Raw genomic sequence first — 57671 nt, forward strand, 5'->3', positions numbered from 1 at the left:
GCCCCCCCCCCCCCGCCGCCCGCCGGCGCCCCGGGCGGGGCCGGCCGGCGGGCGGGCCGGTGCGATGCGGTGCGGCGAGACGGCTGGATGTGGCAGGAACGGCCGGGTGGTCGCGGGTGGCTTCCGGATCAGGCGGGGGGAGCCCACCACCGGGGCGTGGCACGGTGCTGGGCCGGGGTGGGCCGGGCCCGGGCAGGCGGAGCCGTGGCGGGCAGGGCCGTGGCGGGCAGGACGGGAACGTCCAGGCCGGGGCTCGGGAGCCTGGAACCGCGCGGGCCGAAGGCACCCAGGTCAGGGTCGTCCAGGTCGGGGTCGTCCAGGTCGGGGTGGGACTGGTCAGGGTGGGACGGGTCGTGGTCGTGCGGGTTGGTGAGGTCCTGCCACACGCGGTTCTCCAGCAGGGTGAGCACGGCGGGCATGAGGATCACGCGGATGAGGGTGGCGTCCAGCAGGATGGCGGCGCCGAGGCCGACGCCGAGCTGCTTCATGCTGACCTGGGAGAGCGTCGCGAAGATCGAGAAGACGGCGACCATGATGACGGCGGCACTGGTCACGACCCCGGCGCTGCGGCGCACACCGACGGTCACCGCGTCCCGCATGGGCAGGCCGGCCTGGCGGGCCTCCCGCACCCGGCTGAGCACGAAGACCTGGTAGTCCATCGACAGGCCGAACAGGATCACGAAGAGCATCAGGGGCAGCCAGATGGTGATCGCCCCGGTGGAGGTGTAGCCGAGCAGGCCGTCGGCCCAGTGATGCTGGAAGACGGCGGCGAGCAGGCCGTACGCGGCGCCGACGGAGAGCAGGTTCAGTCCGACGGCGACCGCGGCGACCAGGGCGCTGCGGAACGCGGCCAGCAGCAGCACGAACGCGAGCACCAGCACGAAGCCGATGATCAGTGGCGTACGGGTGTGCAGGCGGTCGTTGAAGTCCACGGAGCCGGCGGTGGGGCCGGTGACGTCCGCGTGCAGGTTCACCGCGGCCGCCGCGATCGTCGCCGGGATCACCGTGGTGCGCAGTTCGTGCAGGGCCCGGACCGACACGCCGTCGGTGCCGCTGCCCGCGACCGGGATCGAGACCTTCGCGACCTGCTGGTCGGGGGTGTAGGTGACCTGCACCGGTTCGAACATCTGGCCGGTGGTGGTCGCCCGTCGGCGCAGGTCGTCAAGGGCGCGCTGCGCCGCCGGGGCGGTCAGGGCGGAGCCGTCCGTGCTGGAGACGACCACGGACGCCGCGACCTGGCCGCCGGGGAAGGCCGCTGACAGCCGCTCGTACGTCGCCATGATCGGCAGCTTGCGGGGGATGTCGTCGACGCCGGGCTCGGCTGTGTGCATCCCGAGCGCCGGCAGGGTGAGCAGGACGAGCAGCCCGCCGGTGATCGCGGCGACCGGCTTCGGCCGGCGCAGCAGCCGTCCCAGCACTCCCGGCTTCGCCAGTTCGCGCTGGTAGGCGGCCGCTGTCCGCGAGGCCGTCCCGCCGGAGGCGGAAACCGAACCGGAGGCGGAGCCGGCGGCCGCCGAGTGGCCGCCGGCGCGGCGGCGGCGCCAGGGCAGGCGCAGCAGTTCGACCCGGTCGCCCAGCAGGGAGAGCACGGCAGGCAGGACGGTCAGGGAGCCGAGCACGGCCACCAGCACGACGATGATCGTGCCGACGGCGACGCCGTTGAACGTCGAGATCCCGGTGAGCAGCAGACCGGCCATCGACACCGCGACGGTCAGACCGGAGATGAGTACAGCATGCCCGGACGTGTCGGCGGCGATCTCCAGGGCCCGTTCGGGGCTGTGCCCGGCGGCGCGTTCCTCCCGTTCCCGGCGGATGTAGAACAGGGCGTAGTCGACGCCGACCGCGAGGCCGATCAGCAGCATCACCGAGGTGGCGGTCTCATCGGTCGGGAACGCCCGGCTGGCGAAGGCGACCAGGCCGATCGCGGCGACGAACGAGGTCAGGGCCAGCGCCATCGGGATCAGCGCGGCGACGACCGCGCCGAACACGGCGAGCAGAATGCCGAGCGTCAACGGGATCGCGAGCAGTTCGGCGCGCTTGAAGTCCTTGCCGACGGTGGCGCTGAGTGCCTTGTCGGAACTGGCGTCCCCGAACTGTTCGACGGACACGCCCGGATGCGCGGCGTGGACGGCGGCGACCGCGTCGAGCGTCGGGTCGACCTTGGCGCCGTCGCGCAGATCGAAGGTCACCAGTACCGACCGCAGGTCGTGGGAGACCAGGCCCGGATCGGTGCGCACGCCGGGCGCGGCCACGGGTGCGCGTAGTCCGGTGGCCACCCCGGTGGCCTGGACGCGGGCGGCGGTGTCGGTCAGCGCCGCGTGGATCCGCGGGTCGGCGAGCAGCGCCGACGGGTCCGCCGCGGGGGTCGCCCGCTGGATGAGGACGTTCTCGCTGTCGGTGTCGACCCAGCCGTGCGCGGTCAGGGTCTGTTCGGCTCGGCCCGACTCGCCGAGGCCCTCGTCGGCGTCGGTGAGGGTGTGGGTGCCGATCAGGCTGCCGAGGAGGATCGCGAGGACGACCCCCACCAGCCAGCCACCGACGGCCAGTCTCCGGTGGCGCACACTCCAGCGCGCCGCCCGCGCGGCGAGGTGCGTCGGCTGCCGGGACGGGCCGTCCGCCCATCCCGGCCCGGGTGCCTGACCTGGGATTTCGCCTGCTGTACGAGGTGTCGTTCGCATGGGAACGACGATCTCGTCTCGACCGTTCAAGGTCACTGCGGCGAGCTACCGAATGCCTACTGTGGCCCGCCGCCGACCGCGGACTGTGGCCTTCCGCCCTGCCGGGGTGGGGTTGTCCCCACCCCGGCCCCCGTCCGTCCAGCCGGGCCGTTCGTCCAGCGGGGGAGTGCGGGTCAGGCGCCGGAGAGGTAGTCCTTGAAGGAGATGCCGGTGAGGCGCTCGTAGGCCTCGACGTAACGGGCGCGGGTCGCCTCGACGACGTCGTCCGGCAGCTCCGGGCCGGGCTCGGTCTTGTCCCAACCGGTGCTGACCAGGTAGTCCCGGATGAACTGCTTGTCGAACGACGGCTGCGAGCTGCCGGGAGCCCAGGTGTCCTCGGGCCAGAACCGGGACGAGTCGGGGGTGAGCACCTCGTCGGCCAGACGTAGGGTGCCCTCGGCATCGTGGCCGAACTCGAACTTGGTGTCGGCGAGCAGGATGCCGCGCTCGGCGGCCAGGTCGCTGGCCCGGCCGAAGATCTGCAGGGTGAGCCGCTCGAGCTCCGCGGCGAGCTCCGCGCCGACCCGGCCGGCGGCGTCGTCCCGGCTGATGTTCTCGTCGTGCTGGCCGATCGGTGCCTTCGTGGACGGGGTGTAGATCGTCGTGGGCAGCTTGCTGCCGTCGACCAGGCCTTCGGGCAGCGGGTGGCCGCTGACGGCGCCGCTGCGGTTGTAGTCCTTCAGGCCGCTGCCGGTGAGGTAGCCGCGGGCCACGCACTCGATCAGCACCATGTCCAGGCGGCGGCACAGCATCGACCGGCCGCGCAGCTGCTCGGTGTACGGCGCGAGCTCGGCCGGATACTCATCCACGTTGGAACTGATGACGTGGGACGGGACGAGATCGGCGAGCTGGTCGAACCACCACAGCGACAGCCCGGTCAGCACGGCGCCCTTGTCCGGGATCTCGGTGGGCAGGACCACGTCGAACGCCGAGATCCGGTCGCTGGCGACCAGGAGCACGGCGTCGTCCCCGACGGCGAACAGCTCCCGCACCTTGCCCGAACCCAGGTGGGTGAGCCCGGCGAACTCCTCATGTGTCAGCGGCATGTCCTGACCGTACCCATCCCCACCTGCTGCTGGTTCGGTTCCACCGCGTCCGGTGAATCGCCGGCCGATGGCCGCGGCATCCCGTGTGATCGGCAGATCATGATCGATGGTGGGCCCTGTTGGGTGGCGGAGGCTGACGGGAGCAGGGCTGCGTGGACATCTGGCGCGCTTGTCTGGTCGGTGCGGGACGACCTGAGCATGGGATCTACGGGACGGTCCTGACGGCGGGGCTGATCGCCGCGCAGGATCCGAAGGTCGACCCGCTCGGGCAGATCGTCGTCGACGTCCTGATCACGGTGGCCGTGTTCTGGCTGGCCCATGGCTACGCGCACGCGGTCGCCCGGCCGCTGGGGCCCGACGAGGTGCCGGGGCCGCCGCGGCGGGGACTGCGGCTGGCCCGGTCGGCCATGGTGGAGAACTGGCCGCTGGCCCGGGCCTCGGTCCTCCCGATCGCCGTGCTGGCGCTGGTCCGGCTACTGGGTGCGTCGATGGACGACGCGCAGGAGGCCGCGTTGTGGACCTGCGTCGTCCTGCTGACCCTGTGGGGCCTGCGGGCCGGCCAGGCCGCGGGTCTGGGCGGCTGGCGGCTGGTGCGCTACACCAGTGGCAGCGCCCTGCTCGGTGTGGTGCTCGTCGTCCTCGAGATCGCGATCCACTGACGATCGGAAGCCGGCTCGCCGCGAGGCCAGCTGGTGCGCGCTCCGTCCCGTCCCGTCCCTCCCCGCCACGCCCCGCAACCGGCCTCAGAGCAAGATCGGCCTACGCGGGTCGTTGTGGGGGGCATATCGGACACGAACACCCCCACGGCGACCCCTGTGCACCCTGCACACCCGCAACCCCCGAGGGCGGCGTCACGGACCGTGGCCATAGTCCTGATGGGCGGCACTGCGTCGGATGAGCAGGCCGGCGGGGTTGCCGGAGCCCCGACGGTCGGAACAAGGGCGGCCCCTGCCCGCCTGCTGATCACCATCTGGGAATCCCCGATCGCCTGCGGTAGGTGTGATCGGTCGAATACGCTTTGACGAGTGGATGGCAGGCTCGCCGATGCGGTGCCGGACCGGCCAGGGATCGAACTTCCGTTCGACCAGCCCGGACGGTTCTGGCGAGGGAATCTGCACACGCACACGGACCGGTCCGACGGGGCGCTGTCGCCGGCGGAGACGGCGCGGCACTACCGGCAGGCCGGTTACGACTTCCTGGCGATCACCGATCATTTTCGAGCCAGGTTCGGGTTCCCGCTGGTCGACACCCGTGACCTGCGCACCGAGGGATTCACGACCCTGATCGGTGCCGAGCTGCACGCACCGCGTACGGAGTTCTCCGAGGAGTGGCACATCCTCGCGGTCGGCCTGCCCCTGGGTTTCCCACCGCCCGAGCCCGAGGAGACCGGCCCGGCGCTGGCCCGCCGGGCGCGGGCCGCGGGCGCGTTCATCGGGATGGCGCATCCGGCGGCGTCCCTGCTCACGCTGGCGGACGCCGAAAGCCTCGACGCGGCCCACGCCGTCGAGGTGCACAACGCGCTGGCGGCCCTGGAGGACCGTGGCGACAGCTGGCACCTCACCGACATCCTGCTGGGCCGTGGCCACCGCCTGGGTGCCTACGCCGCCGACGACGCGCATTTCCAGCCTCAGGATCCGCCGGCCTGCGCCGGCTGGGTGCACGTCCGCGCCGTCGCCCTCGATCCGAACGAACTCCTGGCCGCTCTCAAAGCCGGCCACTACTACGCGAGCACCGGCCCCGAACTACACGATGTCGAGCTGCGTGAGGGTCAGATCACCGTCCGGTGTTCGCCGGTGCGCAGGATCCTGCTGACCGGTGGCGTCCCGGGCAAGCAGGTGCTGGTGGGAAAAGAACTGACGGAAGGCTCACTCCCGGTCGCGATGTTCGGTGACGGCTACTGCCGGGTCACCGTCGAGGACGCCGCCGGCGGCCGCGCCTGGACCAACCCCATCCACCTTCGACGGCCGTGACCCGGGCGCGGATCAGTCATTCCTTGTGATCGCGCCGCTGACACCAGCGAGGATCCATCGTCCGCTGTTGCGGCTGGCCGGTAGTCAGCCGTGCGGGGGAATCCTTGATGCTGCCGCATATGAGTACTGTCGAGACCGGACCGGTTACACCGCAGGCTGATAGCCCGATCTCATGCCCGCAGCAGAGTGATTGTGCGTCCGGCGAGGCTCAAGGTGGTGGTGATGCTGGTCCGTTCGGCGATGGGTTTCGCGGCGGGTCTGCGGTCGAAGATGACGAGTGTGCCGTGGTCGAGGCCGAGCCGGTCCAGATAGCCATCGAGCTGGGCCAGCCCGGTGGGCAGCGGGTCGGCGGCGCCGCCGGCACGGGCCTTGAGCTCGAAGGCCTCTCGCTGGAGGGCGGGTTTTCCGTCCGGTCCGGGATGGGGCCAGCGGATGAGCAGGTCGATCCGCCCGCGGCCTACGCCGTACTCCCGGTCGACATAACCGCCGCCATTGACGACGCGTTGCAGATACGCCATCAGGACCAGGTGGGGCGCGGCCTCGTGGTAGACCTGCCGGGCAGTCAGGATGTCGCCGTTGGCCCGCCAGAACGCGGCGAACTGTTCGATCAGGCCGGGGATATCCAGGCGACCGTCGGGCAGGACGAAAGCCCGGGCCTTCGGGGCGTCCGAGGAGAACTCCAGCACCGGGTCGGTGAGGATTCGCGCGACGACCTCCCGGTAGATCGGGTTGGCGATCCGGACCGGGGAAGTCTGCGCGAGCAGTCCCAGATCCCTGGCGTACTGGACGTCGTCCGCTGGCGGGTCGGTGGTCGGCTCCGTCCCGGCCAGCACCGGTTCGATGATGACCCGGACCCGGGGCTCGTTGAGCTTGTCGGCCAGCGAGTCGAGATGGGTCGCCCGGGCGCGGATCAGCCGTTCCTTCGCCTCGTTGACGTGGTCGGCGGTGACCGGTTCGATATATGGCACCGCCATCTCGTCCACGATTTCCGCCGCGAGCGCGTTCACCAGCCATGGCTGCCCGGCAGTCAGCTCCATCACCCGGCTGACTGCGTCCGGGGTGAAGACCTGGCCGGTTTCCGCCGTGTGCTGGCCGTAAAGGCCACGTACTTCCTCGGCGGTGAAATCACCGAGCCGCAGCGATCGGACGACGATGTTGAACGGACTCGGGCCACCGAGACGGCTGGGGTCACCGCCAGCGGCGACCTTATAGTCGCGCAGGTCGCGCAGGTCGCGCAGGCCGCAGAGGGCGAGGGCGGCGGGGAAAGCCGCGGGCCGGCGGCCGGCGCCGCTGCGTAGCTGGCCCAGGACACTGATCAACGTCCGTCCGGTCAGCGCGTCGATTTCGTCGAGGAACAGCACGAGTGGTCGGGGGCAGGCCTGCGACCAGGCGGCCAGCGCGGCTCCCAGCAGGCCCCCGTCGGACGCGTCGGACGCATCGGGCCACCGGGGAGGGCGCAGCTGCGGTGGCAGGGCAGCCTCGGCATCTGCCCGGGTGCGGTCGAGGATGGCGCGGGTCGCCGCCCCCACGTCATCGCCCCACGCCCGTCCTGGCTCGCATGAGGTGAGCAGCGCGGCGTACTGGCCGCCGGCCGTGAGTTCGGCGGCCAACGCACCGAGCGTCGTCGTCTTGCCGGTCTGACGGGGGGCGTGCACGACGACGTAGCTCTCCCGGCTGACCAGCCGGGGCACCTGTGGCAGGCGCGCCGAAGCCGGGACCATGTAGTGCCGTTGCGGCACACAGGGCCCGGCCGTGTTGAACCAGTGTCCCAACGTGACCGTCCGGTCTCCTGTCTTCGACGTTCCGCTCAGGTCAGGGCGGCCAGCGCGTCGAAGACGCCGGTGAGGCGTTCGGTGTAGCGCTCGGGGCGGCTGACCTCGTCCAGACGGGGCTCGTCCAGGGGGAGGTCGCGTTCGGCGGCCTGTTTGCGCAGGGTGTCGCGGAAGGGGATACCGGTCTGCCAGGTCTCCATCGCCGCGGCCTGGGTGATGGCGTAGGCGTCCTCGCGGGACAGACCCGTCTCGACCAGTTCGAGCAGCACCGCCGAGGTGTAGACCAGGCCGCCGGTGGCGTCCAGGTTCGCCCGCATCCGGGCGGTGTCGACGACCAGGCCGCGGACCAGCCGGGTGGTCAGGTGCAGCAGGTAGTCGACGCCGGCGGACGCGTCCGGCAGGGCGATCCGCTCGGTGGACGAGTGGGAGATGTCCCGCTCGTGCCACAGTGGCACACCTTCGAGCACCGGGACGTACTGGGCGCGGACGATCCGGGCGAGGCCGGCGATGCGCTCCGACATGATCGGGTTCTTCTTGTGCGGCATCGCCGAGGAACCCTTCTGCCCGGAGCCGAACGGCTCGGACAGTTCGCGGACCTCGGTGCGCTGGCCGTGGCGGACCTCCAGCGCGATCGCCTCACACACGGTGGCGAGCCCGGCGAGCGCGGCCACCCAGTTCGCGATGCCGTCGCGCAGCACCACCTGGGTGGCGACCGGGGTCGGGCGCAGCCCCAGCTTCTCGGCGACGTGGATCTCGACGTCCGGCTCGATGTTGGAGTAGGTGCCCACCGCGCCGGAGATCTTCGCGAGGCCGACCTCCGTGCGGGCGGTGCGCAGCCGGTCACGGCAGCGGGCCAGGCCGAACGCGAGGTCGGCGACCCGGTGGCCGAACACGGTCGGTTCCCCGTGGATGCCGTGGGTGCGTCCGACCCGCAGGGTGTTCCGGTGCTCGAGGCCAAGATCACGCAGGGCGGCGACCAGGGTGTCGGCCTTCGCGAGCAGCAGGTCGGTGGCCTCGACGAGCTGCAGGGCGAGCGCGGTGTCGAGCAGGTCCGACGAGGTCATCCCGAAATGGACGTAGGCGGCGGCCGAGCGGGGCTCGGTGTTGTCCGCCCAGGCCGACAGGAAGGCGATCACGTCATGCTGGGTGACGGCCTCGATCTCGGCGACCGCCTCGGGCGTCGGCGCGGGGGCGGCCCGGACCGGTTCGACGCTGTCGGCGGGAATCCGGCCGGCGGCGGCATGGGCCTCGCAGACCAGCACCTCGACCTGACACCACAGTTCGTACTTGTGTGCCTCCGACCAGACCCGGCCCATCTCGGGCAGGGTGTAGCGGCCGATCACTGACCGGCGCCGACGCTGGCCCCGGCGTCCGCGGTGGCGTCCGCGGGGGCGGCGAGCGCGGCGAGGCCGTCGGCGGCGGCGCGCTCGAAGTCATCCTTGAACTCGGCGAGCCGCAGGCTCAGGTCCGGGTCGGCAAGCGCCAGGATCTGGGTGGCGAGGATCGCCGCGTTCGTCGAGTTGTTCAGGCCGACGGTCGCCACCGGCACACCCGGCGGCATCTGCGCGATCGCGAGCATCGAGTCCATCCCGTCCAGCGCCCCACCGGAGATCGGCACGCCGATGACCGGCAGTGTCGTCATGGACGCGACGGCGCCGGGCAGCGCCGCGGCCAGGCCCGCCCCGGCGATCACCACGGAGATCCCACGGCCGCGCAGCTGACCCACGTACTCGGCCAGTGTGCGCGGTGCGCGGTGCGCCGAGATCGACACCTCCTCGTACCCCACGCCGAACCGCTCGAGGGTCGCGCCGGCCTTGCTCATCGTCTGGGCGTCCGACGGCGATCCGAAGACGATGGCCACCCGTGCCTGCCCCGGCGCGCTGCTGCTCTGCGACACGCTCTGCTCCTGTCCCTGTCGATATCGTTGTCAGTACCCGCGCGTCAGGCGCCGGCGGTGTGGCGCATCCGGGACGGATCCCCGATGTCGGTGCGGTAGTGCGCGCCGGCCAGCGAGATCCGGCTGACCGCCTCATAGGCAGATCCTCGTGCGGATTCCAGGTTGGAGCCGATCGCCGTGACGGACAGCACGCGCCCGCCGGCCGACACCACCTGACCATGCTCGTCCCGCCTGGTCCCCGCATGCAGGACGTCCACGCCGGTGAGGGCATCGGCCGCGGCCAGGCCCCGGATCGGATCACCCAGTCGCGGTGACTGCGGGTAGCCGGCCGCGGCGACGACGACGGTGATCGCGGCGCCCGAACGGAACCGCGGTGTGGTCCGTCCCGTCAACACGTCGGTCAGCGGGGTCGACAGCAGCGCGAGGATCGCCTGCGTCTCGGGATCACCGAACCGGACGTTGAACTCCACCACCCGCAGGCCCCTGCCGGTCAGTGCCAGCCCCGCGTACAGCAACCCACTGAACGGGGTGCCGCGCCGCGCCATCTCGTCGACCGTCGGCCGGATCACCTTCTGGACGATCTCGGCGGACAGCCCCTGCGACGCCCACGGCAACGGGGTGTACGCACCCATCCCGCCGGTGTTGGGCCCGGTGTCCCCGTCTCCCACCCGCTTGTGATCCTGCGCCGGGAGCAACGGCATGATCGCCCCGGACTCGGTGACGATCGCGAACAGCGACACCTCCGGCCCGTCCAGGTACTCCTCGAGGACGACCCGGTCATCCGGCCCGCGCAGACTCGCCCGCACCGCCGCGACGGCGGCCTCGCGATCCTCGGTGACGGTGACGCCCTTACCCGCCGCGAGCCCGTCGTACTTGACGACGTACGGCGGGCCGAACGCGTCCAGATCGGCGAGCGCCGGCTCGACCTCGGTGTGGTCACGGGCGGCCGCCGTCGGCACCCCCGCCGCGCGCATCACCTGCTTCGCGAACGCCTTGCTACCCTCAAGCCGCGCCGCCGCCGCGCTCGGCCCGAACACGGCGAACCCCCGGCGGCGCACCTCGTCCGCCGCCCCGGCGACCAGCGGCACCTCCGGCCCGATCACCGTCAGATCCGCGCCCACCTGTTCGGCGAGCACCGCGACCGCGTCCGGATCGCCGACATCCAACGAGCGCGGCTCGGCGATGTCCGCCGTACCCGCGTTACCCGGGGCGCAGACCAGCGCGTCCACCCGCGGATCACGGGCCAGCGCCCGGCACAACGCGTGCTCACGCCCACCCGAGCCGACGACCAGAATCCTCATGCGCTTCCCTCATCGACGCCGGAGCGCCGATACCGAAATGCGAGCCAGCCGGGTCGAGTCACCCTGACACACTAGCGTGCCAGCTGATCATCTCGCCCACCGTGCGAGTTTGCTCGCTTCGGCTTCGGCGGTGTCACAGGCCGACGCCGGATCGCCACAGAAGGTGTGCCATCCCGTGGACGAGTTGGAGTGCGCAGCGTCGGGCGTCGACCTCGGCCATGCCCGCCACGATGGCGGCGGCGTCGACGGGCCACACCCGGACCTCGCGTCCGAGCACCGTCAGCGGGGCCGGATCGTCGCGGCCCTCGAAGGTGCGACCGTCCGGCTCGACGAAAAGGTGCAGGGAACGACCCGCCGCGGGGAACGACTCGCATCGCCAGTAGAGCAGGGGCCAGGCCTGGAGCCGCTCTCGCCGGTGCGGTCGGCGTCGGCGACGCTCCTGGGACGTGCCCGGCCGTCCGGTGACCCGGTGGTGTCGCTGCGATCCGCGCCGCCCTTCGGTCTCGTGCCGCGAGCCGTCGGGGCCGCTCAGATCATCGGCGTGGGGCGGGTCGGCGACCAGCTGGTGCGGATCGTCGGCGAGGTGGTGGGCCTCGTCGGCGAGGTGCTGCGGGTCGGCCAGGTCGTGCTGCGGGTCGGCGGCCGGGTGGGGTGGGTCGTCCGGGCGGGGTGGGCGGCCGTCGAGGTGATGCCAGGGGTCGAGGCGATCAAGATGGTCGAGGCGGCGCAGCTGGTCGATGCCGGTGGTGGGGCCTGGGCTGGTGCCGAGGTCGATGCCGCTGCCGAGGTCGAGGCTGGCATCGGGGTGCGAGGGGACGGGGTGTCGGGTGGTGGACCGGCGCGGCCGGGCACCGTAGGCACGGACGGTCACGGGGGGGACGAGGTGCTCCGCGGCGCAGAAGTCGAGGAAGTCGCGGAGCTGGGCGTCGACGTGGTTCGCGACGGCGGCGGCGCGTTCGAGTCGCTGGGCCTCGGCCCGCTTGGAACTGCGGATGGCGTGGCTGCCGCGGAGCAGGACATCGGTGAGGGTCTCGGGCAGGGCTTCGCCGGTGGGGGAGAAGCCGACCGGCCAGGCATCCGAGTCGGTCGGGTCGGCGCGGTGCAGGTAGCGGCGGCGCACCGCGGGGACGAGGGCCGTGGACGGTACCGGGGCCGCCTGGCCGGGCACAGAGGGATCATCACCCGATGACCGCGAGCCGATTGTGGTCACCGCCTTCACCCCACCCCACTATCGCTGTCCGTGACTGCACTAGCGTCACTGGTAACTCTGCGTTACGCAAGTGAGCGGCGTGGCGGAACACGGGCCGGCCGGGCCGGGGCGAGGTGAGGCGGAGTGAAGGTCGGGACGAAACCAGACGGGACGGAACAGGACGAAACGGGCGGGCGGAGAGGTGCGGTCAGACCAGGTCGTTGATGACGAGGGTCTGGTCGCGGCCGGGGCCGACGCCGATCGCGGACACGGGGGCGCCGGAGAACTCCTCCAGGGCGCGGATGTAGTCCTTGGCGTTGGCGGGGAGATCGGCGAAGTCGCGGACGGCGGAGAGGTCCTCGTGCCAGCCGGGGAGCTCGGTGTAGATCGGCTTGGCATGGTGGAAGTCGGTCTGGGTCATCGGCATCTCGTCGACGCGTTCGCCGCCGATGTCGTAGCCGACGCAGATCGGCACCCGGTCGAAGCCGGAGAGCACGTCCAGCTTGGTGAGGAAGAGGTCGGTCAGGCCGTTGACCCGGACCGCGTACCGGGCGATCACCGCGTCGAACCAGCCGGTGCGCCGGGCCCGGCCGGTGGTGACGCCGAACTCGCCGCCGATGCGGCGCAGCTCCTCGCCGACCTTGTTGTCCAGTTCGGTGGGGAACGGGCCGGAGCCGACCCGGGTGGTGTAGGCCTTGATGATGCCGATCACCCGGTTGATCCTCGTCGGGCCGATGCCGGCACCGGTGGCGGCGTAGCCGGCGGTCGGGTTGGACGAGGTGACGAACGGGTACGTGCCGTGGTCGACGTCGAGCAGGGTGCCCTGGGACCCCTCCAACAGGACGACCTTGCCCTCGCGCAGGGCGGTGTCCAGGATGAGGCCGGTGTCGGCGATGTGCGGGCCCAGGCGCTTGGCGTACTCGGCGTACTCGTCGCACACCTCGTCGAGTTCGATCCGGCGCCGGTTGTAGACCTTGACGAGGACCTGGTTCTTCTCCCGCAGCACGAGCTCGAGCTTCTTGCGGAAGATGCCCGGGTCGAGCAGGTCCTGCACGCGGATGCCGGTGCGGGCCACCTTGTCACCGTAGGTCGGGCCGATGCCGCGACCGGTGGTGCCGATCCGGGCCTTGCCGAGGTAGCGCTCGATCACCCGGTCCAACGCCCGATGATGCGGCATGATCAGATGCGCGTTGGCGCTGATCAGCAGGCGGGAGACGTCGATCCCACGGGCGGCGAGGCCGTCCATCTCGGTGAGCAGCACGCCGGGGTCGATGACGACCCCGTTGCCGATCACCGGGATGCAGTCGGCACGCAGGATGCCACTGGGGATCAGATGCAGCGCGTAGCTGTCCGCCCCGATGACCACCGTGTGGCCGGCGTTGTTGCCGCCCTGATAGCGAACGACGTAGTCGACGGCGCCGCCCAACAGGTCGGTCGCCTTTCCTTTTCCCTCGTCGCCCCACTGGGCGCCGATGAGGACGAGAGCGGGCACTCGGGCGAGGTTACTAGGGATGACCGCCGCGCGTGGCCGAAGTGTCAGGTCAGACAGCGTCCGACCGTACGGACCGGCTCCGCGGGAGGCCTCCGACGGGCCTCAGACCAGGCCGAGGACGCCGGCGACGGTGGGGTCGCTGTCGGCGAGGAAGGTGCGGCAACGGTCGGCCTCGGCCGTCTCGCCGATGACGGCGGCGGCCTGGCCGAGGACGGCGAGCGCACGCAGGAAACCGCGGTTGGGCTCGTGGGACCAGGGGATCGGACCGATGCCCCGCCAGCCGGCGCGGCGCAGCACGTCCAGCCCCCGGTGGTAGCCGGTGCGGGCGTAGGCGTAGGCCTCGACCGTGCGACCCGCGGCGAAGGCCTGTTCGGCGAGAACCGCCCAGGCGGCGCTCAGCTCCGGCGTGGCCGCCGCGACGGCGCTGGGATCCTCACCGGCGGCCAGCGCAGCGGTGGCGGCCGCGTCCGAGGGCAACCGCGTGGGGGGCGGGCCGGACAGCAGGTTGTGACCGGCCGCGGTGCCGCCATGGCCGCTGTGGCTGCCGTGGCCCGAATCCGACGAGGTCATCATGACCTCATCCTGCCGCACCCGGTCGTGCGGTGCCGCACCGGGTCAGGAGCGGACGGTGACGTTCCACAGGTTCTCGCCGACCACACCGGCCTGCCCGTCGCTGGTCCGGGTCAGGTAGCCGTACAGCGCGGCGATGCCCTGCGACTGCGGGCCGAACTTGCCGTCGACGGTGAGCACGAAGCCCTTGTTGCGCATCGCGGCCTGCCAGACGAACGCATCGGGCCGGACATCCCCGCCGTAGCTGGCGTTCAGGACGGTGCCGCTGAACGAGCCGTCGCCCATCTCCTGCCGGGCCCGGTCGAGGGTCATCGGCGGTTCGGCCGGGGTGAGGGCCTGCTCGATGACGTCACCGGAGCCGGAGCCGACGCTCGCCGGGCCGTTGTTGACCAGCCCCATCTTGCGGGAGCAGGACGGCCACGGCTGCCAGCCACGGGAGTTGTACAGCTTGGCGGCGGCCTCGTCCTGGGTGGCCGGGGATGCCTGGTACGGGCGGCCGGAGTAGCCCAGGCCGTGCCAGGTCTGATCATCGAACTGGTAGGCGCCGGTGAAGCCGTTGCCCGTGTTGATCGCGTAGTTGCCGCCGGACTCGCATTGGCGGAGCTTGGCGAAGTCGTCAGCGGTGGCGGCCCCGGCCGGACTGGCGCCGACCGCGGTGACCGCGAGGCCGCTGCCCACCAGGGCGGTGACCGCGCCGGTCGTACGCAGGATACGGGTCGCAGCCGAGGGGGCCTGCGCTGCCCGGTGCTTACCTCCACGCCGTGCTGACGGCATGTCAGTCCAATCCCGTGTCGCCTGCGGGGTGAGCTGTCGGGTTCGGACTGGGATGGCCCGGCCGGCGTGAGCCGACTTAACCCCAAGGACGTCCGGAGACGCCCGGGAGTGGTTCCCCCACTCCTGCCCATGTCGGTGCGCTCGGCCAGCCGCCTGGACAGTGGGCAGGACTCGGCGTCCGTCCCGACGGCATCGCCTGATGGCGAGTGAGCGGCACTCTAGCGATACCGGTCCAGGCCGTGCAAACCGGGGTGGTTCGTGGCAACCGGGCGACCCACGCACAGGGCGTGGCCCGGACGGGCCGCCCGATCGTGGAACACCGGTGCACCTCAGGGGTCGCCCCCGTGTACCCGAAGGGTTGGCCGGGTAGTACCTCGGTGCTGGGGGTGCCCCGGTGGGGGGTGGTGCGCCCGACCGGCCCCGTTGACTCCCGCGCGCCGGAGATCGTCCGGGCTGTGCGGGGGGACCGGTCGGGTCGTGGCGTCACGCTGCCCGGCCTGTGCGGCCGGGGTGGGACGGCTGGCGCCGCCCGGGGCTTGTGTCCCCATGACCCGGGCGGGTCGGACCAGATGCGGATGGTGCCGGATGGCGGCGTCGCAACCGGTCCAAGGACGCGTTGTGGGTGGCGTCCGGCTCAGTGCGGTGCGGCGGGTGGCTCAGCCGAAGGTGGCGTGCCATGTCGCCGGTCCGACGACACCGTCGGCGGCGAGACCCCTGGCGGACTGCAGCGCGCGGGCGGCAGCGGCGGAGCGTGGGCCGAAATGACCATCTGGGACGAGCGGGTAACCGATCTGGCTCATCCGCGCCTGCCAGGCTCGTACGTCGGCGCGGTTCTGCCCGGCCAGCGCGGTCGAGAGGGTACGGGTGTACGAGGGCGTCGAGAGTGCCGCGGGGGCGACGGTCAGCGCGCCGCGCTGCGCGGTGCGGGACGCCTGCACCGCCGCGCCGGACGAGGAGCCGCCGGCGAGCTGCGCCGTGCCCATGCCACGGCCGCAGACCGGCCACTGCCCGAAGCCGGAACGCTGGGCCAGACGCAGCGCGGCCTCGTCCTGGACCGCGGGTGCGGCCTGGTGCGGCAGGCCGGTGTAGCCGAGGCTGCGCCAGGTGCTGGCCGAGAACTGGTACGCCCCGAAGTAGCTGTTGCCGGTGTTCGTCGTGTAGTTACCGCCGGACTCGCACTGCCGCAGTCCTTCCCATGTGGTCGCCGCCTGCGCTGGACCGGCGACGGCGAGTGAACCGCCGACCGCCGCTGCGAGAACTGGAGCAACCATGAGAACCCGCGCCCGTATACGGGTGCCGGCGCTCCATTGTCGGCCACTGGTACGTGCGTCGGACATGTATGTGTAGTCCTTCCCCACGCCTGCGAGGTGAGCTGTCGGATTCGGGCTGGGAACTGCCCGGTCATGCCAGGGACATCCTGGGACGCGCACAGACCGAAACCACGGTCGGTCTGGCGACGCATGACTTCACCCCTAGAGCATCGAATCCTTTCGATGCTCGGAGATGGTTCCCCCGTTCCTGCCACATGGTGACGGAGAAATCGCCGGTCGGGGGCAGGATTCGGCGTGCCGCCCGACGAATGCCGCACGTTGTCGTTCGGCACGGCGATGACCATAACCACGCCGTCCGGCGAGTCGCCAAGCATTGAATAGGGTGCGTGACCAACAGCACACTCGGCGTGGCTGCTTGGTGATGGGGTGCATTGGCTGGTAACGCGCGTGCGCGCCCGCTCATCAACCTGGCGACATCTTCGAATGGCCGTTTTGTGCGCGCCTGCTCACGCTGTTTGCCGATGGGGCACGATGGGCGGAGCGTAATGATTTATGTCGAACGCGTCACCTGGTCGCCGACGCGCCATGATGAGCGGCCGTATCCGACTGATGGCTTTGTGTGCAGATTCTGCCTTGATGGGGTTCGACGTGGCAATACGCCGATGCTGGTCGATGCGTGGGCAGCTGTGAGATACGCAATGGTCTGCAACCGGCTTGTTACATGGCTGTGATTTGGTCTCGCAACGTAAAGTGATCGTGTCTATGGGTGACAGGTTCGGGGCGGATTGCGGACTCTGACGGGGGGGATGTCCGGTCCATGTCGCCTGTCCGGGACCGCGGCCGGGCGGCCCCACCGCCACGGATCTGACGCTGCGTAGAGAAGTCGTGGCGTTCGGCTGGTAGGTGGGCGGGTGGTCCACGCCCCAGGGGTCGGCTATGGCGCCGTCATGCCTATCCGGCACGGCCGGAGGCTTTGGGCGGAACCGTCTGGCCGCGATGGACCGCGGTGGCGGTGCCCGAGATGTGCCGAGATGACGGTTCCGCGACCGAGAGGACGGTGCCGCAACGCAGTGGTCCCCCAGTCGCGAGCGGCAACTGGGGGACCGGCGGTTCTGGGCGGTGACTCCGCTGCGGGACTGTTTCTCCCGCCCGGGGTCGTCCCGCCCCGGATGGATGGAGCCCGGCTGGTTCGTCGGGCCTTCCTGTCTGGGTCAGGCCTTCCCGAGCGAACGGCCGGTGGAGCGCAGGTCCTCACAGGCCTGGGCGACTCGGGCGGCCATGCCCGCTTCGGCGAGCTTTCCGTAGGTTCGTGGGTCGTAGGCCTTCTTTACGCCGACCTCGCTGTCCACCTTGAGGACACCGTCGTAGTTCTTGAAGGCGTGGTCCACAATGGGGCGGGTGAATGCGTACTGGGTGTCGGTGTCCACGTTCATCTTGACGACGCCGTAGTCCAGCGTCTCCCGGATCTCGCTGAGGTCCGAACCGCTACCACCGTGGAAGACAAGGTCGAACGGCTTGGAGCCGGCCGCAAGGCCCAGCTTCTGTGCGACGTGGTCCTGGCCGTCCCGAAGAATCGTGGGGCGCAGCTTCACGTTGCCGGGCTTGTAGACGCCATGGACGTTGCCGAATGTCGCGGCGAGCAGGTAGCGACCCTTGTCACCCGAGCCAAGAACCTCGGCGGTCCGCCACATGTCACCGGGGGTGGTGTAGAGCTTCTCGTCGATCGCGCCGACGACACCGTCCTCCTCACCGCCGACCACCCCGATCTCGACCTCGAGGACGATCCGGGCGGCGGTCGCGTCCGCGAGCAGTTCCTCGGCGAGCTTGAGGTTCTCCTCGAGCTCGACCGCGGAGCCGTCCCACATGTGCGACTGGAACAGCGGGTCGCGACCGGCCGCCACCCGCTCGCGGGAGATCGCGATCAGCGGCCGGATGTAGGTGTCCAGCTTGTCCGCCGGGCAGTGGTCGGTGTGCAGTGCGATGTTGACCGGGTAGGCCTTCGCGACATGGTGGGCGAACTCGGCCAGCGCCTCGGCGCCGAGCACCATGTTCTTCACCGTGGAACCGGACAGGTACTCGGCGCCGCCGGTGGACACCTGGATGATGCCGTCGCTGCCGGCTTCGGCGAAGCCGCGCAGGGCGGCGTTCAGGGTCTGCGACGACGAGACGTTGATCGCGGGGTAGGCGAAGGCCTCGGACTTCGCACGGTCGAGCATCTCGGCGTAGATCTCTGGCGTGGCGATGGGCATCGGTGGGGCTCCTTGTCGAAGCTGTCGGGGCGCCGATCAGCCATAAAAGGCGGCACGGGCCGGCCCGATCGGGCGCAAGCGCACCCGCGCGACTGTTGGTGGGCGAAGGGTATGACGACGCGCGTCGTTCGGGTGGCCGGATGCGGTGGACGTCGCGGCACAGTTGCGCCGACGCCGGTCGGCCGCGTCCGAACATGGCGCGTCCGGGCGAAGCCACGCCGTCCGGGCGAAGCGGTGCCGTCCGAACGGCCTGGGACAGCGCGGGGTGTGGTCCACCACGGCGACCAAGGGCTCCGCGTCGGACTGTCCGCGGTGGATTGGCGGCACACTGGACGGGTGGATGTCGGTCACCTGTCCGGGACGACCCTGTACGCCGTCGTCTTTGCGATGATCTTTATTGAGAGTGGTGTGCTGGTCGGTTTCTGGCTGCCCGGCGACACCATTCTGTTCGCCGCCGGTCTGGTCGCCGCCGACGGCGGCGCCGATGTCTCCATCTATGCCCTGTCCGGCGGGGTCGCGGTCGCCGCCAGCGCCGGTGCCGTGGCGGGCTATTACACCGGGGCCCGGCTGGGTCGGCCCTATCTGGAACGGCGGCACGGAACAGCCCTGGCTCGGACGGACGACTTCTATCGCCGGTTCGGCGCCGTGACGCTGATCGTGGCCCGGTTCGTGCCCTGGGCCCGGACCTTCGCACCCGTGCTGGCCGGCGCGGTGGCGATGCCGTGGCACCGGTTCCTGGCCGCCGCCGTCGCCGGTGCGCTGGTGTGGGGCAGCGGCCTGATCGTGCTCGGGTATCTGGCGGCGGACATTCCGGGGCTGCGGGACGCGGCGGGCCCGATGGCCGGGGTGGTCGTGCTGGTCTCGGTGCTGGCCGGGCTTGGCGGTGAGCTGCTGCGCCGACGCGCGGGCCGACGCCGCGCCGTGAGCACGGATCCAGCGGCGAGCACGGATCCAGCCGCGAGCACAGATCCAGTGGTGGCGACCGCGACGCGGGCGGATGCTGTGCGGACCGACTCGGCGGTGGACGAGCCGGTGATCGTTGAGGTGCCGTCGACGGGGGTGGCCGTGGTCGACGCGCCGCACACAGCCGACGCGCCGCACACAGAGGAGAGGAGGTAGCCAGGGCCGAAACGTGGTTCGCCACCGTTGGGCTGGGCTGCGATCGATCCGGTGACCTGGGTCGGGGGCCGACCAGGCGAAGGATTCGATGCGCCGTCCGGTCGCTCGTCGCCGGGCGGGCCTGCTGCCCCCGCTCGTCACGGCGGCCCTGGCCGCGGGGCTGACCGCCTGTTCGCTGGCGCCCGGCCCCGGGGCGTCCGGGGAGTCCGGGGCATCCGGGGCGCTGGGCACCCGTGCGACGGACCCCGCCGTCCAGGCCACCTCTACTACCTCTACTACCTCTGTTACTGGCGCCGCGGTGGGCGCGGCCGACGTGCTGGCGTCCACCGGGGGTGTCGCCACGCCGAGCGGGGCGCCCGCGGCTTCGGCCGCCGCCGTGGGGTCGGCGAACGCCCACGCGACGGCGCTCGCGAACATCCTCAACACCGTGGTCATCCTCACCAACCTGATCGCCGCGGAGAACATCGCCGCGGGTCAGCCGACACCCGACGCGGTCGTGCGAGCCTGGATGGCCAGCCCCGGACACCGGGCGAACATCCTCAACCGCTCGCTGCGGCGGATCGGTGCCGGTCCTGCCGGGGGTGGGCCCTACGGCGCCCACTGGACCCAGGACTTCATCACGCCCCCGCGCTGAGATCTCCCGACGTCGGCGGACCGGTGCCACTGGCCTGGATACGGTGTGGCCGGACGATCCCGTAGGGTCGAAACGTCGTCGCCGAGGGCAGTCGGGCCACCTTTCCGGCGCCCTGACGGCGGCAGCGACAGCACGCCGTCACAGGGGTGGCCCGGCGCGGGTGCCCCGGGCAGGAGGAGGGGCCGTGGTTCGCGCGGTGGTCACCGGCGCGGCCGGTTTTCTCGGTGGGGCGATCACACACGCGCTGCGCCAGGCGGGCACCGAGGTGGTGGCGCTGGACATCCGCCGGGCACCGGGCATCACGACGGCCGACATCACCCGTCCGGGGGACTGGGAGCGGGCGCTGGACGGTGCCGATCTCGTCGTCCAGGCGGCCGCCGTCGGCCTGGGTGGCGTGGCGGAACTGACCCCGGTCCGGCCGGGGCGGGCCGGCGCGCCGGTGCGGGTGGCCGCCGGTGAGATCCGGCGGGTGACCCTTGCCGGCACGGCGAACCTGCTCGACGCCGCCGGCCGCGCGGGCGTCGACCGGTTCGTTCATCTTTCCTGCGTGGACGTGGTCAACATCGCCGCCACCCAGCGAGCGTCCACACCGGAGAAGACCATGTCCGCCCCCGGTTCGCCGCAGGCGTGGGCCGAGGGCCTGGCCGGGCCCGGCGGGCTGCTCGACGAGTCGGCGCCGGTCGGGCTCACCGGGGATGCCCGGGCGGACGCGCTGGCCGCGGCGGAGCAGGCGGTGGCCTCGGCGGCCGCGCACGGGCTGGGCGCGACCGTCGTGCGCGTCGGTGACGCCTACGGAGCCCGGGCGGGGCGTTGGACACTGTGGCCGGTGCTGCTGCTGCGCGCCGGGCGGTTCGTGGTGGTCGATGGTGGCCGCGGCATCCTCAGCCCGGTGCACGTCGACGATGTCGTCGACGCGGTCGCGGCGGTCGTCGCGGCCCCGCGAGCCGTGGTGGCCGGCGAGGTGCTCCAGGTCACCGGGGGCGAGTCGGTGCCGGCCGCGGACTTCTTCGGTTACTACGCGGACATGCTGGGCGTGGCGGCGCCCCGCTCGGTGCCCGCGGGCATCGTCGGGGCGCTCGACGGCTGGGAGCGGCTGCGCGCACTCGCCGAGGGGCGTCGGGGGCGCGGCACGACCACGACGACGGCCGGGTCCAGCGCCGGGACCGGGGCGGGTGGACCGCGGGCGCTGGTGCGTGGGGTCGGTGCCCGGCTCGGCGCCGGGGTCGATCCACGGGCTCGGGTGGACGTCGGGCCGCTCGGTGTCCGGGAGCTCACCCGCGAGCGCGGCTTCTCGTCCAGCCGGGTAGGCGAGCTGACCGGCTGGGCACCGAGGGTGCCGCTGGTCGAGGGGATGGCCCGCACCCAGGACTGGTTGCGGGAGCGGGGGCTGCTCGGCGTGCGGGAGCCGTCCCGTCGTGGGTGAGGGGCCGACACTCACCACATCCCGGCTGCTGGCGCTGCCCCTGACCGTGTGGAACGCGGGCTATGTCGCGGAGGAGCTGGCGTCGGCGTTGTCGTTCACCTCGGTCGTGGTCGGTTCGGGTGGTCCCCGGCAGCCGGGGGTGGCGCCGGACGGGGGTCTGGTCGGCACCGATCCGTATGCCGACCGGTCGGACCCGCGTGACCCGGCCGGGTCACTGCGTCGTGAGCTGCGTCGCCGGGCCGGGGCCGGTCGGTCCGTGCTGACCTGGGTGCTGCGGCGGCGATCGGAGCCCGCGGCGGTCGGCCTGCTGGTGGCCGACACCCAGGGCCGGCGGGCGGTGGTCGGGGTGTCGATCGCGTTCGGTTACCGCAGGGAGGGCTACGCCACCGAGGCGGTGCGGGCGGCCGCGGGCTGGCTGGAGTACCGCGGTGTGCTCGTGGAGACGCGGATCCGGCGCGGTGACGCCGTCGGCAAGCGCCTCGGGCAGGCGACCTCGTTCGTGCCGACCCCCGTTCTGGTGGCCGGATGGTGGCGGGTCTGGCTACGGCCGCCGGCCGGCTGAGATCGACCCCCGGCCGGCTGAGACCGACCCCCGGCCTGCGCGCATGCCACCAGTGGACTACCGCGCGGTCCACGTCGTCGGGCCCATTGGTGCCAACCGGGGGCTGTCCCGCGGGCGTCCCGAGGGCCCCTGGCCAGGGGCCCTAACACGGACGAACATCGTTGTGTGTCTGTTGCGTCGATGATGTCCTGTTGACCGGGATCTGGCCGCGACCTTCTCGTAGTTTTCTCGTCACTGGACGAGCGGTGGAACACGCCACGCCGACAGCCCCCTGTTCAGACCGTGACGCCCTGGGGCACCATGTAAAGCGATGTCGCGACCAAGGCCGACGGGCCGAGGGCAGGGCGGGGCGACCGGGGCGGGCTGTGGGAGGCTCGCCGCGCGTCCGGGGAGGGGAGCCCGAACGTTTCGGCGCCACCTGCGCCTGGGAGGTCAGCAGCATGAGCGTGGACACCCCTCGGGGAACACCGGCCGGAGCCCGGCCCGGTGAGGTCACCTATGACCATCTGGTCATTCCGTCGCACTGGCGGCGGTCACCCGCCTCCACGCCCGGCGAGCCCAACGCGCTGTTCCCGTCCGAGGACGGTGCGTCCGGGCAGCCCGATGCGATGCCGCCTGGTCCGCCCTCGGGGGCGATGACCGGGCCGTTGCTGGTCGGGACGACCGCACGTGCGTTCGCCAAACTCGACGACATGATTCGGCTCAGCGCCGAGGAGAAGGCGGTGATCGCCGCCCGCCGTGACGAGGCCGAGCGTGCACTGCGGGCGATCTTCCCGCCGCGGTGCGCGCTGCCGCTGGTCGGCGTGGCCACGATCGGCTCCGCCGGTCGCGACACGATGATCCGCCCGCTGGACGAGGTCGACATCTTCGCGGTCTTCTCCGCGGCCAACAGCGCGTGGAAGCGGTTCCGCTGGGACTCGCGCGACCTCGTCCTGTGCGTGCGCAACGCGATCGGCGGCGAGCGCATCCAGACCATCGGCAGCCGCGGCCAGGCCCTGCGCATCGTCTACGACGCCCCGCCGGATGTGCATCTCGTGCCCGCCTTCGACCATCCGCGGGCCGGTTACGTCATGCCCGACCGGGTCGGCGGCTGGTTGCCGACCCGACCCGAGCGACACCTGGGCTGGACGGCGGATCTCGGCCCCCGGGTGATCTCGGCGGTGCGGCTGCTCAAGGCCTGGAACCGGGTGTGCGGCAGCCACCTGCGCTCGTTCCATCTCGAGGCGCTCGCCGGGCAGGTGCTCGGTGGTCGTGGTCTGAACACCCGCCAGGGCCTGGCCGAGGTCTTCCGGTACATGGACGAGGTGGGTCTGCGCGTCGCCGACCCGGCCGATGTCGGTGGCGATCTGTCCAGCTACGTCCGCTCCGAGGATCTTGACGTGCTCGGGGAGAACGTCCGCTTCGCCCGGCTCTACTCGGCGAAGGCGCTGGCCGCCGAACAGGCCGGTGACCACGGGGAGGCTGTGGCCCTGTGGGGCGCGGTGTTCGGCCCGGAGTTCCCCACCTTCGGCTGAGCCCCAGCGGCCCAGCGGCCGGCTGGGCCGCTGCTCAGTGCTCAGTGGTCGGGGTGATCGGGTCGTCGGCCCAGGCGGGACAGTTCCGCCTGGGCGTAGACCAGTGCGGTCGCCGCCTGGCGGTCGCGGTGGCCGCTGCGCACCCGGACGGGGCCGTCGATGGTGTCGAAATGGACGTCGGCCAGCCGCAGGAGCCGGGCCAGCGGGTTCGCGATCAGCCGGATGCTCTGCACCTTGCCGTGCGCGATGATGTCGGTGTGGCGCCGGAGCAGTCCGTGTCGGGCGACGAAGATCCGGTCGTCGGCGCCGCAGGCGAGCACCCACCAGTGCGCCGGCGCGAGCAGCAGTGCCCGGCGCGGTCCGCGGGTGAGCGCCACTGCGGCGACGTCCACCCCGGGCAGCAGCGCGCCGACGAGCGCCATCGCCTCGTCGTGGCGGGCCACCGGCAGCAGGACGGTCGGGCCGCTGCCGGCGACGTTCATCCGCAGGGTCACCCAGCCGAACGGTCGCCACAGCAGCGGCGCCGTGATCCGCAGTGCCTGGACCCGCCCCGGTGGCACGGTCGCATGGGCCCGTTCGATCAGGCCGCTGTCCAGGCGTAGCCCGTCCGCAGAGGTGGACACCGTGTACGGATAGCCGACGGCGAACACCCGGACGGTGCGATGCCACAGCCAGCCGAGGATCGGGATCGCGCCGAGCACACCGGTGCGGGTCCCGGTCAGCAGGGACGGGACGGCGATGGCCGCGACGCCGAACACCGCCACCCACGGCGCCGGGGACAGCGCGATCGCCGCGGCCAGCCGGGTCGGCGGCACCTCGGCGAGCGTCGCCGACCCGTCCGACCCGTCCGAAGGGCCGAAGGGGCCCGGGGCCGCCGGGCTCGCCGCCGCGGGCCGCGCGGAGCCGGTCAACAGCTGGCTGCGCAGCCGCTGGGCGTGGCCGAGCGAGAGGTAACGCAGGTCGGAGGTGGCGCTGCCGCCGTCGGAGTCGGCCCGGTCCCGGCGTTCGTGGCCGGCGAGGTCGAGTCGCACGACGGCGAGCCCGACCAGCCGGGCGAGCAACGGCTGGACGAGATCGACGGCCTGCAACCGGTCGAGGCGGACATAGCGGGTACGTCGCACCAGCAGGCCGGTGTCCAGGCGCAGCCCGTCGCCGTCGAGCCGGTAGCGGGTGAACCGCCAGACGCAGTACCCGTAGATGCCGGCCGCCGGTACCAGGAAGAGCATCGTGAGGCCGATCGCTCGGGCGGTCACCTCCTCGGCGAAGGTTCGCCCGACCGTCGCCGCGAAGGCGGCGACGATCACCCAGCCGCGCAGGAACGGTGTCAGCGGATGCAGCCGTCGGTACCCGTCATCGCCCGACTCCGGCGACTCCGGCGACTCCGGTGGGTCTGGTGGGTCCGGTGGGTCCGGTGGGTCCGGTGGTTTCGGCGGGTCCGCCACGGTTGGTTCGGTGGCCTCCCAGGAGGTGGTCAAAGCCCGGCCGATCTGGCCTCGCCGCGTTCGGTGAGGGCGTCGCGCAGCCGGGCGGCCTCGGCGGGGCGCAGACCGGGGATGACGGCGTCGCTGGTCGCGGCGGCGGTGTGCAGCTGCACCTTGGCGATGCCGAACCGGCGGGCGAGCGGTCCGGCGCTGACGTCCACCAGTTGCATCCGGCCGTAGGGGACGACCACCAGGCGCTGGATGAGGATGCCCCGACTGATCAGGAGATCGTCCTCCCGCTCGGCGTAGCGCCAGGCGCGCCAGACCCGCTCGATCGCGAACCAGGCCCAGCCGGCCACGGCGATCGGGACGGAGGTCAGCAGCAGCCACGGCCAGCCGTCCACCATCACCGTGATCAGCAGTGTGAGCATGACGGCCGGCACGGTCACGCCCAGCAGCAGGGTTCGCCGCAGCCGGCGTAGCTGCGGCGGCAGGACCTGCCAGGACGCCGGGTCCGGAATGAGCGCTTCGGCCATGGGGCAACCTTAGGTCGCCCGCTGATTACGTCTGCCTCGATTTCGGCCAGTGGCGTGACCGGACCGGTTCGACCGGGGCCGCCTGATCCGGACGGGCGAGCCGCCCCGGCCACCAGATCCGCCGACCGATGTCCAGACTCAGCGCCGGGACCAGCACCGATCGCACGACCAGGGTGTCCAGCAGGACGCCGAAGGCGACGACGAAGCCGATCTCGGCCAGTTGGACCAGCGGAAAGATGATCAGTGTCGAGAAGGTCGCGGCGAGCACGATACCGGCGGAGGTGATCACCCCGCCGGTGACGGCGAGCGCGTGCAGCACGCCGGGCCGGGCACCGATCCGCTGCGCCTCCTCCCGGACCCTTGTCATCAGGAAGATGTTGTAGTCGACGCCGAGGGCCACCAGGAAGATGAACGCGAACAGTGGCAGTGACGGGTCGGCGCCGGGAAACCCGAACAGCCAGCGGTAGGCGACGGCGCTGGCCCCGAGCGCGGCCAGATACGACAGCACGACCGTCACCATCAGCAGCAGCGGCGCGATGATCGCCCGGAGCAGGAAGATCAGAACGGCGAACACGACCGCGAGGACCAGCGGGATGACCACGGTGCGATCCCGGACGGCGGCCCGGCGCACGTCGAGGTTCACCGCCGTGTTGCCGCCGACCATCGCCGCCGCGTCCGGGATGCGGTGCACCCGCCGCCGCAGGTCACGCACCGCCGCGAAGGACGCGGCGCTGTCCGGCCGCTCCCGCAGGACCACCAGGAACTGCACCTGGTGGCCGGCCCGTCCGGTCTCGGCCACCGCGGCCACCCCGGGTGCCGCGCGCACGGTCGCCTCGACCGCCGCCGCCGCCGCCGTGTTCGCGATCACATAGGTCGGCGCCGCGACGCCCGGCGGGAAGTCGGTGGCCACCAGGTCCACGCCGCGCACCGACTCGACGTCGCGGCGGAACCCCTGGTCGCCGCGCAACGAGGTGTCCATCGCGAACAGCCCGAGGGTGAGCCCGCCCAGCAGCAGCGACGTGATCACCCAGACCGTGCGCGGCCGGCGGTCGATCGCCGTACCGACGCGGACCCAGCGTCCCGGCTCCTCGGCGAGGTCGAACTCGGTCAGATCCTCATGGCCGGGGACGGTCGGGGCGGCGAGCGCGGCGGCGTGCGCCGACCGGGCGGCCGCGCCGTGGCGGGCCGCCTCGGTGACCGGCGGGTGTTCACCGAAGTGGGGAATCCGCGGCCAGAACAGCCGCCGTCCGCACAGCACCAGCGCGGCCGGCAGCAGGGTGGTCATCGTGACCAGGGCGGTGGAGATACCGATCGCGCCGACCGGGCCGAGCCCCCGGTCGGAGGCGAGCTCCCCGACCAGCAGGCAGAGCATGCCGATGATGACGGTGCCGGCGGAGGCGACGATCGCGGGGCCCGCCCGGCGCATCGCCTGGCGCATCGCCTGGCGCGGATCACGATGCCGGGTCAGTTCCTCCCGGTAACGGGCGATGAGCAGCAGGGCGTAGTCGGTGCCCGCGCCGAAGACGAGCACCCGCAGGATGCCGGAACTCTGCCCGTTCACGGTGAGCCCGGAGTGCCGGGCGAGCAGGTCGATGATGCCGGCGGCGGCCTGGTCGGCGATGCTCACGGACGCCAACGGCACCAGCCACAACAGCGGACTTCGGTACACCACCAGCAGGATCACGGCGACGATCCCGGCGGTGACCAGCAGCAGCCGGGACTCGATCGTGCTGAACAGGTGGTAGGTGTCGGCGACCAGGCCGGCCGGTCCGGTCACGGCGATCTGGGTACCCGGGGGAGCGAGCCCGGCGGTGATCCGGCGCATCTGGCGCACCTCGTCGGTGAACCGGGCCACATCGTCGGACTGGGCCAGGGGCACGGTGAACACCAGTGTCCGGCCGTTGGGCGAGAGCACCGGCCCCAGAATCCGCCCGGACGCGAAGGGCCTGAGCGCCGCGGCGATCGCGGTGGCCGCCGTCCGGTCCCGGGCGGCCAGACCGCTGGGTCTGGTCATCACGACGACGGTCGGTACGGCGTCGCCGCCGGGGAACTCGCGTTGTGCCGCGAGCAGCCGGGTGGACTCGGCCTCGGCCGGCAGGAAGGCGGCGGCATCGTTCTTCTCTGCCTGCGGCAGGTGGAAGGCCAGCGGGCTCAGCGCCGCCGCGACGACGATCCAGAAGGCGATGACGAACCAGGCCGACCGACGGCCGAGAATCCACGACACGGTCGGTCACCTCCCTGCTCGCTCACCCACCGTTACGGCGTCGGGTGAAATCGTCGCAGGTCCGTGCCTGGGGCGCTGGTTCAGCCCGTCGCCGCCCAGGCCCGGGCGACGTCGGCGGCGACCGCGACGTTGTTACGCACCGCGTTGATGTTGACCTCGAGGCTCGCCCCGCCGGTCTCGCGATGGAATGTCTCCAGCAGGAAGGGAGTGACCGACTTGCCGCGGATGCCACGTTCGGACGCCCAGGCCAGCGCGTCGGCGAGCACCCGGTCGTGCAGCCCGGGGTCGAGGGCCAGTTCCACCGGCAACGGCGCGGCGACCACGATCGCGTTGCGTAGCCCCAGGTCGTCGGCCGCGCTCATGGCGGCGGCGACCTGCGCCGGCTCACTGACCCGCCAGTCCAGGTCGTAGGAGGTGTGTGGCAGGTAGAAGCCGGGAAACGTCGACGTGCGGTAGCCGACGACGGTGACCCCGAGGGTCTCGAGGCGTTCGAGGGTGGCGCCGACGTCGAGAATCGACTTCACCCCCGCGCACACCACCGTGATCGGCGTGGTGGCCAACGTGACCAGGTCGGCGGACTCGTCGTAGCTGTCGCCGGCACCGCGGTGCACGCCGCCGAGCCCGCCGGTGGCGAACACCCGCACGCCGACCCGGGCGGCGAGCAGCGAGGTGGCCGCGACGGTCGTCGCGCCGGTCCGGCCGGTGGCGCGGGCGACCGGCAGGTCACGTACGGACAGCTTGACGACGTGCGGGTCGTCGGCGATCCGCAGGAGATCCGGGTTGTCCAGCCCGACCCGGGGCACGCCGTCGATGACCGCGACGGTCGCCGGGGTCACCCCCTGCTCGCGGAGCTGCGCTTCGAGCTGGGTGGCGACCTCCCGGTTGCGGGGCCGCGGCAGCCCGTGCGCGATCAGGGTCGACTCCAGGGCCACCACCGGCTCCCCGGCCGCCAGGGCCTGGCGCACGGCCGCCGAAACGACGATGTTCGATCTGCCCGCCATGCGCCGACCCTATGCGACTCACTGATTAACCTGTTGCAACCCTTTTTGTGCGGTCGGCTACGTCCGCCGCTACAGGGTTTTGCCGGTGCTGGCCGCCGACGCGGGCGCGGCGGTGACGGTCAGCGCGGCGGCGCCGGGTGTCGCGTCCACCACGGCCTCGTCGCCGTCGCGGATCTCCCCGGCGAGCAGCTGGCGGGCCAGCTGGTCGCCGATGGCGGTCTGCACCAGCCGGCGCAACGGCCGGGCGCCGAACACCGGGTCGTAACCGACATCGGAGAGCCAGGCCCTGGCCGCCGGGTGGACGGTCAGGGCGATCCGCCGGTCCCGCAGCCGGTCCCGCAGCCGGTCGAGCTGCAGATCGACGATGCGGGTCAGGTCGTCCCGGCCAAGCTGCTCGAAGACGAGGACGTCGTCGAGCCGGTTGAGGAACTCCGGCTTGAACGCCTCCCGCACCGCGACCATCACCGACTCGCGTCGCACCTGCGGGCTCAGGGTGGGATCGGCGATGAACTGGGAGCCCAGGTTGGAGGTGAGGACGAGGATGGTGTTGCGGAAGTCGACGGTGCGCCCCTGCCCGTCGGTCAGCCGGCCGTCGTCGAGGACCTGCAACAGGATGTCGAACACGTCGGGGTGGGCCTTCTCCACCTCGTCGAGCAGGATCACGCTGTACGGCCGGCGCCGGATCGCCTCGGTGAGCTGGCCGCCGGACTCGAAGCCGATGTAACCGGGGGGCGCGCCGATCAGGCGGGCCACCGAGTGCTTCTCGGCGTACTCGCTCATGTCGATGCGCACGACCGCCCGTTCGTCATCGAACAGGAAGTCGGCCAGCGCCTTGGCGAGCTCGGTCTTGCCGACGCCGGTGGGCCCGAGGAACAGGAACGACCCGGTCGGACGGTCGGGGTCGGCGATGCCGGCCCGGGCCCGCCGGACCGCGTCCGACACCGCCCGCACGGCCTCCTCCTGCCCGATCACCCGGGCGTGCAGCTCGGATTCCATCCGCAGCAGCTTCGCCGTCTCGCCTTCGAGCAGCCTCCCGGCGGGGATGCCCGTCCACGCGGCGACGACCTCGGCGACATCGTCGGGGCCGACCTCGCCGCCGAGCATGGCGCCACCGGACGAGCCGGCCGCGGTCACGGCGTCGGCGGCCTCGGTCAGGCGCCGCTCGAGCGCGGGGATCGTGCCGTACCGCAGCTCACCGGCCCTGGCCAGATCGAGATCACGCTCCGCGAGCTCGGCGGCCCGCCGGGCGTTCTCGAGCTCCTCCTTGATCTTCTGGACCTCGGAGATCGAGTCCTTCTCACGGTGCCACCGCGCGGTCAGGCCGGACAGTTCCTCCCGCCGGTCGGCCAGTTCCCGCTGCAGGCGCTCGCGGCGCTCCCGGGAGGCGTCGTCGCTCTCCTTCGACAGCGCCATGTCCTCGATCTCCAGGCGGCGCACCGCGCGCTCGAGCTCGTCGATCGCCACCGGACGGCTGTCGATCTCCATCCGTAGCCGGGAGGCGGCCTCGTCCATCAGGTCGATGGCCTTGTCCGGCAGGAACCGCGCGGTGACGTACCGGTCGGACAGGGTGGCCGCGGCGACCAGGGCGGCATCGGTGATCCGCACGCCGTGGTGCACCTCGTAGCGCTCCTTGAGGCCACGCAGGATGCCGATCGAGTCCTCCACGGTGGGCTCGCCGACCAGCACCGGCTGGAAGCGGCGCTCCAGCGCCGGATCCTTCTCGACGCGGGTGCGGTACTCCTCGAGGGTGGTGGCGCCGATCATGCGGAGCTCGCCGCGGGCCAGCATCGGCTTGAGCATGTTGCCGGCATCCATCGCGCCCTCGGCCGCGCCGGCACCGACGACGGTGTGCAGTTCGTCGATGAAGGTGATGACCTGGCCCTCGGCCTCGCGGATCTCGTTGAGCACCGATGTCAGCCGCTCCTCGAACTCCCCCCGCAGCTTGGAGCCGGCGACCATCGAACCGAGGTCGAGCGAGACGATCCGCCGACCGCGCAGCGACTCGGGGACGTCGCCCGCGACCACGCGCAGCGCCAGGCCCTCGACGATCGCGGTCTTGCCGACGCCGGGCTCGCCGATGAGTACCGGGTTGTTCTTGGTACGCCGGGCCAGTACCTGGATCACCCGGCGGATCTCGGCGTCCCGCCCGATCACCGGGTCGAGCTTGCCCCGCTGGGCACGCTCGGTGAGATCGATCGAGTACTTCTCCAGCGCCCGGTAGGACCCCTCCGGATCACGGCTGGTGACCCGGTGGGCGCCGCCGCGGACCTGGTCGAACGCGGCCCCCAGCGCATCGGGCGTGGCGCCGACCCCGGTCAGGATGCGCCCCGCCTCGCCGCCCTCCTCCGCGATGGCGACCATCAGGTGCTCGACCGAGGTGTACTCGTCGCCGAGGCGGGCGGCCTGCCGCTCGGCGCCCGTCAGCACGGCGATGAGCTGGCGGGACAGCTGGGGGGCGGAGACGCTCATCCCGGTCGCGCGGGGCAGCCGGGAGAGGGCGGCCTCCGCGCGGGTGCGGACGGCCTCGGCCGAGGTACCCACGGACGCCAGCAGCGCGGCGCCGACGCCATCCGCGGTCTCGAGGAGCGCGGTGAGCAGATGCAGGGGGTCGACGAGCGGGGACCCGTCGCCGGTGGCTCGACTGATCGCCGCGGAGAGGGCCTCCTGCGAGCGGGCGGTGAGGCGTTCAGCGTTCATCGTTCACCATCCATCGTTCACCGTTCACCGCCCGTCCTGCACCGACGACGACCACCATGGAGGTTCACCCTCGGTGCTCACCGTCGGCGTCTGCGGGTGTGGCGGATCGCGGAGGTCACAGAAACAGGTCGGTCTGTTCAACGCTCACTATACCTGAGTCGTTCCCACTCAATCCTGATGTGGAACCTGGGCTCCCCGCCTGGGGCGCGCGGACCGGTTGCGGTCGCCACTCGGGCCGGAGACGGCGAAGGGGCTTCTCCTCCGCCGGACAGCGGGAGAGAAGCCCCCAGGGGACGTGGTCAGCGCCGCGGCAGCGGCCGCCATATCACCACCGCCCCACGCTCGATCGGGACGAGATCACGTCGATGACTCGCGTGCGCCTCGGCCACCCGGCGTTCCGCGTCCGCGCGGGCGTGGGCCAGTTCGTCGGCGAGCTGGCGAACCTGGGCCTGCAGCGCCATCACCTGGGCGCCCAGCCGCAGGATCTGCCGAATGCCCTCGAGGTTGACGCCTTCCTCCTGGGACAGCCGCTGCACCTCACGCAGCAGCGCGACATCCCGGGCCGAGTACCGTCGTCCGCGCCCGGGCGTGCGCCCCGGGGTGACGAGCCCGAGCCGGTCGTAGGACCGCAGCGTCTGCGGATGCATGCCGGCGAGCTGCGCGGCGATCGAGATCACGTAGACGGGTGCGTCCTCGTCATGCGCCAGCCCGGGCAGCGGACCGGTGGGGAAATAGCCCTCCGGTCGCCCCTCTGCCACCGGCAGCTGGGCCGGATTCGGTGTGGCGTGCGAGGTCGGTGCCGCCTTCGGCACGGACCTGGCGCCGGGCGGGTCGGATGTGCGATTGGGACGTGCGGTCATTCCCCAGCCTCCATCTGCTCCATCATCGCCGCCCGTGGATCCTCGGGGTGGGCCTGAGCGAACTCGAGCAGCGCGGTGCGGGCCCGGGCGGACAGCGACGACGGCTTGGGCACGACCACCTCAAGGGTGACGATCAGGTCGCCATGACCGCCACCGGAGGTGGGAACACCCCGGCCACGGGCCCGCAGCCGCCGTCCGCTGGAGGTGCCGGCGGGAACCTTCACGGTGAGCGGGGCGCCGTCCAGGGTCGGTACCCGCACCGACGCGCCCAGGGTGGCCTCGGTGATCGTGACCGGCAGCGTGACCATCAGGTTACTGCCCTCCCGGTCGAAGATCGGGTGCCGCAGCACGTGCACGGTGACCTCGAGGTCACCGCCCGGTCCGCCACGCTCGCCGGGCGTGCCACGCCCACGCACCCGCAGCCGCTGCCCGTCGCTGACCCCCGGTGGGATGCGGATGCGCTGCTCACGCTCCCGCCGACCGGTGCCCCGGCAGTCCGGGCAGGGATGGTCGATCATGGTGCCCTTGCCGAGGCAGTCACGGCAGGGCTCGGACAGCGCGAAACCGCCCTGGGCGCGGGAGACCACGCCGAGCCCGCGGCAGGTCGAACAGGTCCGCGGGGAGGTTCCCGGCCGGGCGCCGCTGCCCTCACAGGTGGTGCAGGTGGCGGCGCCGGGGAGCCGAACCGAGGCCTCGAGACCGGTCAGCGACTTCTCGAACGAGATCGTGAGCTCGGCCTCGATGTCCGTGCCACGGCGGGGACCGCGCCCCGGCGACGAGCGCTGGAACATGTCGAAGAAGCCACCGAGGCCACCACCGCCGTTACCGAGCAGATCCTCGAAGTTGAGGTTCGCTCCGCCACCCGGGGCACCGAAACCGCCGCCCGGGCCGAAGCCGCCACCGGGTCGGCCGCCGGCGCCGCCGAACGAGCCGGGCCGTCCGCCGGCCGCGAACAGCGCCCGAGCCTCGTCGTACTCGCGCCGACGTGTCTCGTCGGAAAGCACGTCATAGGCTTCGGACACCTCCTTGAACCGGGCCTCCGCCTTGGCGTCCCCCGGGTTCTTGTCGGGGTGCAGCTCGCGAGCCAGCTTGCGGTACGCCTTCTTGATGTCGGCCGCCGTGGCGTCCTTGGGAACGCCGAGAGCGGCGTAATAGTCCTTCTCGACCATGTCGCGAACACTCACGGCGCCCCTCCTTTCGTGGTCGTCTCACCCGGCCGGGCGCCCGCCCCGGCCGACCGTTGCCCGGGTCGGCGCCTGCCCGCCCGACCCGTAGCCCGGGTCGGGCGCTGCTCGGCCGGCCGCACCGTGCCCTGCCCTGCTCGCACGCCGCGGTGGTGGCCCGGGAACGCTCCCCGGGCCACCACCCACCCACCGGTCTCAGCCAGCGCTGACGGTGGGCCCGCCGTTGTCCGGGCCGGGAATCGTGCCGGTGTCGTCCGGTACCGGTGCGGCCCGTTCGGTGACCTCGTCGTTGGCTCGCGCCACCGGCTCGGCCGGTTCCCCGGAAGGTTCCGCGACGGCCACCTGGGCCGGACGCAGCACCCGACCCGCGTGAAGATAACCGGCGCGGAAGACATCGACGCAGGTGGGGCCGCTGACATCAGACCGGTAGGAGTGCATGAGCGCCTCATGCACGGCCGGGTCGAACTCGTCGCCCGCGACGCCGAACCGCTGGAGCCCGGCCGCTTCGAGCGCGGTTTCCAGCGCCTCCGCGATGGCCTTGAACGGGCCTTCGAGGTCGCCGTGGTCGCGGGCGCGGCCGATGTCGTCGAGGGTGGACAGCAGACTGGTGAGCACCTTGGCCGTGGCCTGCTCGCCGATCTGCTGCCGGTCCCGCTCGACCCGACGACGGTAGTTGTCGAACTCGGCCTTGAGCCGCTGAAGATCGGCCGTACGCTCGGACGCCTGGAGCCGCAGCGACTCGATCAGCTCGGCATCCGCCGGGTCGACCGCCGGGTGGGACCCGACACCCTCATCGCCAGGGCCGCCACCGGGACCGCCGCCGGTCACCGTGCCGCTCTCCGGCCGGACCTCGCCGCTGTCCGGGTCGATCCGCCGCCGATCGCGGACGACCACCCGAGGCTCGTCACCCTCGTCCGGGCCGGAGCCCCACCAGTCGCCGGACTGGCTGGAAGTCACTTCCCGCCCTCCTTGTCCTCGTCGACGATCTCCGCGTCCAGCACGTCGTCGTCCACCGGCCCACCGGCGGCGCCCGGGGTGCCGGCGCCGTCCTGAGCGGCCTGCTCGTACATGGCCTGGCCCATCGCCTGGCTGGCCGCGGCCAGCGCGTCGGCGGCGGTGCGGATGGCGGCCGAGTCGGTGCCCGCGACGGCGCCGCGCAGGGTGCCGAGCTTCTCCTCGACATCCGCCTTCAGCGTGGCGTCGAGCTTGTCGCCGTTCTCCGCGAGGAACCGCTCCGTGGAGTAGACCAGCGTCTCGGCCTTGTTACGGGTGTCGGCCTCCTCGCGACGCTGACGGTCCTCCTCGGCGAACTGCTCCGCGTCCCGGACCATCCGGTCGATGTCGTCCCGCGGCAGGGCGGAGCCGCCGGTGATCGTCATCGACTGTTCCTTGCCGGTGCCGAGGTCCTTGGCGGACACGTGCACGATGCCGTTGGCGTCGATGTCGAAGGTGACCTCGATCTGCGGCAGACCACGCGGGGCCGGCGGCAGACCGGTCAGCTCGAACATGCCGAGCTTCTTGTTGTAGGCGGCCATCTCGCGCTCGCCCTGGAAGACCTGGATCTGCACGGACGGCTGGCTGTCCTCCGCCGTGGTGAAGATCTCCGAACGCTTGGTGGGGATCGTGGTGTTGCGCTCGATGAGCTTGGTCATGATCCCCCCCTTCGTCTCGATCCCGAGGGACAGCGGGGTGACGTCGAGGAGCAGAACGTCCTTGACCTCGCCCTTGAGCACACCGGCCTGCAGCGAGGCGCCGACGGCGACGACCTCGTCCGGGTTGACGCCCTTGTTGGGCTCCTTGCCACCGGTCAGGTCACGAACCAGATCGACGACGGCGGGCATCCGGGTGGAACCACCGACGAGCACGACGTGGTCGATGTCGCTGACCTTGATCCCCGCGTCCTTGACCGCCTGCTGGAACGGGTGCCGGCAACGGTCGATCAGATCCGCGGTCAGCCGCTGGAACTCGGCGCGGCTCAGCGCCGTGTCCAGATGCAGCGGACCATCGGCCGACGCGGTGATGTACGGCAGGTTGATCGTCGTCTGGCTGGACTGCGAAAGCTCGATCTTGGCCTTCTCCGCGGCCTCACGCAGCCGCTGCAGCGCCATCTTGTCCTTGCCGAGGTCGACCCCGTGCTGACCGTTGAACGTCTTGATCAGGTGATCGGTGATCCGCTGGTCCCAGTCGTCACCACCGAGCTTCGTGTCACCGGAGGTCGACTTCACCTCGACCACACCGTCACCGATCTCCAGCAGCGACACGTCGAACGTGCCACCACCAAGGTCGAAGACCAGAATGGTCTGTTCCTTCTCGCCCTTGTCCAGCCCGTAGGCGAGCGCCGCGGCGGTCGGCTCGTTGACGATCCGCAGGACGTTCAGACCCGCGATCGTGCCAGCCTCGGTGGTCGCCTGACGCTGCGCGTCGTCGAAGTAGGCGGGGACGGTGATGACCGCGTCCGCCACCGGCTCGCCCAGGTAGGACTCGGCGTCACGCTTGAGCTTCTGCAGGATGAAGGCGCTGATCTCCTGCGGGGTCAGCTCCTTCGTGTCGACCTTCATCTTCCAGTCGGAGCCCATGTGGCGCTTCACCGACCGGATGGTGCGCTCGACGTTGGTGACCGCCTGACGCTTGGCGACCTCGCCGACCAGGACCTCGCCGTTCTTCGCGAAGGCCACGACCGACGGGGTCGTGCGGGAGCCCTCAGCGTTGGCGATCACCGTGGGTTCACCGCCCTCAAGCACGCTCACGACGGAGTTCGTGGTGCCGAGGTCGATGCCGACCGCTCGTGCCATGTCTGTGTGCCTCTCGATCCATGTCGGCGACGCCCACCGGTGCGCGCGAGCCGACCTCGTGGGGATGGGACCTCTCGAACGACCGCCCTCACCGAGGGTCACCCGGCGATACGGCGCTACTGATGTCGGGACTGACGTACAAAGCTACGTTAGGAGGTCTCGATAGATTGAGTGTACTCGACTCAGGATCGGGTGCCTAGTCTTCCTGCTGGAACTGAGCCCACTCAACTCAACTTTTCGGCTGCCGCTGGTGTTCCCCGGCTGTCCAGGTCCCTCGGCTCGGATGCGTCGCCGATCGCCTGGGGTAGCTTGATGCTGACGTCACGTGGTGATATCGCCCATCGGCGCCGATACCCCGTTCGCCGACAGTCTGACGCGACCATAGGCAACTAGTCGGACGCCTGTAGTCACGATCGGGCGGCACCCGGACGGCCACGCGGCTTGCCTCGCCTCATGCCGAGGGTTGTGAGGCCACATGCCGAGGGTTGTTCGGTGAGGCGGGGCCTCGATCTCCGAACAACCCTCGGCATCCTCGATGAGGGCGGCCTCCGCGGCGGCCATCGCGGTCGCGGATCGGCCAACAGCCACTCTCCGGCATCAAGAGAGCACCCTCCGAACGCAGAAAACCGAGCGCTGCGGGTAGGCCCGAAACCTGGACGGAGAGCTGGACGGAGAGCTGGACGGAGAGAAGGTGCCTGACGGACGCCAAGCGCCCGACCGGCTGGCCGGCGACTAACCCATGGCCGACCAGCGACCGGCCGAGTGACCGACCAGCGACCGGCCGAGTGGCCGACCAGCGACCGGCCGAGTGATGGCCGGCTGATGACTGGCCGGCCGAAGGCTGGTGACGATGGAAGGTCAGGCGTCCGTGGGGGGTGGCGGGTCGGCGGGGGGGTCGCCGCGGTGGCCGGAGGCGCCGGTGTGCTCGGCGGGGTCCCGCGGGGGGCGCACGGCGGCCAGGATGCGGCCACGTCGTGGGCGGGGGGCGTTCTGGTCGGGGGTGGCGGCCAGGCCGATCGAGGTGATCGGGCTGGGGCTGGGGTCGGCGGGGGAGTCGGGCGCACCGGCAGCGGGGTCGTCGTCGACGGCGGTGTCCGCACGGGCATCCGTGGACTGGCCCGGGACGGCCAGCGGGACGCCATCGCGGGAGTCGGCGCCGGGCACGAGCAGGCCGGTGGGGTCGTCGGCCGTGGGGCGGGGGGTGGGGTCGGCCTGGCGGCGCAGATCGTCCTCGAGCTGGGCCAGACGGTCCAGCAGGTCGCTGGCGTCGCCGTCCCGTTCGCGGATGGTGTGCAGGGTGTCCATCAGGGTCACCCACTGGTCGCGGTCGACGGTGACGTGCTGGGAGAGACGGTTGGCGCTGTACGCGGGGAAGAGACGCTCCGCGGCGCTGACGATCTGGCGGACCTCGCCGGGGTTGAGCCGGCCGGCCTTCTTGCGGATGAAGTTGGCGACGTCCTTGATGCTGATGATCGTGACGCCCTCGAGCGCGCCGTCACTCCACAGGACGTTCGCCTCGACCATGACCATGACGGGGCTGACCGGGATCTTGATCATGGGGAGGGCGCCACGGATCTGGCTGCGGACCTCGCCGCCGAGCCAGGCGATGCGGTCGATGACCGGCTTGAGCGACTCGCCGTCGCAGATCGCCCCGCCCTTGGTGTAACGCAGTGTGCCCTTGCTGTTGTCGCTGCCCAGCACCATCACGCCGCCGGGGCCGATGAGCAGGTGGCCGATGGTCGCGTCCGAGTACGGCACTGCCCGGTCATGGAGGATGAGGTATCCGTTACGTCGCAGACGGGCGATGGCCCGGGCCGTCCTGCGCTCCGCCTCGGCGCCTTCGCGCAGCAGCTCGATGTCGGGCGCGGTGCCGAAGGACGCGGCCACGATGCCGGCCGGCCAGGCCACGAGCACCAGGAAGAACACGGCGACCGCCACCGCCGGTTGCCCCAGCCCGAACCCGATGACCAGGGCCAGGATCAGCCCGACGACGGCGGCGCGGGCAGCCGTGCGTGGTAGCTGCCGGGCCAGCCGGTCCCGACGGACCAGGGCCTGGGTCTCTCGGGCTCGCTGGTACTCGGTCTGCAGGGAATGACCGGGACGGCCGACTCGGGTCATCGTCGGCCGGGTGATCGTTGCCATCGTGCCCACCATGGTTCGCAGGGATCGTCAACGTGGGTAGGGAGCTCGTCCGCGCGGTGCGCCGGACGCCGTCACGGCAGCGCTGGTGCGGACCCCCGTACAGCCTGATGATCCAGCACCTTGATGATTCAGGTGTCACGCATGGCCCGATCGCCCGGTGACCGTGGGCGAGAGGCCAGTCCTATGGTGCGTCGATCGTCCCTGTGACACAAGGACTGACATCATCGGCGGACGCACGTGTGGGCCGCGCGGGGCGCCCACGCGGCAGGCGAACGTGGCCTGGATGGGTCCGCCTCACCCACCGCGGCCCGAACCGGGTCCGACCAAGCGCGGGGCCTCGTTCTGTCAGACCGTGACGACAGGTAGTCGAAACGGGGGTGGACTGTTGCGTGCCGGTTGGGACTATGGCACCGAAAGTAGCAGGCCGGGTCGATCGGCGCGGGCGATCGGACCTTCCAGCCCCCTATGTCGGGCCGCTTGGACCACATCGTGGCAGGGTCGGGGGTGGACGGGAGTGCCACCCCCGGTGTTGCTGGGTCGGCTCAGGCCGGGATCACAACCCGGAGCAAAAGAAGCCACTCGGACCACGGTTCGGGGGGCGGGTGGCACAACTCACTCGCCACATATGTTACCGGCCAGTACGAGTAGGCTCGCCCGAAGTGGTGGGTCCAGATGGAGGATGCTGTGAGACTTGCGATCGGTGGAGCGATCACCCTGATCGCTCTCGCGGTTGCCGGGCGTCGGGTTTTCTGGCTGTTCCGGCTGATCCGGTCGGGCCAACCGGCACCGGGCCGCCTGGACGATCTACCCGGCCGCATCTGGACGGAGATCAGTGAGGTCGGCGGCCAGCGCAAGCTGCTGAAGTGGTCGGTGCCGGGTATCGCGCACCTGTTCACCTTCTGGGGCTTCACGATCCTGCTGCTGACTGTCATCGAGGCCTATGGCGGCCTGTTCGACGACGACTTCCACATCCCGCTGTTCGGGCACTGGGCGGCCATCGGCTTCCTGGAGGACTTCTTCGCCGTCGCCGTCCTGGGCGGCCTGATCGCCTTCACGATCATCCGGTGGAAGAACGCGCCGGCCCGCCTCGACCGCAAGTCGCGGTTCTACGGCTCGCACACCGGGCCGGCCTGGGTCATTCTCGGCCTGATCACGGCGGTCGTCGTGACCCTGCTGATCTGCCGTGGCGCCCAGTACAACACCGGTAACCTGCCGCAGGGCCAGACCAGGTGGGCCTTCGCCTCCTACGCCGTCAGCCGCGCCTTCTCCGGGCTGTCGCACGAGGTGAACGAGAACATCGAGACCGCGTTCCTGCTGCTCAACATCGCCGTCATCATGGGCTTCTCGGTCCTGGTGGTGTACTCGAAGCACCTGCACATCGGCCTGGCGCCGATCAACGTCGTGCTCAAGCGCCAGCCGGTCGCGCTCGGCCCGCTGGGCAGCACCCCCGACATCGAGAAGCTGATGGAGGAGGACGAGCCGATCGTCGGTGTCGGCAAGGTCGAGGACTTCTCCTGGAAGGCGATGCTCGACTTCTCCACCTGCACCGAGTGCGGCCGTTGCCAGAGCCAGTGCCCGGCCTGGAACACCGGCAAGCCGCTGTCGCCGAAGCTGCTCATCATGGACCTGCGCGACCATCTGTTCGCCAAGGCGCCGTACCTGCTGGCCACCAGGGGTGCCGGCGCGGGCGAGGGTGACGAGGCGCCGAAGGCGGTCACCGGGGTCGAGGAGGATGCCGGCCACGGCCACCACGGTGTGCCCGAGTCCGGCTTCGGCCGCGTCCCGCAGCCCGGCCAGCCCCAGGTCGACCGTCCGCTCGTCGGCACCGCCGAGGAGGGCGGGGTCATCGACCCCGACGTGCTGTGGTCCTGCACCAACTGCGGTGCCTGCGTCGAGCAGTGCCCGGTGGACATCGAGCACGTCGACCACATCGTCGACATGCGCCGCTACCAGGTGATGATCGAGTCGGCGTTCCCGTCCGAGGCCGGGGTGATGCTGCGCAACCTGGAGAACAACGGCAACCCGTGGGGGGTCTCGCCGCGCACCCGGACCGAGTGGACCGAGGGCCTGCCGTTCGAGGTCCGCGTCATCGGCGACGGCGAGCAGATTCCCGAGGATGTCGAGTACCTCTACTGGGTCGGCTGCGCCGGTGCGATCGAGGACCGGGCCAAGAAGGTCGCCCGCTCCTTCGCCGAACTGCTGCACATCGCCGGTGTCGAGTTCGCCGTTCTCGGCACCAACGAATCCTGCACCGGTGACCCGGCCCGCCGCCTCGGCAACGAGTACCTGTACCAGGAGATCGCCAAGGCGAACATCGAGCTGTTGAACTCCACGGGCGTCAAGAAGATCGTCGCGACCTGCCCGCACTGCTTCAACAGCCTTGCCCGGGAGTACTCCTCCCTCGGCGGCACCTACGAGGTCGTGCACCACACCCAGCTGCTCGGCAAACTGGTCGAGGAACGCAAGCTGGTGCCGATCACGCCGGTGGAGTCCTCGGTCACCTACCACGACCCGTGCTTCCTCGGTCGGCACAACAAGGTCTACACGCCGCCCCGGGAGATCCTCGAGGCCATTCCCGGTATCCGCGGCCAGGAGATGCACCGCTGCAAGGACCGCGGTTTCTGCTGCGGCGCCGGTGGCGCTCGGATGTGGATGGAAGAGAAGATCGGCAAGCGGGTCAACGTCGACCGGATGGAAGAGGCGCTCGGCCTCGACCCGGACGTCGTCTCGACCGCCTGCCCCTTCTGCATCGTGATGCTGACCGACGCCGTCACCGAGAAGAAGCTCGCCGGGGAGGCGAAGGAGAGCGTCGAGGTGCTCGACGTCTCCCAGCTGCTGGCACGCTCGCTGCAGCCGGCCGCACCGGCGGCTCCGGCCGAGCCCGCTCCCGCGGAGCCGGTCTCCTGACCGAGCCGCGCCGGCCCGTCTGACACCACGACCCGGCCCCCGAGTCCACCAGCCGCACCGGCTGGCCGCTCGGGGGCCGTCGTCGTTGCAGAGCCGTCGTCGTTGCAGAGCCGTCGTCGTTGCAGGGGGCTTCGTCGTTTCCGGGTGTTTCCAGGTGGGCCCGGTGTCTCGGCGTTTCTGGTGCTTCGGTGCTGCTGGTGGCCTGGTCAGGTGGAGTCGCGGACCGGCCAGCGGGTGAAGTCGCGGTGGGCGCGGGACGGGGTGGGGCCGCGCTGGCCCTGGTAGCGGGAGCCGTGGACGGCGGAGCCGTAGGAGTGCTCGGCGGGCGAGGACAGCCGGAACAGGCACAGCTGGCCGATCTTCATCCCTGGCCAGAGCTTGATCGGCAGGGTGGCGACGTTGGAGAGCTCCAGCGTGACATGCCCGGAGAAGCCGGGATCGATGAAGCCGGCGGTGGAGTGGGTCAGCAGACCGAGCCGGCCCAGGCTCGACTTGCCCTCGAGCCGGCCGGCGAGATCGTCCGGCAACGTGATGATCTCCAGCGTGGAACCGAGCACGAACTCGCCGGGGTGCAGCACGAACGGATCCTCGCCGTCCGGTTCGAGCAGATCGGTGAGGTCGTCCTGTTCCACCGACGGGTCGATGTGGGTGTAACGGTGGTTCGCGAAGACGCGGAACCACCGGTCCAGGCGCAGGTCCACACTGGACGGCTGGATCAGCGCGGGGTCATGGGGGTCGAGGCGAACCCGGCCCGCGGTGATCTCGGCCCGGATGTCCCGGTCGGACAGCAGCACGCGTATGAGCATGTCACGTCCGTCGGCCGGACGAAGCGGCCCGCCGTGGCGTTCGCCCGGCCAGCGGATGTGGTGACCGACTCGGGAGTGGCATCGGGGCGCCCGGCGTGTTGGTACGTAGCGTGACACGGGTAGGACTCGGACCGCCCGGACGGGATGTCTCCGGCCGGCGATCAGTCGGCGATATGCCGATGAACAGGCGACAGACGACGAATGCGGAAGACAGGCGGGAGAACCATGCTCGGGCTACCCGATCACGTCACGGCATGTCTGTTCGATCTCGATGGCGTGCTGACGAACACGGCCACCCTCCACGCGGCAGCGTGGAAGGAGATGTTCGACGAATTCTTGGAGAACTGGGCACATCGAAGTGGCGACCCGTTCGTCCCCTTCGACATCGGCAGCGACTACACCGCGCACGTCGACGGTCGGCCACGCGTCGACGGTGTCCGTGCGTTCCTCGCGTCCCGCAATATCGGGATTCCGGACGGGACGGTGGACGATCCGCCGTCCGCGCTCACCGTGCACGCGCTGGCCACCCGAAAGAACATCCTGGTGCAGCAGCGGATCACCGCCGACGGGGTGGACGTCTACCCGGGCTCGGTCGACTACCTGCGCGAACTCGCCGCCGCCGACGTGCCACGGGCGGTGGTGTCCTCGAGCGCGAACTGCGTCGAGGTGCTGCGGGTGACGGGCCTGGACGCCCTGGTGGCAGAGGTGGTCGACGGGGTGGTCGCGGCGAGGGAGGACCTCGCCGGCAAGCCGGCGCCGGACACCTTCCTCGCCGGGGCGCGCCGCCTGGGTGTACGCCCCGAGCAGGCGGCGGTGTTCGAGGACGCGTTGGCGGGGGTCGAGGCCGGCCGGGCCGGTCGGTTCGGCTACGTGGTGGGGGTCGACCGGGTCGGTGCCGGCCACGGCGAGGCCCTGCGCGCCCACGGCGCCGACATCGTCGTGCGCGACCTGGCGCAGCTGCGGGAGCCGGCCGGGTCCGGGCACGGCAAGGCATGATCGAAAAAGCCAGCTATGTGGTCGAGCCGTGGACGCTGCGGGAGTCGGGGCTGGACGTCGACGATCTCGGCCGGTCGGAGTCGCTGTTCGCGCTGTCGAACGGCCACATCGGCCTGCGCGGCAACCTGGACGAGGGCGATCCGCACGGACTGCCCGGCAGCTATCTGAACTCCGTACACGAACTACGGCCGTTGCCGTACGCCGAGGCCGGCTACGGCTATCCGGAGTCCGGGCAGACCGTCATCAACGTCACCAACGGCAAGCTGATCCGTCTGCTGGTCGACGACGAGCCGTTCGACGTCCGCTACGGGGAACTGCGCTCCCATCAGCGCCGGATCGACTTCCGGGAAGGGGTGCTGCACCGCGAGGTCGAATGGGTCTCCCCGGCAGGCCAGGCCGTCCGGGTACGTTCCGGTCGGCTGGTGTCGTTCTCCCAGCGTTCGATCGCCGCCTTCTACTACGAGGTCGAGGCGATCGGTGACGCGGCGCGGGTGGTCGTCCAGTCGGAGCTCGTCGCCAACGAGCAGCTGCCGGTGTTCAAGGGCGATCCGCGGGCGGCCGCGGCCCTGGAGTCACCGCTGGTGTCCGAACTGCACCGTGCGAGCGGCACCAAGGTCGAGACGCTGCACATCACCCGCAACAGCGAGATCCGGGTGGCCGCGGCGATGGACCATCATTTCGAGGGACCGGATTCGATCGGGGTCTATACGGAAAGCGAGCCCGATGCCGGCCGGGTGACCGCGACCGTCGTCCTGCAGCCAGGGCAGAAGCTGCGGATGGTCAAGTGGCTGGCCTACGGATGGTCGGAGCAGCGTTCGCTGCCGGCGCTGCGCGACCAGGCGTCCGCCGCGCTGATCGCCGCCCGCCAGACCGGCTGGTCCGGGCTGGTACAGGAGCAGAAGGAGTACCTGGACGCGTTCTGGGCCCGCGCCGATGTCGAGGTCGACGGGGACCCGGAGGTGCAGCAGGCGGTCCGGTTCGCGTTGTTCCACGTGCTCCAGGCCGGGGCGCGGGCCGAGCGGCGGGCGATTCCGGCCAAGGGACTGACCGGTCCCGGCTACGACGGGCACGCCTTCTGGGATTCCGAGTCGTATGTCCTGCCGGTGCTGACCTACACCGCGCCGGACGCCGCCCGGGACGCGCTGCGCTGGCGGCACACGACGCTGCCCCTGGCCCGGGAACGCGCCGAGCTGTTCAATCTGGCGGGCGCGGTGTTTCCCTGGCGGACCATCCACGGTGAGGAGTGTTCCGGATACTGGCCGGCGGGCACGGCCGCCTTCCACGTCAACGCGGATATCGCCGACGCTGTCGCCCGCTACGTCAACGTCACCGAGGACACCCGGTTCGAACGCGACGAGGGCCTGGAACTGCTCGTCGAGACGGCCCGGCTGTGGCGCTCACTGGGCCACCACGACCTGGACGGACGATTCCGCATCGACGGCGTCACCGGCCCGGACGAGTACTCGGCGATCGCCGACAACAACGTCTACACCAACCTGATGGCCAAACGGAACCTGCTGGCCGCCGCGGCCGCCGCCCGCCGCCATCCGGGCCGGGCCGCCGAACTCGGCGTGAACGCCGAGGTGGCGGCCTCCTGGCGGGACGCCGCCGAGGACATGTACATCCCCTACGACGCGAACCTGGGCGTCCATCCACAGTCGGAGGGTTTCACCGAGCACGAGGCCTGGGACTTCGAGAACACCAAGGCCGAGCAGTATCCGCTGCTGCTGCACTTCCCCTATTTCGACCTCTACCGCCGCCAGGTCGTCAAGCAGGCGGATCTGGTGCTCGCCATGCAGCGATGCGGCGACGCCTTCACACACGACGAGAAGATCCGCAACTTCGCCTACTACGAGGCGCTGACCGTCCGGGACTCGTCGTTGTCGGCGTGTTGCCAGGCCGTGCTCGCCGCCGAATGCGGCCATCTGTCCCTCGCGCACGACTATCTGCGCGAGGCCGCCCTGATGGACCTGCGCGACATCGAACACAACACCCGCGACGGCCTGCACATCGCCTCCCTGGCCGGTAGCTGGATCGCCCTGGTCGAGGGATTCGGTGGCCTGCGCGACTCCGGCGAGGTCATCGCGTTCGCACCACGGCTGCCCGAGGGCCTCACCCGGCTCAGGTTCGGTCTGGGGGTGCGAGGCCGGCTGCTGCGGGTCGAGGTGACCGCCGCGGAGGCCACGTACACGGTGTCCTCCGGGCCGGCGATGACGTTGCTGCACCATGGCCGGACGGTCCGCGTCCAGCCCGGCGAGCCGGAGAGCCTGGAGATCCCGCCGGCGCCGCTGCTCGAACGCCCGAAACAGCCCGCCGGCCGCGAGCCGCTGAGCTACCTGCGCCCACCGGGCTCCGGCGCCCAGTCGACCTCCTCCACCCCCGCGTCCCGCCCAGGCGGTGACGTCAACGGCTGAGCCACTGGACGGCGCGGCCACCGGACGCGCCGGTCACCGCACAGCCAGATCGTTGAAGGGCGCTGCACAGGACTGATCGGCGAGCGGATGCCCGGCAGGGTGGACAGCCAGGTTCGACGAGCTGTCCACGACCTGCCGGGCCCCGGCCCGACGCCGCGAGCCGCTCATCCGGTACGATGCGGTTGCACCACGCGGGCGTAGTTCAGAGGCAGAACACGAGCTTCCCAAGCTTGCAACGCGGGTTCGATTCCCGTCGCCCGCTCCATTTTGGGTTAGCTGTGTCGATCGGTGATCGACCGGGCGTTTCGTATGTTGCCGGGGGGCCGAGCCCCCCGAGCCCCCCGCGGTGTGGATGTGGGTGGTATTTTCTCCTGCGGTGGGTGGGGCTCAGGTTGTGTTCGTTTGGGAGAGCGTCTCTGTAACTCGCCGGCTGGCTCCGAGAACAGAATGCACATGTTCGAGCGCTTCGTCCTGGGTGGATGCAACGTGAACACTGGGCTGCCCGACCAGCCGGCTGCCCCACTTCGTGCGCTGCCAGAGGTACCGGCTCTCTCGGCGATCTCGGGCCACGTGAGTTTCCGGGGCTGTAGGCGAAGTAGGGCAACAAGGTATGCCCGCTCCTCATCATCCAGCCGGACATGGCTGACATTCCAGGGGAGTGCGTACTGTGGTGCGTTACAGCGAACGACAGGGGCGGAGAGTGAAGAGCCGGAGCCCGGAAGGGGAGGTGGGTGCGCTGGGCGGGCCGGGAGTGGCGGGCCTTGGGGTGCGGGTGCCGTCGCCGGTGGAGCGGTTGGTCGATTCGCGGCTGTCGGGGTACGGGGTCGAGGTGTTCCTGAAGCGGGACGACCTGATTCACCCGGAGGTGCCGGGTAACAAGTGGCGCAAGCTCGGTCTGAACCTTCGCGCGGTGCTCGATCAGGGGCACGAGACGATCGTGACGTTCGGCGGGGCGTATTCGAATCACATCCGGGCGGTCGCGGCGGCCGGGCGGGCGCTTGGGATCGCCACGGTCGGGCTGATCCGGGGCGAGGAGCACCTGCCGCTCAACCCGTCACTCGCGGCGGCCCGGCGGGACGGTATGGACCTGCACTATGTGGACCGCGGCGTCTATCGGCACCGGGCGTCGGCGGAGTTTCTTGGCAGCCTGCCCGCGCGGTTCGGCCGCTTCTACCTGATACCCGAGGGCGGCTCGAACGACCTGGGGGTGCGGGGCTGCGTCCAGATCGCGGCGGAGATCGGCACGTCCTACGATGTCGTGGTCTGTCCGTGCGGCACCGGCGGCACCCTGGCCGGTCTCAGCCATGGGCTGGCCCCTGCGGCTGGGACGCGCGCGGTGGGAATCGCCGCGCTGAAAGGGGCGGACTTCCTGCGGGATGAGGTCCGGCGCCTGCAGCACGCGGCGTTCGGCGGCGTCAGCGAGAACTGGTCGATCGAGCTCGGCTATCACGGTGGTGGATTCGCGAAGACGTCTCCTGAGCTGCTGGCCTTCGCCGCCGAGTTCGAGCGGCTGCACGGTCTCGCGGTGGAGCGGGTCTACGTCGCGAAAATGCTTGCCGCCGTCATGGACATGGTCCGAAACGGGCGCTTCGTGGGTGGACAGTCGGTTCTCGTTGTGGTGACCGGCTAGCCTTTCGCCGAGGCTGGCCGGGTGGGTGGGCGGGTGGGCGAATCGGGCGGTCTTCGGCTCGGTGAACCGGATGGGCGCGTCCAGGGTCGGCGGTGCCGGGCCGCGGTGCCGGTCCACCCAGTCGGAAGGTGTGGTTTCGCAGAGCGATCCAGCCGTTGTGCCGTCCACTATGAGATCGACGCGGTGAAATTTACAGGCAACGGAACGTGCGAATTTTGAATTTCATCATGCCCTTGGGTGATGGCTCGGTCATGGGTCGCGGGCCGATTCGGGGTGTCGATTGTGGTGTCAACTACGGTGGCCCCGAGCACGCCGGTCCGGGAGTTTCGCCGGACCGATCGTCAGTGCTCGTCCGAGACCATCGCAGAACACGAGCCCGCACGGGGGATGTGTGAGGACCACGGGCGCCGGTCATGACGGCGCGGAGGACGTCAGCGAGTGTGAGCTCTGCGCCGACAACGGAGTCGGCGCGGCGCGGGAGCGCGGCGCCCAGGAGGACAGCGACGGCGCGGGTGGGCCGGCGGGCTTTCTGGTGGCCGGCGGGTTCGTGCTCGACTGCCTGATCAGCACCTCGGAGTTGCCGGTCTGGGGCGATGACCTGCGGGCCGACGCGATGCGTACGGTGCCCGGTGGCAAGGCGCTGAACCAGGCGATCACCTTCGCCCGGCTCGGCGGTCGGGTCGCGGCGGTCGGCTCGGTCGGCCGCGATCCCGTGGGTGAGGCCATCCGCTCGGTGCTGATCGCGGACGGGGTGGACGTGTCCGCGATGGCCGTCCACCAGGGTGCGCCGACACCGGTGTGCGTCGTGCACAGCCGGCCGGACGGGGAGAAGGCCGTGGTGTGGCGGGTACCGGACGAGCTGGCGCCGACCGCGAGCACCATCCACGAGGCGGCCCGCGGTCTCGGCGGTCGGGTCGGTGCGACGGTGGTGACCTTCGAGTTTCCCGCGGCCACCGCGGAGCTTGTCGCCGCGGCGGCCGCGGTGGGGCGCTGGGTGGTCGTCCACCCGGCACCCGCGCTGCCGCCGGCGGGAGCGGCGGTGGCGGGGGACCGGACCGCGCTACTCGGCCGCGTGCCCTGGGATCTGGCGGACGTGCTGGTGCCGAACGAGGCGGAGGCACGCGCACTGCTGGTCGGGCATCCCGGCGCGGCTGGCCCCGCGCGCCTGCTCGCCGACGCGCTCGCCGACCACCTCGGCGTGCCGATCGTGTGCGTCACGCTGGGGGCGCGGGGCTGTGTGCTGCGCTCCAACGGACAGAGCTCCCCCCACCGCGCCTCGGCGAGGATCGTGGTGGATACGACCGCGGCCAGCGACGCGTTCACGGCGGTGTTCACCGCGCAGCTGGTGGCGGGCTGGTCGCCGCTGGACGCGGTGCACGCGGCGCAGCGGGCGGCGGTCCGCACGGTCGGCCGTCCAGGTGGCTATGAGGCCCTGCCCACCCACGCCGAACTGCTCCACCTCACCGACCCCGCTGGCCGTAGAGACCCCGCTGGCCGTAGAGACCCTGCCGGCCGTAGAGACCCTGCCGGCCGTAGAGACCCTGCCGGCCGTACCGACCCGACCGGCCCTGGCGGGGCGAACCCGCCGGGCTCGGCGGTCGCGCGCATCCCGGTCGCTCGTCTGGCCGGTTCGGAGACGGCGCCCGTGCGTGTCGGCCGGCCGGTTCGATCCGCACGGTCCGTGGCATCGCGAGCACCGGTCTGACGCCCGGTGTCGGACCCGACGCCGCCTGTGGCGGCCGCGTTCGCGGCTGACATTATGGTCGGGACGTCATCCGTGCGGGTGGAACCGGTCAGGGTGGACGCGTCCGATTCCGGGAGGATCTTCCGGTTCGGCGGGACGAACCGGGGCTCGCGGGGAACAGAAGCAGGGAAGGCGGTGGCGCGAATGGCCTGGCAGTCGACACTGCGTGACCCGCGGGCAGCGCGGGCGGAGGCGATGGTGCTCGCTCGGTCGGCGGCACGATGGGTGTGGCTGCGGCGTGGCACCGATGTCACGGCCAGCATGGCCCGGTCGTCCTGCCTGGTCGTGGCGCCGCATCCGGATGACGAGACGTTGGGCTGCGCCGTCGCGGTGATCCGTAAGCGGGCCGTGGGCACACCGGTGACCGTCGTGATCGTCAGTGACGGGTCGAAGGCGGAGCCGGTGACACTGCCACCGGAGGAGCTCATCGAGGTTCGGGAGACGGAGACCCGGCGGGCCTGCGCGGTGCTCGGGGTACCCGAGACCGACGTGTTGTTCCTGGGTTTCCCCGACTCGGAACTCGGTGGCGCGCTGGACGCGATCGCACTGCGGCTGGCCGAGATCATCCGGGCCCGCCAGCCCGCGCAGGTGCTGATCCCGGCGTCCTGCGAGGGGCATCCCGATCACGACGCGACCCATGAGGCGGCCACCCGGGCCGTTGCCGCGGCGGGCTTCACCGGCCAGGTACTGGAGTACACGGTGTGGCTGTGGACCCACTGGCCATGGACGCGCGGCTATGGCACGCGGGATCGTTCGGTGAACCGGCTGCTGGTGGAACCCGCCCGCCGGCTGCGGGAGGGCCATCCACTGCTCGTCGACGCGCGCGGCCTGCGGACACGGCAGCGTCGGGCGCTCGCCGAGCACGTCACCCAGGTCGGCGATGGCTCCCCGGCCGGCACTGGCCTCGCGGCGGGGGCGGCCGGGGCGGTCGAACCGGCGGCCGTGCCGGTGACCGGTCCGCTGCTCGCGACGCTGCGCAGCCGGCACGAGGTCTACGTCGAAGCCGGCGCGCTGCGCCACCTCGACTTCCCCCGGCCCTGGCGGGACGCCACGCCGAAATAGCGGCGGATGGCACGGGGCACCGAGGCTGGCTGAGCCACCACGGTCGCGTGGTGGCGATCAGGCGGTGTCGTGGATGTCCTGCGGGTGCTCCGACACCGTCGGCAGCGTCGACGGAAGTGGCAGTGCCGACGGAAGTGGCAGCGTCGAGGGCGTCATCGGCGATGCGGTCGGGGGCGCCGAGCCGGGGGGCAGGGTCAGCAGCGCGGGGTCGATCCGGCGGCGCCGCCACGCTCCTGGCCGGGCGGCGAAACCGGTGATGGCGTCCCGGTAGGCCTCCTCCTTGCGGCGGGCGATCATCATCGGGTCGATCTCGGCGACCCCGACCCGGCCCTGGGCGCCGACGGCGGCCGCTCGTGCCGGATCAAGCAGATAGGGCGCGAGCGCGTCGGCGAGGGCCGCCGGATCATCGACGGGGACGACCGCCCCGCCACCCCAACGCTGGACGAACGGTGCGATGCCGGTGCGTGTGGTGGTGACCACCGGACGGCCGGCGGCCATGGCCTCGGCGGCGGCGATGGAGAAGCTCTCGAACCGGCTCGGCACGGCCACGACCCGGGCCTGTCGGTAGACCTCCCGGACCTGCTCACCGCCGAGATGACCGGTGAACTCGACGTCCAGGCCGAGGTCGCGGGCCTGTCGTTCCAGCCAGGTACCGGCGGGGACACCGTGGATCTCGCCGGCGGGCCGGCCCGCGAGCACCAGCCGATGGTCGACGCCGGCCGCCCGCAGCCGGGATGACGCGTCGAGCAGCACGTCGACCCCCTTGTACGCCTCGAGCCGGCCGACGGTCGCGATCACCGGCCTGGTCCGGGAGACGTCCGGGATGCCGAGCCAGGGCACGGCGTCGAACGGGTTCGGGATGACTTCGACCGACCGGCCGCTCAGCCAGCCACGGTCACGCAACGTGTCGACGAGCAGCTGGGACGGAGACGTGACCACATCCGCCAGATCCGCGGACATCCGGTCGAGCCGGTCTGCGAGGCGGCCCTTCGGACCGATCGGCGCGCCGGCGAGCTGGACGGTCAGCATCGTCGGGCAGTGCAGGTGGATCGCCAGCGGCCGGCTGCGGGCCATGGCCTGCATGAGACCACGGGTCTCGCCGTCCTGGGTCTCGATGACATCCGGCTGGAGTCTGAGCTGGCGCATCCACATCGTGTAGGACAGCGGCAGGCTGGCCCGGAGGCTGATGGAATCCCGCGGGTAGAGCGGCCCGCGCAGCCGGTCGCCGATCGGGCCGAGACCACGGCTGACCGGCAGGCGCAGCAGCGGCCGGCGGTGGACGTGCACGCCGTCCTGCACGGTGTCGACGATGCGGTGCCCCTGGGCGCACACCACGTGGACCTCATGCCCGAGCTTCGCCAGGGCGATCGCGAGCGTCGCCGTGTAGCTGCCCGCGCCGTCCCACACCACCGGCGGGAACTGTTCGCAGAGAAACACGATGCACAGGCTGTGTAGCGAACGGAAGTAACTCGCCATGGGTCTCCGTTCCACCACCCGGGCGCCCGATCCGCGGTGCCACGTGGGAGCAATGTCGGGGCTACGTTACTCCGCCCGGCAAGGCAATCCGGCGAATCCGCCACCGAATCCAGTCGGCGATTTGGACCTTCCGTGGTGATTGGGGTTTTATGTCTGTTCTGATGCCTGGCGGGAGAGGCGTCCGGATGGGCCTATTGTGGCCAGGTCGTGCCGATCTTTGGAGGCCAGGGCCGATGCGAGTCGATCTGGCGCCCGATTTGAGTCGGTGGGCACGTTGTCTCAAAAATACTAAACTCGACAATTACGTCAGAGTAGCCAACGTCCAGCTCGCAGCGTGCACAAGCGAGCCGGATCCGCGCGGTCACGGCTGTCCTGGAGGCATCGCGGAAGGCGGCCGTGCTCCGAGGGGGCGGCGCCGCGCCGCGGAAACGGGCCAGCGGGCCGTGCTGGTCCAGGGTGGGTCTGCCCCGGTGGTGGTGGCCGAGCTGGTGGTGGGGCATGAGGTGGTGGCGGTGGGGTGGGGTGGTTGCCTGGATGTTTCCGTTGCATATTGCGCGATGAAACGAAACAGAATTGTGCCTGGTGGGTGTTGTCCGCGCCCCAGTGGGGCATCGGGTGCCGGGCGCCGGGAATATCGTCCGGTCTCGGGCATGGCCACGGCGCGGGAGGGAACAGACCCGTCGACATGAGGGAGGGTGACATGAGGGGAGGGGAGGACTGATGTGCCACCTGTTCGCGATGAGTAGTGGGCCGACGCCGATCAGTGCGACGTTCTGGCTCCTGGACGCGGCCGACAGCCTCGATGCGGCGCCGCGTCGCTCGCCGGACGGGGTCGGGCTCGGCGCGATCGGTCCGGACGGGGCGCTGCGGGTGCTGCGGCAGACGATCCGCGGCAGCGCCGACACCGAGTTCGCCCGCCAACCGCAGGAGATCACCGCGACGACCTTCGTCGCGCATGTCCGGCATGCCTCGACCGGGCGGGCCAGCGACGAGAACACGCATCCGTTCGTCCGGGATGGTCGGATCTTCGCGCACAACGGGGTGATCGAGGGGCTGCGGCAGCTGGAGGACGAACTGGGCGCGGCCGGCCTGGGGGTGGCGGGGGACACCGACTCCGAACGGTACTTCGCCCTGATCACCAGGGAGATCGCTCGGCATGACGGCGACGTGGGGGCGGGCATCACGTCCGCTGCCCGGTGGATCGCGGCCAATCTGCCGATGTACTCGATCAACATGATCCTGATCGCCGGCGGCGAGCTCTGGGCGTTGCGCTACCCGGACACCAACGGGCTTTATGTGTTGCGCCGCGGCCCGGGTGGGCGCAACGCGCGTCATCTTGACCATGCGAGCCCCTTCAGTGAGATCCGGGTCCGCTCGGTCGATCTGCTGGAGGCTCCGGCGGTGGTGGTGGAAAGCGAGCGGATGGACGAGGACCCACGCTGGCGTCTGCTGGACAGCGGCGAACTGCTGCACGTCGCGGCGGATCTGACGATGACATCCGAGACGGTGCTGTCCGGCCCACCGGCCCACCAGCTCACCCTGGACGAGCTGCGTCCGCAGGCGGCCACGTCCCAGACGACCGCCGTCCCCGAACATCCGGTGACGACGGCGTCGTCCGTTCGCTGACGTCCGTTCGCCGGCGTCCGATGGTGGACGCCCGATGGTGGGGGTGGTGGTCGGCCGTATGCGTGGGCCGACGGGACGGGCGGGCTGAAGGTCGTGGTCAGATCGGGGTCGAACGGGACGATGCGCTCGGGTCGTTCGGCCCGGGCAAACAGGCCGACATAGCCGGCGTGTGCGCGGGGTAGCAATCGTGATGGGGTGTCGGTGCGGACAGTCGCAGTTCCCTGCGCGGAAGGGGCTCGTCGTGGTTGTTGAGGTCGGCAGGATTGGGCTTTGGGCAGCTCAGCGGCAATGGCCGACGGACGTCCGAGCCCGGACGGACATCGCCGTCGAGGTGGCGTCGATGGGCTTTCCAACGATGTGGATCGGGGCGGCGAGCGGGGACCTGGAACTCCCGGCGGCCATCCTGGATGGCACCGAAGGGCTGGTCGTCGGTACAAGCATTCTGAACATCTGGACCGAGAAGGCGGACATCGTCGCCGATCACTACGCGATGCTCGCGAAGGCGCACCCTGACCGGCTGCTGCTCGGATTCGGTGTCGGGCACCGGGAGCCGGTCGAGCGGGCCACCGGACGGCCCTGGGAGAAGCCGGTGGAGGTGCTCCTCGACTACCTCGACACGCTGGACGAACTCGGTGTGCCGCGCGAGGACCAGGCGCTCGCCGCACTCGGACCCAGGGTGCTGGGCATCGCCGCCGAACGCACGGCGGGGGCGTTGCCGTATCTGGTCACCGCCGAGCACACCCGCGAGGCTCGTCGGCTCCTCGGCCCGGGCCCGCTGCTGGCCACCGAGCAGAAGGTCGTGTTCAGCACCGACGCCGAGCAGGCCCGGGCGATCGCCCGCCGCGCCCTGGCTCCCTATCTGGGCCTGCCGAACTACACGAACAACCTGCGTCGCCTCGGCTTCACCGACGTCGATCTCACCGACGGTGGCTCAGACCAGCTCGTCGACGCGCTGGTCGCCTGGGGGGACGAGACGGCGATCCTGGCCCGCATCGGTGCTCATCACGGCGCGGGGGCGAACCACGTCGCCGTGCAGGTGCTCACCGACACGCCGGGCGAACTGCCCCGGGCCGGCTGGGCTCGGCTGGCGGCGGCGATCGGCGGCTGATGTCTGCTGCCGGGCGGGCCGCGCGTGCGGTAGTCTGTCCGGCAACCGATCAATTCGCCTGCCCTGTGTCTGCGGCCGAGTCACGGAGAGTGACGCATGCCCGCAGACGATTCCATCCTGTCCCAAGCGGCGCACGACCCTGGTGGTCGGCTCGAGACGCCGGACGCCATCCCGGCCGCACGCGCCGGGCAGCAGGAGCTGCCGGCGGCGAACATCCCCGCGCCGGCAGCCGAAACGCACCCCACGGCGATCACCGTCGAGGATGGGTCCGAGCTGGTCGACAGCCTGATGTCGGGGATGAGCGCCGGCGAGCGCGAGCACCTGCTTGAAATGATCAACACGTCGATCGAGGCCGAGCGCACCGCGGCCTTCGACGGTACGGTGCGTCGTCAGGTCGATGTCGGAGTACGCCGTCGGCGCTCGTCCCGCGCGGTACAGGGCGCGGACGACGCCGGTGCGTAGCCGCCGGGCGGGCTGGTAGCGCGCACGGTGATCCGGCAGGATGGCACGACATCGAGACAGCAACCGACGGCCGCCCGAGACGACCCTGACGGCCGTGGCGACAACGCCAGCACCGGCGGTACTGGCGGCGCTGCCAGTACTGGCAGTGCTGGCAACAGTGGGTCTGCGGGTACGCAGTCCCGGCGCGCGGCGGGTCGTAGAGGCGGGAGTGCGATCGTGGAGATCGACAAGGTGCGCCTGGACGCGAGCCTTGCCCGACTGCATCACCAGGTGCCCAGTCAGGTCGAACTCGCCAAGCTGGTCAGCGAGGTGGTGGGCGCGGTCACCGAGATCTTCGATCTGGCCGGTGCGGGTGTGCTGCTGGTGGACGCCGACCGGGCGCTGCGCAGCATCGCCGCCTCCGACAGCACGGGCGCCCTGCTCGAACGGGTCCAGGAGGAGTTCGGCGAGGGACCGTGCGTGGAGTCGTTCATAGTGGACGAGATCGTCGTGTCCAACGACATCACGACCGATGACCGGTGGCCGCGGGTCACCCCGGCCCTGGCCGCCGGGGGCGTGCGGGCCGTCCTGGGCGTACCGGTACGCCTCGGTGGTGGCCCGATCGGGACGTTGAACGTCGCCGACAACCAGGTCCGGCAGTGGACGGCCAGCGAACGCGACGCGATCGTGCACTTCGGTGGGGTGCTGGAGAACCTGCTGCTGGCCGGGCTGATCGCCGACCGCAACGACCGGCTCGCCCGGCAGTTGCAGTACGCGCTGGACTATCGGGTTCCCATTGAGCGTGCGGTGGGATATCTGATGGCGACGATGCGCACCGACCCGGTGTCGGCCTTTGAGAGACTGCGGCGCACCGCGCGGGACGAACGGCGCCGGGTGTCGGAACTCGCCGAGGAGATCCTGGCCGGACGACGCAGCCTCTGACGACGCGGCCTCTGACGACGCGGCCTCTGAGGCGTCCGAACAGCATCACGTCGCGGTGTCGTTCTGTCAGGTTGGCGACATGCCGCGTTGGGTGGCCAGCTCTGGTCCGGCGGGCAGGTAATCCGCCAGGATGGGTGCGTACTGACGCCAACCCGGCCCGGCCCAGCTGACTGGCCAGCCCGGCAGCCCGGCCAGTCAGGGCAGTGGAGCACCGCCCGAGCGGAGACGAATGATCGAGGCACAGGGGCTCACCAAGCGGTATGGACGAACGGTCGCGGTCAATGACCTGTCGTTCGCGGTGGCGCCCGGCAAGGTGACCGGCTTTCTCGGGCCCAACGGCGCGGGAAAGTCCACGACGATGCGGATGATCCTGGGGCTCGACAACCCGACCGCGGGAACGGTCCGGATCAACGGTCGGCGCTACGCCGAGCTGCGCCATCCGCTGCGGCAGGTCGGGGCGTTGCTGGACGCGAAGTGGGTGCACCCCAACCGGTCCGCCCGGGCGCATCTGCGCTGGATCGCGGCATCCAACCGGATTCCGGCCCGGCGGGTCGACGAGGTGCTCGAGGCTGTCGGGTTGACCGCGGTGGCGGGTAAGCGCGCCGGCGGGTTCTCCCTGGGCATGTCCCAGCGCCTGGGCATCGCGACCGCGTTGCTGGGTGACCCGGGTGTCCTGCTCTTCGATGAGCCGGTCAACGGGCTCGACCCCGAGGGCATCCTGTGGATTCGGCAGTTCATGCACCGGCTGGCGGATGAGGGTCGCACGGTGTTCGTCTCGAGCCATCTGCTCTCCGAGATGGCGCTGACCGCCCAGGATCTGGTCGTCATCGGCCGTGGGCGGCTGATCGCCCAGACCAGCACGCGGGAGTTCATCGACAACGCCTCCGAATCGGCGGTCCGGGTGCGTGGGCCGGAGATGGAACGGCTGCACGGCCTGCTCACCGGCCAGGGCCTGACCGTCCGCGACGTGCCGGCCGGTGACGCGGGGCCCGCGGCCCTGCTGGTGCCGAACACCAGCACCGAGCAGATCGGCGAGCTGGCCGGGACGGTCGGGCTGGTCCTGCACGAACTCGCCGCCCAGCGCGGCTCACTGGAAGAGGCCTTCATTCAGCTCACCGGGCAGGACGTGGAGTATCACGGCGGTGGGTCCGGCCCTCCCGGCACCGTCGGCGGGGCGGTTCCACCGCCCACCAGCGGGCCACCGATCGATCAGGCGGCGGTCGGGGTGCCGGCGTCGGGTGCGCCCACGCGGGGAGGCGACGCGCGATGACGCTGCTCACCGTGGAGCGGATCAAGCTGTTCTCCACCCGCTCGCCGTGGTGGTGCATGATCCTGGCGACCGTCCTGACCGTGGGATTCACCTCCATTATCGCCGCGACCACCAGTTCGAACGACGTAGCCGACCTCACCCCGGACGTCACCCAGTTCGCCTACAACTTCGGGCTCGTGGTGATGATGGTGATGGCCACGCTGGCGGTCACCACCGAATACCGGTTCGGCACGATCCGTTCGACGTTTCTCGCCGTGCCCACCCGGACGCCCGCGCTTGTCGCCAAGCTCGTGGTGGTGGCGACCCTGGCCGCGGTCGTCGGTGAGCTCACCGGCGTCGGGTCCTGGGGGATCGCCCGGCTGATCCAGCCGGACGCCCCGCTCGGGCTGAACACCGCCCAGGAGTACCGCGGTGTCTTCGGCGTCGGCCTGGTGTACCTGCTGGCCGCGGTGTTCGCGATGGCCATCGGTCTGATCGTCCGGCAGTCCGCCGGCGCGATCGTGATCGAACTGATCTACGTGCTTCTGGTGGAGAACCTGCTACCGGTGATCCCGCGCGTCGGCGATCACATCCAGCACTGGCTCCCCTTCATCGCCAGCAACAACTTCGTCGTCGCGGGCGCCCCCCGCCACGCGGACGGGCCGCCGGTGATCGACGACATGCCGCTGGGCCCGTGGGGATCGCTGCTCTACTTCGCCGCGGTCTGCTTCGGGTTGTTCCTGATCGGCACGATCCTCGCCCGCCGTCGCGACGCCTGAGTCCCGCCGGGCGCCTGAGCTCCACGGGACTCCTCAGGCGCCCGGGCCCCACAGGTCACGGCCGGCCCGGAGCCGCTCGCGGGCCTTCATCCGGGCCTCGTGGACGTGGCGCTGCCCGCCGGTCAGCCGGCGCC

At 71.2% G+C, this 57671-nt stretch carries 44 protein-coding genes, 1 tRNA gene and 2 riboswitches (1 of these 47 cut by a window edge); of the genes, 20 read left to right on the forward strand and 25 right to left on the reverse strand.

Annotated features, from left to right (window positions below; genetic code table 11):
- Nucleotides 1-128: 128 nt before the first annotated feature.
- Both MXD61_RS02540 and MXD61_RS02545 read right to left on the reverse strand, forming a co-directional pair.
- Entirely contained in the window at nucleotides 129-2678 is a 2550-nt protein-coding gene (locus tag MXD61_RS02540) for an MMPL family transporter (protein WP_251079304.1), read from the reverse strand.
- A 173-nt stretch (nucleotides 2679-2851) separates the two neighbouring features.
- Nucleotides 2852-3763 (reverse strand): phosphoribosylaminoimidazolesuccinocarboxamide synthase, encoded by a 912-nt coding sequence (locus MXD61_RS02545; RefSeq protein WP_163548864.1) that lies wholly within the window; start codon nucleotides 3761-3763, stop codon nucleotides 2852-2854.
- 152 nt (nucleotides 3764-3915) lie between these two features.
- Here MXD61_RS02545 and MXD61_RS02550 point away from each other — a divergent pair, with 152 nt between their 5' ends.
- Together MXD61_RS02550 and MXD61_RS02555 are read left to right on the forward strand one after the other, a co-directional pair.
- Nucleotides 3916-4422 (forward strand): hypothetical protein, encoded by a 507-nt coding sequence (locus MXD61_RS02550; protein ID WP_248811249.1) that lies wholly within the window; start codon nucleotides 3916-3918, stop codon nucleotides 4420-4422.
- A gap of 366 nt (nucleotides 4423-4788) precedes the next feature.
- Nucleotides 4789-5733, forward strand: coding sequence for a CehA/McbA family metallohydrolase (locus tag MXD61_RS02555; RefSeq protein ID WP_248811250.1), 945 nt, complete (start codon nucleotides 4789-4791; stop codon nucleotides 5731-5733).
- Between the two features lie 170 nt (nucleotides 5734-5903).
- Here the strand turns inward: MXD61_RS02555 and MXD61_RS02560 are convergent, their stop codons facing one another.
- From MXD61_RS02560 to fbaA, 10 genes are all read right to left on the reverse strand, one after another.
- Entirely contained in the window at nucleotides 5904-7454 is a 1551-nt protein-coding gene (locus MXD61_RS02560) for an ATP-binding protein (RefSeq protein ID WP_248811251.1), read from the reverse strand.
- Between the two features lie 86 nt (nucleotides 7455-7540).
- Nucleotides 7541-8848: an adenylosuccinate lyase gene (gene purB / locus MXD61_RS02565; protein WP_163550035.1), complete on the reverse strand. Its 1308-nt coding sequence runs from the start codon at nucleotides 8846-8848 to the stop codon at nucleotides 7541-7543.
- Nucleotides 8845-9402, reverse strand: a complete 558-nt coding sequence (gene purE / locus MXD61_RS02570; protein WP_248811252.1) for a 5-(carboxyamino)imidazole ribonucleotide mutase — start codon at nucleotides 9400-9402, stop codon at nucleotides 8845-8847. Before purE ends, purB begins: the two co-directional genes overlap by 4 nt.
- A gap of 44 nt (nucleotides 9403-9446) precedes the next feature.
- Nucleotides 9447-10703 carry a phosphoribosylamine--glycine ligase gene (gene purD, locus MXD61_RS02575; RefSeq protein WP_248811253.1) on the reverse strand — a complete coding sequence of 419 codons (1257 nt, stop codon included), beginning with the start codon at nucleotides 10701-10703 and terminating at the stop codon, nucleotides 9447-9449.
- A 133-nt stretch (nucleotides 10704-10836) separates the two neighbouring features.
- Nucleotides 10837-11871 (reverse strand): hypothetical protein, encoded by a 1035-nt coding sequence (locus tag MXD61_RS02580; protein ID WP_248811254.1) that lies wholly within the window; start codon nucleotides 11869-11871, stop codon nucleotides 10837-10839.
- 229 nt (nucleotides 11872-12100) lie between these two features.
- Complete coding sequence (locus MXD61_RS02585; protein WP_163550005.1) at nucleotides 12101-13384, reverse strand: adenylosuccinate synthase; 1284 nt, start codon at nucleotides 13382-13384, stop codon at nucleotides 12101-12103.
- Nucleotides 13385-13486: 102 nt separating this feature from the next.
- Nucleotides 13487-13954 (reverse strand): DUF3151 domain-containing protein, encoded by a 468-nt coding sequence (locus tag MXD61_RS02590; RefSeq protein WP_308222669.1) that lies wholly within the window; start codon nucleotides 13952-13954, stop codon nucleotides 13487-13489.
- A gap of 45 nt (nucleotides 13955-13999) precedes the next feature.
- Nucleotides 14000-14728 carry a transglycosylase family protein gene (locus tag MXD61_RS02595; RefSeq protein WP_248811256.1) on the reverse strand — a complete coding sequence of 243 codons (729 nt, stop codon included), beginning with the start codon at nucleotides 14726-14728 and terminating at the stop codon, nucleotides 14000-14002.
- A gap of 2 nt (nucleotides 14729-14730) precedes the next feature.
- Nucleotides 14731-14876, reverse strand: a riboswitch (cyclic di-AMP (ydaO/yuaA leader).
- A 508-nt stretch (nucleotides 14877-15384) separates the two neighbouring features.
- On the reverse strand, nucleotides 15385-16065 hold the full coding sequence (locus tag MXD61_RS02600; RefSeq protein ID WP_248811257.1) for a transglycosylase family protein: 681 nt from the start codon (nucleotides 16063-16065) through the stop codon (nucleotides 15385-15387).
- Between the two features lie 7 nt (nucleotides 16066-16072).
- Nucleotides 16073-16304, reverse strand: a riboswitch (cyclic di-AMP (ydaO/yuaA leader).
- A 906-nt stretch (nucleotides 16305-17210) separates the two neighbouring features.
- On the reverse strand, nucleotides 17211-18248 hold the full coding sequence (gene fbaA, locus MXD61_RS02605; protein ID WP_163550008.1) for a class II fructose-bisphosphate aldolase: 1038 nt from the start codon (nucleotides 18246-18248) through the stop codon (nucleotides 17211-17213).
- A gap of 336 nt (nucleotides 18249-18584) precedes the next feature.
- On the opposite strand from fbaA, the gene MXD61_RS02610 reads away from it, so the two are divergent.
- The 5 genes from MXD61_RS02610 to MXD61_RS02630 all read left to right on the forward strand — a co-directional run bounded on the left by MXD61_RS02610 (nucleotide 18585) and on the right by MXD61_RS02630 (nucleotide 23500).
- Nucleotides 18585-19367 carry a DedA family protein gene (locus MXD61_RS02610; RefSeq protein WP_248811258.1) on the forward strand — a complete coding sequence of 261 codons (783 nt, stop codon included), beginning with the start codon at nucleotides 18585-18587 and terminating at the stop codon, nucleotides 19365-19367.
- A gap of 88 nt (nucleotides 19368-19455) precedes the next feature.
- Nucleotides 19456-20001: a CAP domain-containing protein gene (locus MXD61_RS02615; protein ID WP_248811259.1), complete on the forward strand. Its 546-nt coding sequence runs from the start codon at nucleotides 19456-19458 to the stop codon at nucleotides 19999-20001.
- Between the two features lie 184 nt (nucleotides 20002-20185).
- On the forward strand, nucleotides 20186-21424 hold the full coding sequence (locus MXD61_RS02620) for an NAD(P)-dependent oxidoreductase (protein ID WP_248811260.1): 1239 nt from the start codon (nucleotides 20186-20188) through the stop codon (nucleotides 21422-21424).
- Nucleotides 21417-21986, forward strand: a complete 570-nt coding sequence (locus MXD61_RS02625) for a GNAT family N-acetyltransferase (RefSeq protein ID WP_248811261.1) — start codon at nucleotides 21417-21419, stop codon at nucleotides 21984-21986. Before MXD61_RS02620 ends, MXD61_RS02625 begins: the two co-directional genes overlap by 8 nt.
- 440 nt (nucleotides 21987-22426) lie before the next feature.
- Complete coding sequence (locus MXD61_RS02630; protein ID WP_248811262.1) at nucleotides 22427-23500, forward strand: nucleotidyltransferase; 1074 nt, start codon at nucleotides 22427-22429, stop codon at nucleotides 23498-23500.
- A gap of 41 nt (nucleotides 23501-23541) precedes the next feature.
- On the opposite strand, the gene MXD61_RS02635 is transcribed toward MXD61_RS02630, so the two are convergent.
- The 10 genes from MXD61_RS02635 to MXD61_RS02680 form a co-directional block, all read right to left on the reverse strand.
- Nucleotides 23542-24975 carry a PH domain-containing protein gene (locus tag MXD61_RS02635; protein WP_248811263.1) on the reverse strand — a complete coding sequence of 478 codons (1434 nt, stop codon included), beginning with the start codon at nucleotides 24973-24975 and terminating at the stop codon, nucleotides 23542-23544.
- Nucleotides 24972-25457 carry a PH domain-containing protein gene (locus tag MXD61_RS02640; RefSeq protein ID WP_248811264.1) on the reverse strand — a complete coding sequence of 162 codons (486 nt, stop codon included), beginning with the start codon at nucleotides 25455-25457 and terminating at the stop codon, nucleotides 24972-24974. The genes MXD61_RS02635 and MXD61_RS02640 overlap by 4 nt, the downstream gene beginning before the upstream one ends.
- Before the next feature lie 25 nt (nucleotides 25458-25482).
- The gene (locus MXD61_RS02645) at nucleotides 25483-27681 is read right to left on the reverse strand and encodes an MMPL family transporter (protein ID WP_248811265.1); all 2199 of its coding nucleotides are present in this window, start codon (nucleotides 27679-27681) and stop codon (nucleotides 25483-25485) included.
- A gap of 80 nt (nucleotides 27682-27761) precedes the next feature.
- A complete protein-coding gene (locus tag MXD61_RS02650; protein ID WP_248811266.1) occupies nucleotides 27762-28682 on the reverse strand; it encodes a pseudouridine-5'-phosphate glycosidase in 921 nt (306 codons plus the stop codon).
- 69 nt (nucleotides 28683-28751) lie between these two features.
- A complete protein-coding gene (gene clpB / locus MXD61_RS02655; protein ID WP_248811267.1) occupies nucleotides 28752-31379 on the reverse strand; it encodes an ATP-dependent chaperone ClpB in 2628 nt (875 codons plus the stop codon).
- Between the two features lie 299 nt (nucleotides 31380-31678).
- Entirely contained in the window at nucleotides 31679-32239 is a 561-nt protein-coding gene (locus MXD61_RS02660) for a heat shock protein transcriptional repressor HspR (RefSeq protein ID WP_248811268.1), read from the reverse strand.
- Nucleotides 32236-33423, reverse strand: a complete 1188-nt coding sequence (gene dnaJ, locus MXD61_RS02665; protein WP_248811269.1) for a molecular chaperone DnaJ — start codon at nucleotides 33421-33423, stop codon at nucleotides 32236-32238. Before dnaJ ends, MXD61_RS02660 begins: the two co-directional genes overlap by 4 nt.
- Before the next feature lie 195 nt (nucleotides 33424-33618).
- Nucleotides 33619-34380, reverse strand: a complete 762-nt coding sequence (gene grpE / locus MXD61_RS02670) for a nucleotide exchange factor GrpE (protein WP_248811270.1) — start codon at nucleotides 34378-34380, stop codon at nucleotides 33619-33621.
- Complete coding sequence (gene dnaK / locus MXD61_RS02675) at nucleotides 34377-36215, reverse strand: molecular chaperone DnaK (protein ID WP_163548772.1); 1839 nt, start codon at nucleotides 36213-36215, stop codon at nucleotides 34377-34379. Before dnaK ends, grpE begins: the two co-directional genes overlap by 4 nt.
- Before the next feature lie 858 nt (nucleotides 36216-37073).
- Nucleotides 37074-38357, reverse strand: coding sequence for a nuclease-related domain-containing protein (locus tag MXD61_RS02680; RefSeq protein ID WP_248811271.1), 1284 nt, complete (start codon nucleotides 38355-38357; stop codon nucleotides 37074-37076).
- 684 nt (nucleotides 38358-39041) lie between these two features.
- Here MXD61_RS02680 and MXD61_RS02685 point away from each other — a divergent pair.
- Nucleotides 39042-41264, forward strand: a complete 2223-nt coding sequence (locus MXD61_RS02685) for a (Fe-S)-binding protein (protein WP_248811272.1) — start codon at nucleotides 39042-39044, stop codon at nucleotides 41262-41264.
- A 206-nt stretch (nucleotides 41265-41470) separates the two neighbouring features.
- On the opposite strand, the gene dcd is transcribed toward MXD61_RS02685, so the two are convergent.
- Nucleotides 41471-42058 (reverse strand): dCTP deaminase, encoded by a 588-nt coding sequence (dcd, locus tag MXD61_RS02690; RefSeq protein WP_248811385.1) that lies wholly within the window; start codon nucleotides 42056-42058, stop codon nucleotides 41471-41473.
- Nucleotides 42059-42295: 237 nt separating this feature from the next.
- On the opposite strand from dcd, the gene MXD61_RS02695 reads away from it, so the two are divergent.
- From MXD61_RS02695 to MXD61_RS02720, 6 genes are all read left to right on the forward strand, one after another.
- Complete coding sequence (locus MXD61_RS02695; protein WP_248811386.1) at nucleotides 42296-43066, forward strand: HAD family phosphatase; 771 nt, start codon at nucleotides 42296-42298, stop codon at nucleotides 43064-43066.
- Nucleotides 43063-45480 (forward strand): glycoside hydrolase family 65 protein, encoded by a 2418-nt coding sequence (locus MXD61_RS02700; protein ID WP_248811273.1) that lies wholly within the window; start codon nucleotides 43063-43065, stop codon nucleotides 45478-45480. Before MXD61_RS02695 ends, MXD61_RS02700 begins: the two co-directional genes overlap by 4 nt.
- Nucleotides 45481-45671: 191 nt before the next feature.
- Nucleotides 45672-45745, forward strand: a tRNA-Gly gene (locus MXD61_RS02705).
- A 471-nt stretch (nucleotides 45746-46216) separates the two neighbouring features.
- Nucleotides 46217-47110: a pyridoxal-phosphate dependent enzyme gene (locus MXD61_RS02710; protein ID WP_251079336.1), complete on the forward strand. Its 894-nt coding sequence runs from the start codon at nucleotides 46217-46219 to the stop codon at nucleotides 47108-47110.
- A gap of 391 nt (nucleotides 47111-47501) precedes the next feature.
- Nucleotides 47502-48815 (forward strand): PfkB family carbohydrate kinase, encoded by a 1314-nt coding sequence (locus MXD61_RS02715; RefSeq protein ID WP_248811275.1) that lies wholly within the window; start codon nucleotides 47502-47504, stop codon nucleotides 48813-48815.
- A gap of 183 nt (nucleotides 48816-48998) precedes the next feature.
- Nucleotides 48999-49916, forward strand: a complete 918-nt coding sequence (locus MXD61_RS02720; RefSeq protein WP_248811276.1) for a PIG-L deacetylase family protein — start codon at nucleotides 48999-49001, stop codon at nucleotides 49914-49916.
- 57 nt (nucleotides 49917-49973) lie between these two features.
- Here the strand turns inward: MXD61_RS02720 and MXD61_RS02725 are convergent, their stop codons facing one another.
- Nucleotides 49974-51392 (reverse strand): glycosyltransferase family 4 protein, encoded by a 1419-nt coding sequence (locus MXD61_RS02725; protein ID WP_248811277.1) that lies wholly within the window; start codon nucleotides 51390-51392, stop codon nucleotides 49974-49976.
- Nucleotides 51393-52112: 720 nt separating this feature from the next.
- Between MXD61_RS02725 and MXD61_RS02730 the strand changes: the two genes are divergently transcribed.
- The 6 genes from MXD61_RS02730 (at nucleotide 52113) to MXD61_RS02755 (ending at nucleotide 57537) form a co-directional block, all read left to right on the forward strand.
- A complete protein-coding gene (locus tag MXD61_RS02730) occupies nucleotides 52113-53018 on the forward strand; it encodes a class II glutamine amidotransferase (RefSeq protein ID WP_248811278.1) in 906 nt (301 codons plus the stop codon).
- Between the two features lie 241 nt (nucleotides 53019-53259).
- On the forward strand, nucleotides 53260-54126 hold the full coding sequence (locus MXD61_RS02735) for an LLM class F420-dependent oxidoreductase (protein WP_248811279.1): 867 nt from the start codon (nucleotides 53260-53262) through the stop codon (nucleotides 54124-54126).
- Nucleotides 54127-54222: 96 nt separating this feature from the next.
- Nucleotides 54223-54588, forward strand: coding sequence for a hypothetical protein (locus MXD61_RS02740; protein WP_248811280.1), 366 nt, complete (start codon nucleotides 54223-54225; stop codon nucleotides 54586-54588).
- Between the two features lie 216 nt (nucleotides 54589-54804).
- Nucleotides 54805-55509, forward strand: a complete 705-nt coding sequence (locus tag MXD61_RS02745; protein ID WP_248811281.1) for a GAF and ANTAR domain-containing protein — start codon at nucleotides 54805-54807, stop codon at nucleotides 55507-55509.
- 229 nt (nucleotides 55510-55738) lie between these two features.
- Complete coding sequence (locus MXD61_RS02750; RefSeq protein ID WP_248811282.1) at nucleotides 55739-56779, forward strand: ABC transporter ATP-binding protein; 1041 nt, start codon at nucleotides 55739-55741, stop codon at nucleotides 56777-56779.
- The gene (locus tag MXD61_RS02755) at nucleotides 56776-57537 is read left to right on the forward strand and encodes an ABC transporter permease (RefSeq protein WP_248811283.1); all 762 of its coding nucleotides are present in this window, start codon (nucleotides 56776-56778) and stop codon (nucleotides 57535-57537) included. The genes MXD61_RS02750 and MXD61_RS02755 overlap by 4 nt, the downstream gene beginning before the upstream one ends.
- Nucleotides 57538-57570: 33 nt before the next feature.
- Here the strand turns inward: MXD61_RS02755 and MXD61_RS02760 are convergent, their stop codons facing one another.
- Nucleotides 57571-57671, reverse strand: the 3' portion of a protein-coding gene (locus tag MXD61_RS02760; protein WP_248811284.1) for a hypothetical protein. Its footprint extends 346 nt past the window's final position; the window shows 101 of its 447 coding nt (coding positions 347-447); its start codon lies beyond the right edge, outside the window — the gene reads right to left on this strand; the stop codon is at nucleotides 57571-57573.

Source organism: Frankia sp. AgPm24 (assembly GCF_023243055.1).
Lineage (GTDB): Bacteria > Actinomycetota > Actinomycetes > Frankiales > Frankiaceae > Frankia > Frankia umida.

Coding starts and splice junctions, on each gene's coding strand:
- MXD61_RS02680 (WP_248811271.1), bottom strand. CDS start 38,357: ATGGCAACGATCACCCGGCCGACGATGACCCGAGTCGGCCGTCCCGGT.
- MXD61_RS02755 (WP_248811283.1), top strand. CDS start 56,776: ATGACGCTGCTCACCGTGGAGCGGATCAAGCTGTTCTCCACCCGCTCG.
- MXD61_RS02600 (WP_248811257.1), bottom strand. CDS start 16,065: ATGTCCGACGCACGTACCAGTGGCCGACAATGGAGCGCCGGCACCCGT.
- MXD61_RS02695 (WP_248811386.1), top strand. CDS start 42,296: ATGCTCGGGCTACCCGATCACGTCACGGCATGTCTGTTCGATCTCGAT.
- dnaK (WP_163548772.1), bottom strand. CDS start 36,215: ATGGCACGAGCGGTCGGCATCGACCTCGGCACCACGAACTCCGTCGTG.
- MXD61_RS02700 (WP_248811273.1), top strand. CDS start 43,063: ATGATCGAAAAAGCCAGCTATGTGGTCGAGCCGTGGACGCTGCGGGAG.
- clpB (WP_248811267.1), bottom strand. CDS start 31,379: ATGAACGCTGAACGCCTCACCGCCCGCTCGCAGGAGGCCCTCTCCGCG.
- MXD61_RS02650 (WP_248811266.1), bottom strand. CDS start 28,682: ATGGCGGGCAGATCGAACATCGTCGTTTCGGCGGCCGTGCGCCAGGCC.
- purD (WP_248811253.1), bottom strand. CDS start 10,703: ATGAGGATTCTGGTCGTCGGCTCGGGTGGGCGTGAGCACGCGTTGTGC.
- MXD61_RS02720 (WP_248811276.1), top strand. CDS start 48,999: ATGGCCTGGCAGTCGACACTGCGTGACCCGCGGGCAGCGCGGGCGGAG.
- MXD61_RS02540 (WP_251079304.1), bottom strand. CDS start 2,678: ATGCGAACGACACCTCGTACAGCAGGCGAAATCCCAGGTCAGGCACCC.
- MXD61_RS02595 (WP_248811256.1), bottom strand. CDS start 14,728: ATGCCGTCAGCACGGCGTGGAGGTAAGCACCGGGCAGCGCAGGCCCCC.
- MXD61_RS02640 (WP_248811264.1), bottom strand. CDS start 25,457: ATGGCCGAAGCGCTCATTCCGGACCCGGCGTCCTGGCAGGTCCTGCCG.
- MXD61_RS02545 (WP_163548864.1), bottom strand. CDS start 3,763: ATGCCGCTGACACATGAGGAGTTCGCCGGGCTCACCCACCTGGGTTCG.
- MXD61_RS02590 (WP_308222669.1), bottom strand. CDS start 13,954: ATGACCTCGTCGGATTCGGGCCACGGCAGCCACAGCGGCCATGGCGGC.
- MXD61_RS02730 (WP_248811278.1), top strand. CDS start 52,113: ATGTGCCACCTGTTCGCGATGAGTAGTGGGCCGACGCCGATCAGTGCG.
- MXD61_RS02725 (WP_248811277.1), bottom strand. CDS start 51,392: ATGGCGAGTTACTTCCGTTCGCTACACAGCCTGTGCATCGTGTTTCTC.
- fbaA (WP_163550008.1), bottom strand. CDS start 18,248: ATGCCCATCGCCACGCCAGAGATCTACGCCGAGATGCTCGACCGTGCG.
- MXD61_RS02740 (WP_248811280.1), top strand. CDS start 54,223: ATGCCCGCAGACGATTCCATCCTGTCCCAAGCGGCGCACGACCCTGGT.
- MXD61_RS02630 (WP_248811262.1), top strand. CDS start 22,427: ATGAGCGTGGACACCCCTCGGGGAACACCGGCCGGAGCCCGGCCCGGT.
- MXD61_RS02660 (WP_248811268.1), bottom strand. CDS start 32,239: ATGACCGCACGTCCCAATCGCACATCCGACCCGCCCGGCGCCAGGTCC.
- MXD61_RS02615 (WP_248811259.1), top strand. CDS start 19,456: ATGCGCCGTCCGGTCGCTCGTCGCCGGGCGGGCCTGCTGCCCCCGCTC.
- MXD61_RS02560 (WP_248811251.1), bottom strand. CDS start 7,454: ATGGTCCCGGCTTCGGCGCGCCTGCCACAGGTGCCCCGGCTGGTCAGC.
- MXD61_RS02750 (WP_248811282.1), top strand. CDS start 55,739: ATGATCGAGGCACAGGGGCTCACCAAGCGGTATGGACGAACGGTCGCG.